This window comes from Sphaerospermopsis kisseleviana CS-549 (genome assembly GCF_028329225.1).
Classification (GTDB): Bacteria; Cyanobacteriota; Cyanobacteriia; order Cyanobacteriales; family Nostocaceae; genus Sphaerospermopsis; species Sphaerospermopsis kisseleviana.
Window position 1 is genome coordinate 1 of sequence record NZ_JAQMTI010000318.1, and the last position, 52,126, is coordinate 52,126.

The 52,126-nt window shown below is 37.7% G+C and carries 56 protein-coding genes, 1 pseudogene and 1 riboswitch; of the genes and pseudogenes, 35 read left to right on the forward strand and 22 right to left on the reverse strand.

The genetic code is table 11. The features are described from left to right. Positions 1–257: 257 nt before the first annotated feature. From phoU to hisA, 4 genes are all read right to left on the reverse strand, one after another. Positions 258–923, reverse strand: a complete 666-nt coding sequence (gene phoU / locus PN497_RS24355; protein WP_096572007.1) for a phosphate signaling complex protein PhoU — start codon at positions 921–923, stop codon at positions 258–260. A gap of 28 nt (positions 924–951) precedes the next feature. Beyond that, positions 952–2,274: a sensor histidine kinase gene (locus PN497_RS24360; RefSeq protein WP_096572006.1), complete on the reverse strand. Its 1,323-nt coding sequence runs from the start codon at positions 2,272–2,274 to the stop codon at positions 952–954. A 53-nt stretch (positions 2,275–2,327) separates the two neighbouring features. Further along, entirely contained in the window at positions 2,328–3,080 is a 753-nt protein-coding gene (locus PN497_RS24365; protein WP_096572005.1) for a winged helix-turn-helix domain-containing protein, read from the reverse strand. A gap of 969 nt (positions 3,081–4,049) precedes the next feature. Next, entirely contained in the window at positions 4,050–4,823 is a 774-nt protein-coding gene (hisA, locus tag PN497_RS24370; protein ID WP_096572004.1) for a 1-(5-phosphoribosyl)-5-[(5-phosphoribosylamino)methylideneamino]imidazole-4-carboxamide isomerase, read from the reverse strand. Positions 4,824–4,828: 5 nt separating this feature from the next. Here hisA and PN497_RS24375 point away from each other — a divergent pair, with 5 nt between their 5' ends. From PN497_RS24375 to PN497_RS24385, 3 genes are all read left to right on the forward strand, one after another. Beyond that, positions 4,829–5,851 carry a DMT family transporter gene (locus tag PN497_RS24375; RefSeq protein ID WP_096572003.1) on the forward strand — a complete coding sequence of 341 codons (1,023 nt, stop codon included), beginning with the start codon at positions 4,829–4,831 and terminating at the stop codon, positions 5,849–5,851. Positions 5,852–6,030: 179 nt separating this feature from the next. Continuing rightward, entirely contained in the window at positions 6,031–6,306 is a 276-nt protein-coding gene (locus PN497_RS24380) for a BrnT family toxin (protein WP_096572002.1), read from the forward strand. Beyond that, a complete protein-coding gene (locus tag PN497_RS24385) occupies positions 6,290–6,541 on the forward strand; it encodes a hypothetical protein (RefSeq protein ID WP_190347993.1) in 252 nt (83 codons plus the stop codon). The genes PN497_RS24380 and PN497_RS24385 overlap by 17 nt, the downstream gene beginning before the upstream one ends. Positions 6,542–6,656: 115 nt before the next feature. Here the strand turns inward: PN497_RS24385 and PN497_RS24390 are convergent, their stop codons facing one another. After that, the gene (locus tag PN497_RS24390) at positions 6,657–7,754 is read right to left on the reverse strand and encodes a Gfo/Idh/MocA family protein (protein ID WP_096572000.1); all 1,098 of its coding nucleotides are present in this window, start codon (positions 7,752–7,754) and stop codon (positions 6,657–6,659) included. Positions 7,755–7,863: 109 nt separating this feature from the next. Between PN497_RS24390 and PN497_RS24395 the strand changes: the two genes are divergently transcribed. After that, a complete protein-coding gene (locus tag PN497_RS24395; RefSeq protein WP_096571999.1) occupies positions 7,864–8,097 on the forward strand; it encodes a DUF6737 family protein in 234 nt (77 codons plus the stop codon). Between the two features lie 61 nt (positions 8,098–8,158). Here PN497_RS24395 and PN497_RS24400 read toward each other — a convergent pair whose 3' ends face one another. Beyond that, positions 8,159–8,734 carry a thioredoxin family protein gene (locus PN497_RS24400; RefSeq protein WP_096571998.1) on the reverse strand — a complete coding sequence of 192 codons (576 nt, stop codon included), beginning with the start codon at positions 8,732–8,734 and terminating at the stop codon, positions 8,159–8,161. Positions 8,735–8,800: 66 nt separating this feature from the next. On the opposite strand from PN497_RS24400, the gene PN497_RS24405 reads away from it, so the two are divergent. Together PN497_RS24405 and PN497_RS24410 are read left to right on the forward strand one after the other, a co-directional pair. Then, on the forward strand, positions 8,801–9,205 hold the full coding sequence (locus PN497_RS24405; protein WP_096571997.1) for an NIL domain-containing protein: 405 nt from the start codon (positions 8,801–8,803) through the stop codon (positions 9,203–9,205). 146 nt (positions 9,206–9,351) lie between these two features. Next, entirely contained in the window at positions 9,352–10,332 is a 981-nt protein-coding gene (locus PN497_RS24410; RefSeq protein WP_096571996.1) for a CHAD domain-containing protein, read from the forward strand. A 73-nt stretch (positions 10,333–10,405) separates the two neighbouring features. On the opposite strand, the gene PN497_RS24415 is transcribed toward PN497_RS24410, so the two are convergent. Continuing rightward, positions 10,406–11,413: an N-acetylmuramoyl-L-alanine amidase gene (locus tag PN497_RS24415; protein ID WP_096571995.1), complete on the reverse strand. Its 1,008-nt coding sequence runs from the start codon at positions 11,411–11,413 to the stop codon at positions 10,406–10,408. A 309-nt stretch (positions 11,414–11,722) separates the two neighbouring features. On the opposite strand from PN497_RS24415, the gene bchH reads away from it, so the two are divergent. The 3 genes from bchH (at position 11,723) to PN497_RS24430 (ending at position 15,994) form a co-directional block, all read left to right on the forward strand. Further along, positions 11,723–15,460, forward strand: a complete 3,738-nt coding sequence (gene bchH, locus PN497_RS24420; protein WP_096571994.1) for a magnesium chelatase subunit H — start codon at positions 11,723–11,725, stop codon at positions 15,458–15,460. Between the two features lie 100 nt (positions 15,461–15,560). After that, positions 15,561–15,767, forward strand: a complete 207-nt coding sequence (locus PN497_RS24425; RefSeq protein WP_096571993.1) for a type II toxin-antitoxin system HicB family antitoxin — start codon at positions 15,561–15,563, stop codon at positions 15,765–15,767. Further along, complete coding sequence (locus PN497_RS24430; protein WP_272111000.1) at positions 15,767–15,994, forward strand: type II toxin-antitoxin system HicA family toxin; 228 nt, start codon at positions 15,767–15,769, stop codon at positions 15,992–15,994. The genes PN497_RS24425 and PN497_RS24430 overlap by 1 nt, the downstream gene beginning before the upstream one ends. An 82-nt stretch (positions 15,995–16,076) precedes the next feature. On the opposite strand, the pseudogene PN497_RS24435 reads toward PN497_RS24430, so the two are convergent. The 3 genes and pseudogenes from PN497_RS24435 to PN497_RS24445 all read right to left on the reverse strand — a co-directional run bounded on the left by PN497_RS24435 (position 16,077) and on the right by PN497_RS24445 (position 17,707). Further along, positions 16,077–16,640: pseudogene (locus PN497_RS24435) on the reverse strand (Uma2 family endonuclease). A 115-nt stretch (positions 16,641–16,755) separates the two neighbouring features. After that, positions 16,756–17,166, reverse strand: coding sequence for a type II toxin-antitoxin system death-on-curing family toxin (locus PN497_RS24440; protein ID WP_096571991.1), 411 nt, complete (start codon positions 17,164–17,166; stop codon positions 16,756–16,758). Next, a complete protein-coding gene (locus tag PN497_RS24445; RefSeq protein WP_096571990.1) occupies positions 17,144–17,707 on the reverse strand; it encodes a hypothetical protein in 564 nt (187 codons plus the stop codon). Before PN497_RS24445 ends, PN497_RS24440 begins: the two co-directional genes overlap by 23 nt. Positions 17,708–17,893: 186 nt before the next feature. On the opposite strand from PN497_RS24445, the gene PN497_RS24450 reads away from it, so the two are divergent. Together PN497_RS24450 and PN497_RS24455 are read left to right on the forward strand one after the other, a co-directional pair. Continuing rightward, positions 17,894–18,454, forward strand: a complete 561-nt coding sequence (locus PN497_RS24450; protein WP_096571989.1) for a Uma2 family endonuclease — start codon at positions 17,894–17,896, stop codon at positions 18,452–18,454. Between the two features lie 133 nt (positions 18,455–18,587). Next, positions 18,588–19,172, forward strand: a complete 585-nt coding sequence (locus PN497_RS24455) for a cytochrome b (RefSeq protein ID WP_096571988.1) — start codon at positions 18,588–18,590, stop codon at positions 19,170–19,172. 106 nt (positions 19,173–19,278) lie between these two features. Here PN497_RS24455 and PN497_RS24460 read toward each other — a convergent pair whose 3' ends face one another. Together PN497_RS24460 and PN497_RS24465 are read right to left on the reverse strand one after the other, a co-directional pair. Then, on the reverse strand, positions 19,279–19,572 hold the full coding sequence (locus PN497_RS24460; protein WP_096571987.1) for a hypothetical protein: 294 nt from the start codon (positions 19,570–19,572) through the stop codon (positions 19,279–19,281). Between the two features lie 220 nt (positions 19,573–19,792). Further along, positions 19,793–20,611 carry a SirB1 family protein gene (locus tag PN497_RS24465; protein ID WP_096571986.1) on the reverse strand — a complete coding sequence of 273 codons (819 nt, stop codon included), beginning with the start codon at positions 20,609–20,611 and terminating at the stop codon, positions 19,793–19,795. A gap of 333 nt (positions 20,612–20,944) precedes the next feature. Here PN497_RS24465 and PN497_RS24470 point away from each other — a divergent pair, with 333 nt between their 5' ends. Then, a complete protein-coding gene (locus tag PN497_RS24470; protein ID WP_096571985.1) occupies positions 20,945–21,199 on the forward strand; it encodes a TIGR03643 family protein in 255 nt (84 codons plus the stop codon). A gap of 78 nt (positions 21,200–21,277) precedes the next feature. On the opposite strand, the gene PN497_RS24475 is transcribed toward PN497_RS24470, so the two are convergent. From PN497_RS24475 to PN497_RS24485, 3 genes are all read right to left on the reverse strand, one after another. Next, the gene (locus PN497_RS24475; RefSeq protein WP_096571984.1) at positions 21,278–21,661 is read right to left on the reverse strand and encodes a toxin-antitoxin system TumE family protein; all 384 of its coding nucleotides are present in this window, start codon (positions 21,659–21,661) and stop codon (positions 21,278–21,280) included. Between the two features lie 7 nt (positions 21,662–21,668). After that, positions 21,669–21,983, reverse strand: coding sequence for a hypothetical protein (locus PN497_RS24480; RefSeq protein ID WP_096571983.1), 315 nt, complete (start codon positions 21,981–21,983; stop codon positions 21,669–21,671). A gap of 261 nt (positions 21,984–22,244) precedes the next feature. Beyond that, complete coding sequence (locus tag PN497_RS24485; protein WP_190347537.1) at positions 22,245–22,388, reverse strand: hypothetical protein; 144 nt, start codon at positions 22,386–22,388, stop codon at positions 22,245–22,247. A gap of 310 nt (positions 22,389–22,698) precedes the next feature. Between PN497_RS24485 and atpD the strand changes: the two genes are divergently transcribed. From atpD to PN497_RS24510, 5 genes are all read left to right on the forward strand, one after another. Further along, positions 22,699–24,147, forward strand: coding sequence for a F0F1 ATP synthase subunit beta (atpD, locus tag PN497_RS24490; RefSeq protein ID WP_096571982.1), 1,449 nt, complete (start codon positions 22,699–22,701; stop codon positions 24,145–24,147). A 128-nt stretch (positions 24,148–24,275) separates the two neighbouring features. Next, a complete protein-coding gene (gene atpC / locus PN497_RS24495; RefSeq protein WP_096571981.1) occupies positions 24,276–24,689 on the forward strand; it encodes an ATP synthase F1 subunit epsilon in 414 nt (137 codons plus the stop codon). Positions 24,690–25,225: 536 nt separating this feature from the next. Further along, a complete protein-coding gene (locus PN497_RS24500) occupies positions 25,226–25,840 on the forward strand; it encodes a type I restriction endonuclease (RefSeq protein ID WP_137666419.1) in 615 nt (204 codons plus the stop codon). A gap of 196 nt (positions 25,841–26,036) precedes the next feature. Beyond that, the gene (locus PN497_RS24505) at positions 26,037–26,276 is read left to right on the forward strand and encodes a hypothetical protein (RefSeq protein ID WP_096571979.1); all 240 of its coding nucleotides are present in this window, start codon (positions 26,037–26,039) and stop codon (positions 26,274–26,276) included. 242 nt (positions 26,277–26,518) lie between these two features. Beyond that, on the forward strand, positions 26,519–26,896 hold the full coding sequence (locus tag PN497_RS24510) for a GxxExxY protein (protein WP_096571978.1): 378 nt from the start codon (positions 26,519–26,521) through the stop codon (positions 26,894–26,896). Between the two features lie 194 nt (positions 26,897–27,090). Here the strand turns inward: PN497_RS24510 and PN497_RS24515 are convergent, their stop codons facing one another. The 5 genes from PN497_RS24515 to PN497_RS25825 all read right to left on the reverse strand — a co-directional run bounded on the left by PN497_RS24515 (position 27,091) and on the right by PN497_RS25825 (position 31,810). After that, positions 27,091–28,095, reverse strand: coding sequence for a transaldolase (locus PN497_RS24515; RefSeq protein ID WP_096571977.1), 1,005 nt, complete (start codon positions 28,093–28,095; stop codon positions 27,091–27,093). Between the two features lie 272 nt (positions 28,096–28,367). Continuing rightward, positions 28,368–29,798: a pyruvate kinase gene (gene pyk, locus PN497_RS24520; protein WP_096572853.1), complete on the reverse strand. Its 1,431-nt coding sequence runs from the start codon at positions 29,796–29,798 to the stop codon at positions 28,368–28,370. Between the two features lie 233 nt (positions 29,799–30,031). Then, positions 30,032–31,045 (reverse strand): type I glyceraldehyde-3-phosphate dehydrogenase, encoded by a 1,014-nt coding sequence (gene gap / locus PN497_RS24525; protein ID WP_096571976.1) that lies wholly within the window; start codon positions 31,043–31,045, stop codon positions 30,032–30,034. Between the two features lie 169 nt (positions 31,046–31,214). Further along, complete coding sequence (locus tag PN497_RS25820; RefSeq protein WP_334310697.1) at positions 31,215–31,484, reverse strand: hypothetical protein; 270 nt, start codon at positions 31,482–31,484, stop codon at positions 31,215–31,217. A gap of 143 nt (positions 31,485–31,627) precedes the next feature. Beyond that, positions 31,628–31,810: a hypothetical protein gene (locus PN497_RS25825; RefSeq protein WP_334310698.1), complete on the reverse strand. Its 183-nt coding sequence runs from the start codon at positions 31,808–31,810 to the stop codon at positions 31,628–31,630. A gap of 205 nt (positions 31,811–32,015) precedes the next feature. Here PN497_RS25825 and menB point away from each other — a divergent pair, with 205 nt between their 5' ends. After that, a complete protein-coding gene (gene menB, locus PN497_RS24535) occupies positions 32,016–32,849 on the forward strand; it encodes a 1,4-dihydroxy-2-naphthoyl-CoA synthase (RefSeq protein ID WP_096571975.1) in 834 nt (277 codons plus the stop codon). Between the two features lie 170 nt (positions 32,850–33,019). On the opposite strand, the gene PN497_RS24540 is transcribed toward menB, so the two are convergent. After that, a complete protein-coding gene (locus tag PN497_RS24540; RefSeq protein ID WP_096571974.1) occupies positions 33,020–33,343 on the reverse strand; it encodes a hypothetical protein in 324 nt (107 codons plus the stop codon). Between the two features lie 273 nt (positions 33,344–33,616). Continuing rightward, positions 33,617–34,210 carry a DUF721 domain-containing protein gene (locus PN497_RS24545; protein WP_096571973.1) on the reverse strand — a complete coding sequence of 198 codons (594 nt, stop codon included), beginning with the start codon at positions 34,208–34,210 and terminating at the stop codon, positions 33,617–33,619. A gap of 381 nt (positions 34,211–34,591) precedes the next feature. On the opposite strand from PN497_RS24545, the gene PN497_RS24550 reads away from it, so the two are divergent. The 17 genes from PN497_RS24550 to PN497_RS24630 all read left to right on the forward strand — a co-directional run bounded on the left by PN497_RS24550 (position 34,592) and on the right by PN497_RS24630 (position 52,006). Further along, a complete protein-coding gene (locus PN497_RS24550) occupies positions 34,592–35,776 on the forward strand; it encodes an SPOR domain-containing protein (RefSeq protein WP_096571972.1) in 1,185 nt (394 codons plus the stop codon). 111 nt (positions 35,777–35,887) lie between these two features. Further along, a complete protein-coding gene (locus PN497_RS24555) occupies positions 35,888–36,577 on the forward strand; it encodes a PspA/IM30 family protein (RefSeq protein ID WP_096571971.1) in 690 nt (229 codons plus the stop codon). Between the two features lie 225 nt (positions 36,578–36,802). After that, a complete protein-coding gene (locus PN497_RS24560) occupies positions 36,803–37,606 on the forward strand; it encodes a PspA/IM30 family protein (protein ID WP_096571970.1) in 804 nt (267 codons plus the stop codon). A 274-nt stretch (positions 37,607–37,880) separates the two neighbouring features. Further along, on the forward strand, positions 37,881–38,216 hold the full coding sequence (locus tag PN497_RS24565) for a thioredoxin family protein (RefSeq protein WP_096572852.1): 336 nt from the start codon (positions 37,881–37,883) through the stop codon (positions 38,214–38,216). Positions 38,217–38,411: 195 nt separating this feature from the next. After that, positions 38,412–39,638: an LL-diaminopimelate aminotransferase gene (locus PN497_RS24570; RefSeq protein WP_190347530.1), complete on the forward strand. Its 1,227-nt coding sequence runs from the start codon at positions 38,412–38,414 to the stop codon at positions 39,636–39,638. Positions 39,639–39,851: 213 nt separating this feature from the next. Continuing rightward, positions 39,852–41,738, forward strand: coding sequence for an excinuclease ABC subunit UvrC (gene uvrC / locus PN497_RS24575; protein ID WP_096571969.1), 1,887 nt, complete (start codon positions 39,852–39,854; stop codon positions 41,736–41,738). Between the two features lie 88 nt (positions 41,739–41,826). Next, positions 41,827–41,924, forward strand: a riboswitch (TPP riboswitch). A 6-nt stretch (positions 41,925–41,930) separates the two neighbouring features. Continuing rightward, positions 41,931–43,307, forward strand: coding sequence for a phosphomethylpyrimidine synthase (gene thiC, locus PN497_RS24580; RefSeq protein WP_096571968.1), 1,377 nt, complete (start codon positions 41,931–41,933; stop codon positions 43,305–43,307). 230 nt (positions 43,308–43,537) lie between these two features. After that, a complete protein-coding gene (locus PN497_RS24585) occupies positions 43,538–43,720 on the forward strand; it encodes a PCP reductase family protein (RefSeq protein WP_096571967.1) in 183 nt (60 codons plus the stop codon). Between the two features lie 72 nt (positions 43,721–43,792). Further along, positions 43,793–44,722 (forward strand): RpnC/YadD family protein, encoded by a 930-nt coding sequence (locus PN497_RS24590; RefSeq protein ID WP_096571966.1) that lies wholly within the window; start codon positions 43,793–43,795, stop codon positions 44,720–44,722. Positions 44,723–44,831: 109 nt separating this feature from the next. Continuing rightward, the gene (locus PN497_RS24595) at positions 44,832–45,971 is read left to right on the forward strand and encodes an XRE family transcriptional regulator (RefSeq protein ID WP_096571965.1); all 1,140 of its coding nucleotides are present in this window, start codon (positions 44,832–44,834) and stop codon (positions 45,969–45,971) included. Continuing rightward, positions 45,961–46,566 carry a hypothetical protein gene (locus PN497_RS24600; protein WP_272111010.1) on the forward strand — a complete coding sequence of 202 codons (606 nt, stop codon included), beginning with the start codon at positions 45,961–45,963 and terminating at the stop codon, positions 46,564–46,566. The genes PN497_RS24595 and PN497_RS24600 overlap by 11 nt, the downstream gene beginning before the upstream one ends. 136 nt (positions 46,567–46,702) lie before the next feature. After that, positions 46,703–46,915 (forward strand): hypothetical protein, encoded by a 213-nt coding sequence (locus PN497_RS24605; RefSeq protein ID WP_096571964.1) that lies wholly within the window; start codon positions 46,703–46,705, stop codon positions 46,913–46,915. Positions 46,916–46,920: 5 nt separating this feature from the next. Further along, complete coding sequence (locus PN497_RS24610) at positions 46,921–47,322, forward strand: pepsin/retropepsin-like aspartic protease family protein (RefSeq protein ID WP_096571963.1); 402 nt, start codon at positions 46,921–46,923, stop codon at positions 47,320–47,322. A 13-nt stretch (positions 47,323–47,335) separates the two neighbouring features. Next, on the forward strand, positions 47,336–47,563 hold the full coding sequence (locus PN497_RS24615) for a hypothetical protein (RefSeq protein ID WP_096571962.1): 228 nt from the start codon (positions 47,336–47,338) through the stop codon (positions 47,561–47,563). Then, on the forward strand, positions 47,563–47,976 hold the full coding sequence (locus tag PN497_RS24620) for a PIN domain-containing protein (RefSeq protein WP_096571961.1): 414 nt from the start codon (positions 47,563–47,565) through the stop codon (positions 47,974–47,976). Before PN497_RS24615 ends, PN497_RS24620 begins: the two co-directional genes overlap by 1 nt. 388 nt (positions 47,977–48,364) lie before the next feature. Beyond that, complete coding sequence (locus PN497_RS24625) at positions 48,365–51,469, forward strand: valine--tRNA ligase (protein ID WP_096571960.1); 3,105 nt, start codon at positions 48,365–48,367, stop codon at positions 51,467–51,469. A gap of 105 nt (positions 51,470–51,574) precedes the next feature. Next, on the forward strand, positions 51,575–52,006 hold the full coding sequence (locus PN497_RS24630; RefSeq protein WP_096571959.1) for a hypothetical protein: 432 nt from the start codon (positions 51,575–51,577) through the stop codon (positions 52,004–52,006). Positions 52,007–52,126: the final 120 nt, after the last annotated feature.

Genomic DNA, 52,126 nt, shown 5'->3' on the forward strand with positions numbered 1-52,126 from the left:
TAAACGCTGCGATTAATTTAAAACAAGAAGCGGTCAGATTGATCGTGTTAGCCTGTGGACTAGATAGTGCCGACACTGCTAGGGTGAAACAGGAAGAAAAAGCCAACTTTTGTTAGCATTAGTTAGCTTTTTTGTATCGGCTACAGGCTAATAAAGAAAGAAATTAGTGCAAGGGTTTTGAAGAATAGATTGGAAAAACTGTGCATTTCTAAAATCTAAAATTTTCTTCCCCATCTCCCCTGCCTCCTACCTCCTGCCTACCGTTGTCCTGTGACAATATATGCAACTCGTTGTCCAATATTAGTAGCGTGATCTGCCATTCGCTCTAAACAGCGAATTGCTAGTGTTAATAGTAGAATTGGCTCAATAATCCCTGGAACATCTCGCTGGGATGCTAACATCCGATATAAATTTTCATAAGCACTATCTACAACATCATCCAAAAATTTGATACGCCGACCACTGACTTCATCTAAATCTGCTAAAGCTACTAAACTAGTTGCTAACATTGCTTGGGCATGGTCAGACATCAGCGCAATCTCTGTTAAACAAGGATGAGGTGGATAAGGAAATATTTTAATGGCTATTTCCGCTAAATCCTTGGCATAATCTCCAATACGTTCTAAGTCTCGTACTAATTGCATAAAGGCACTAAAACAACGTAACTCTTGAGGTGTAGGTGCTTGCAGTGTCATCATGGATGTACAATCTGATTCTATTTGTCTATAAAAGTGGTCAATTTTTTTATCTAATCGGGGAAGTTTCTCAGCTGCGGTTAAATCGCGATTAAATAAAGCTTGATGGCTCAGGCGAAATGATTGTTCTACCAAAGCTCCCATACGCAATATATCGCGCTCTAAACGCTTAATGCTGCGTTCAGGTTCAGGTCGTTCAAAGTTGGGATGATAAAAAACAGCTTTCACATCTTTAATCTCAAAATTTTATATATTCTTAACTATAGTCTTCACTTAGTGGGTTTGCCATGACTTGAGGCAGGTGAATTTGTATCCAAGCACCACCGGTTTCGGGATGGTTCATGGCCTTGATTGTGCCACCGTGGGCTATGATAATCTGGCGGACGATGGACAAACCTAAACCACTACCAGTAATTGCGGTTTCACTACTTTCAGGCTCATGGTGTCTGGCTTTGTCTCCTCGGTAAAATCGATCAAAGACGTGGGGTAAATCTATAGGCGCAAAACCAAGACCAGAATCAATGATATTAATTTCCAATAGTTGAGATTGATGATCGTTCATCATAAATTCACTCACAGAAATCACGTTAACTTCAATGTGAATATTAGTGTGAGGGAGGGTGTATTTAATACAGTTATCTAATAAATTGACAAATACTTGGTGAATGCGGGATTTATCAGCTTGGATGCTGATGCTTTCTAAACCGGAATAAGAAAGATTAAGATTGTGATATTGCGCTAATGGCTCTAAATTTTCCCACACTGAGAAAATCAGCGATCGCACTTCCACCGTTTCCAGATGTAACAACATGGTGGAGTTAGTTTCCATTTGTGTTAGTTCTAACCAACTTTGCACCAAATTAATCAACCGGTCAACTTCCTGCATCAAACGCTTCACCCAACGATTCAAGGGCGGATCTAAACGGCTTTGCAGGGTTTCTGCTACCAGACGAATAGAAGTGAGGGGTGTTCTCAGTTCATGAGCGAGATCAGAAAAAGAGCGATCGCGCTGCTGATTCATATCTAGCAATGGTTGGCGATTTTCTAAGAATACACCTACCTGTCCTGCTGGTAAAGGTAAACTGGTAGCCTCCAAAGCCAAAGGCTTTAACTCTAACATAGCTTTAGCATGATCACGGGAAGGGTGAAAAATCCATTCTCGCACCTGGGGTTTTTGCCAATCACGGGTTTGCTCAATTAATTGATCAAGTTCATAAGACCTTACCAACTCTAACAGTAAGCGCACCTGTCCAGGTTGCCACCTTTGCAGATGCAATATTTCCCGTGCTTGCTGATTACACCATAATAGTTGATTTTCCTCATCTACTTGCAAATATCCTAAAGGTGCAGAATCAAGCAGTTCTTGGTAGGTTTGCAATGACAACTGCAAATCTTGTTGCTGTTGCTTCACCATTGACATTTCCTGCCGTAAGCGGGGGAGTACAGGCAATGCTATTTTATAAGAATGGGAGTTTAAAGGCTGGATCACTCGCTCCAAATAACTATTGAGTTGAAACTGTTGCCAAAGCCAAAAACCAAGGCCGACTGCCAAACCCAGAAGAAATCCCAATAAGAACATTTGAGTCGTTAGTTGCTATTTAATTACTCAAAACTAACAACTATATGCACCAATTAGCCAAAACGATAGCCAAAACCTCTCACAGTCACAATATACTCTGGATGGCTGGGATCTTGCTCTAACTTTTCCCGTAACCAGCGGATATGCACATCTACTGTTTTGCTATCACCTAGAAAATCAGGTCCCCATACCTGATCTAACAATTGCTCCCGTGACCATACTCGACGAGCATAACTCATAAATAGTTCCAGCAAGCGGAATTCTTTTGGTGATAAATTTACCTCTTTTCCCCGCACCAACACCCGGCATTCTTGAGGATTCAAACTAATATCTTTATACTTGAGTACGGGTATTGATGGTAAATTACTTAAACGTTGCCGACGGAGCAGGGCGCGACATCTAGCCACCAGTTCCCGCATACTAAATGGCTTGGTTAAATAGTCATCTGCTCCTACTTCTAAACCCAGAACTCGGTCAGTTTCACTACCCTTAGCACTGAGAATCAAAATAGGTACTGAGTTACCTTGATGACGCAATAACCTGCAAATATCTAATCCATTAATTTGCGGTAGCATCAAGTCTAAAATTACCAAATCAAAAGCAGATTCTTCTGAATTGGATCCGCAATTTCTGAGATACTCTACAGCAGATCGTCCATCATTAGCAGTGATGACTTCATAACCTTCTTCTTCCAAAGCCATAACTAGCATTTCTCGGATGAGTTCTTCATCTTCTACTACTAGAATGCGGCTAGTTTGTCCAAGTTCCGCTTTAGCAGAATATTTAGTTAATTCAGTGGTATACATTGATGGCACAAGGTTTTGAGACTGTACTCGTCTTGATAATTGCTTAACTACTCATCATCTACATTGATTGCAGAGTAGCTATTTTGGGCTGATTGTATTGAATATCACAACTCAAATATATCATAAATCACATTTCCTAGCAATGAACAAGTATTTTCAACCACTTTGGTGATTTATTCTGGTTAATTGACATTCCCTCGACTAGAATTCGGGGTATTGGGTTTGCTGAAAAAGTTATCTGTGAAAGACCAGTGACAGGTGACAGTTTCAAGAGTTGCAGGACTTACGCAAAAGTGAACGAAAGTAGGGGTAATTCATGAATTACCCCTACGCAAGAATAAGGTTTTCAGTCACATCTTGCGTAAGTCATAAGTTGGATAGGAACGATTTTTTCTTTAAGTAGGAATTAAATGCAAGGTTTTTCAGTTGCCACCTCATACAAGCTTGCACTTTTTGAAAGCACTTCGGCTTACTTCGACTTACTTCGACTGCGCTCAGTACAAGTCGCTCAGTACAAGTCGCTCAGTACAAGTCAAAATAGCTAAAACCCTTTACCTGTAAAGTTTTCAGATTTATATGGCTAACGCCACGCTACGCTATCAGCAAGCCCTAAATAATGCCAGTATTTATTGCGTGGCAAGGGGTTCATCGTTTTGATAAACGCAATTTAGCATAATATGTAATGCAGAACCATCAATAATAAATAATTGATAATTATCAATTATCAATTATCAATTATCAATTATCAATTAATCTATTCTGTCTTTGGTTTTCCTAGTCCTTTTGGTGGTTGTGGTCTTTTACTTTTGGCTTTATTATTTGTTTGCGCTTTTTGGTTATTTTGATTGGAATTACTGTTTTGGTTAGACATGAGATTTATCTGTAATATTTATTTAGTGCCGATTTTATCTACATCAGCAATATCTATTATTCCCGAAATCTATCAGAGATATTACTGATGTCACCTATTTAAGCAAAGCTAGAAAAGTCCAAATTGGGTGGAATATCTTGAATACGTCCAGGACCAATGGCTTTTAAAGCTTCATTTAACAAGATATCCCCAGTATACAAAGCTTTACCCACAATTACACCTGTGACTCCTTGGAGTTCTAAAGATAATAAACTTAACAAATCGGTAACAGAACTAACACCACCAGAAGCGATGACGGGTATAGAAATTGCTGCTGCGAGTTCTCGTAATGCGTCTAAATTCGGTCCTTGTAATGTACCATCACGGTTGATGTCGGTGTAGATGATAGCTGCTGCACCTAATTCTTGCATTTGGGTAGCGAGTTGGGTAGCTAAAACTTCCGAGGTTTCTAACCAACCGCGTGTAGCAACTAAACCATTACGGGCATCTATGCCAACTATAATCTGTTGGGGAAATTCTTGACAAAGTTCTTGGACTAGCTGGGGTTGTTCGACTGCCACAGTTCCCAGGATACCCCATTGCACACCGAGATTAAATAATTGTACAACACTAGAGCGATCGCGTAAACCTCCACCAACTTCAATGGGTACTGAGACTACATTACAGATGGCTTCAATGGCTGCTAGGTTAACGATTTTACCAGCTTTTGCCCCATCTAAGTCAACTAAGTGTAATCTGGTTGCACCTTGGTCTACCCACATTTTCGCAGTTTCGGCGGGGTTTTCGCTGTATACTTGCGATTGTGCATAGTCGCCTTTATATAGGCGTACACAACGACCTTCTAATAAATCAATTGCTGGTATTACTTGCATAATTGGTGATTGGTGATTGGGTAATTAATTTTATGTTTCCCCATTATTACCTATTCCCCATTCCCACAAAAAGACTTTCTCAGCAAACCCTAAGAGGTTGTTGGAAAGTTACGCTGACGTTAACACACCCTACATTTACTGAATCTATGACTTGGCTATACTTCTCACTGGCGGCGGCTACCTTTGAATCTCTGCGAGATGTCTTTAGTAAAGTTGTGACAAATAAAGGCAATCAACCCTTAGATGAGTATTTAGTTGCCTGGGCGCTAAGGGCATTTACTCTAATTATTTATATTCCTTGGTTGTTATTATCACCTAACCCAATACCTACCATCGGGAAAGATTTTTGGTGGGCTTTGTTAGCTGATGCTACTCTATCTACTATTGGCGGCATTTTATATATGAGGGCGTTGCGTTTTGGAGATATATCTTTAACTATACCGTTAATGGGATTTTCGCCGTTATTTTTAGCGATCGCTTCTCCTTTAATTCTCAATGAGTTTCCTGCAAAATCACAACTTATAGGTATTTTATTAATCTGTTTTGGTGCATATTTTTTAAATATAAAGCCCAAGGAGAACAATTATCTCGCACCGTTAAAATCTTTGATGACTACCCAATCTTCTCAATTAATGTTAATAGTAGCTTTTCTCTGGGCTTTAACTACTTCTTTTGATAAAATTGGGGCAACAAATTCCTCACCATTATTTTTCTCAGCTTCTCTCTATTTTTGTACAGCTATCATGACTTTGCCTATTGTAATCTTATGCTCTCCTAATTGGTTTTCTAAGTTAAAAAGTAATTTCTATAAATTGGTTTTATTAGGTAGCTTAAAAGCACTTGATATGTGGTGTCATGTGATGGCGATCGCATCTACAGTAGCAGCAAATTCCGTGGCGGTAAAACAAAGCAGTTTATTGATGACTGTAGGATATGGCTATTTCCTCTTTCATGAAAAAAATATTAAACATAGATTCTTAGGTTGTATTATTATCATTGTTGGTGTATGTGTATTAAGCATTTTTTAGAGTATTTTCTAGAGTATTTTCTAGAGCGATCGCTATTAGTGTAAGTTTCTGTGGGCATATTGCGATAAATTTTAAATTTTAAGGCGATCGCCGATTGGGTGGCTCAATGAAATGTAATGTAATGCACTTTTTTAATGCTAAACTCAGATTTTGAATTATAGTAACTAAGTATTGTTTAGATGCAGTTTGAATGGAATCCAGACAAAGCGAACTCAAACTTGAAAAAGCATGGTGTTTCATTCAAGGAAGCATCTACTGTTTTTAACGATCCTTTATCTGTGACATTTCCTGACCCAGATCACTCTTTTGGCGAGGAGCGTTACGTTATCATTGGATTATCAAGTACCAATCGTATCTTGATAGTCCCTCATACAGATCGAGTAAATCGAGTTCGGATTATTAGCGCGCGAGAGGCAACCCGAAATGAAAGGAGGTTTTATGAAGATGGAGAGTAACCACGAACTAGAAGACGACTTAAGACCTGAGTATGACTTTAGCAAGATGCAGGGTGGTGTTAGAGGGAAATATGTCGAACGCTACAAGGCAGGAACGAATGTAGTGTTACTCGATCCTGATGTTGCTCAAGCATTTCCAACAAGTGAAGCGGTTAATGAAGCACTCCGGCTGCTCATGCAAATTGCCCAAAGACAGAAGCCTAACAATGCGTTGGAGCAGACCTCTCAAACGTGATCTTTAAAAGCTAAAGGTCATCTGCGGCGAGCATCCGATTGATTACTATCTATTATTATTTTCGTAGTGAGGACTTCAGTCCTCAAAGGAGGAATAAATTCCTCACTACAGTTAACTATTCAGCTAAAAACTCTCCTAAACTTGGAACATCTACCCACATTCTAGAATCATGTGATTGATGAGATAAATCCATCAATAATTGAGAATAAACCCCTTCTTTTAAAGATGGTATAATCTCCTTTTGAGTTTCAATTCCTGTCACCCATTGATCTACAACTCTTAAAAATGCACAAATTCGACCATCAGCATAATGTTGAGGAAATAATAATTGTTGAGGAATTTCCATTTCTGTTAAACTTCCCCCAACTTGAGAACCCCAAATTTTAAACCCGTGAATATAATCTTTTTGTTCTTCACTTCCTAAAACTAATGTTCCTTTATCTCCATAAACTTCTATCCAATGGGGTCGGGGTGCATGAACTACTGCACTAATAGCAATTTGACATGGTATACCATTTGTTAATTCCAGAGATATCAAACAATTATCATCTGTATTTACTGCTTTTAATTCCCCATTTACAGGATCAATTCTTTGGGAAATAGCTGTATTAAAATAAGCATTTAATTTCCTAACTGGTCCAAATAACCAGTTAATATAATCAAAAGCATGAGAACCTAAAGAACCCAATACCCCACCACCTTGATCTTTGCGAGAATACCAATTATAAGGACGGGATGTATCAGCACGAGAAGAACCTAACCAGTCAATTTTTATTAACCGAATATTTCCCACATAATTTGTATTTAACAACTGCTGAAAATATTGCCATGCAGGAATAAAGCGAAATTCAAAATCTACTGTGGCAATGACATTTTTAGTTTTGGCTAATTGATATAATTCTTTAGCTTCATTTGCGTTTAAAGTTACAGGTTTTTCTAATAACAGATGTTTACCAGCTTCTAATACCTGTTTCCCCATTTCATAATGTAAAAATGGCGGTGTGGAAATACTCACAGCGTCTACTTCTGGTAAATTGATAATTTCAGTGAAGTTATCACTAAAATGAGGAACATTATTATTTTCTGCAATGATTTTTGCTTTGTTGATATCTCGATGATAAACCGCAGTTATTTTGGTTTTGTGATGTGCTTGAAATGCGGGAATATGTACTTTTTGACCAAAACCAGTACCAACAATTGCAACCCCAATCATATTGTATCTTTGATTTATTTGCTAAATTTACCTTTTAGTATTATACTAAATATTGATACTATTAATTGTTTTAAATAAAATCCAATTTCTTATCTATGGATTTAGTATGATGAATGAAAAACAAACTATCAATCCTTGGAATTATAAACCTTGGTGGTGTCAACCTTGGTCAATTATCCTCACAGGTATCACATTAATTAGCGGTAGTTGGTTAATACTCAAACTTATATGGTTGACAATTATTGTTGCTATCCCTGTATTAAGTTGGATGGGTTTCTTTTTATTAATCTGGCCAAAATTAATGATTGAAAGCGGCATTTTAGACCAAAAAAGTAATGAGTAATGAGTAATCATCAATTACCAATTACCCATTAATTACCCATTACCCATTACCCATTACCCAGTTACCCTCCATGACTGCGGGGATCATCTTGACTATTTGTTGATACTGGGGCGGAAAATTTGGAAGTTTTACCACTCATTTGCGCGTAGGGTAGGGGAGAACCATTTACCAAAGCTTCTAAGTTGCTGGCCATGATGGAACGGGGTATGTCACCAATAGCTTCGGCTATACTTTCTCCTTGTTTACCCAAAAATACAAAGTGAGGAATACCATCTACTCGATATTTGAGCATTTCTGGCAACCATTTGTTATTATCTACATTCAGCATGACAAAGTTTAATTTGTCTGCATATTGTTGTTTGAGTTCGGCTATGTCGGGTGCCATTTTTTGGCAGACTGTACACCAATCTGCATAAAATTCTACTAAACTGGGTTTATTATTGCTAACTGCAACTTCTAAGGGTGTGGATGCAGCATCTAGTTCGGTGAGAGAAACTGAGGTTGTCTGGGTTTGCAGTCCCAAAAATAGGGCAGCACTCAGGGCGATCGCTACAATAACAATGAGGAAGTTTCTCAAACGCTTGCCCAATGTAGATTCAGGCTTGGTAGGAGCATTAAATGGTGCATCTGTACTCATAATTTATTTATTAAGACTTATTAAGCAGTTTCATCATCTAGTTTAGCAAAACTTAGTTTTTTACCCATGAAAAAACGAGTCACCCTGACTTTTCCTAAACGTGCAATTCAAATGCCTGTCACTTACCGACTGGCAAAAGATTTTAATGTTGCGGCGAATATTATCCGCGCTCAGGTGGCCCCCAATCAAATTGGTAAACTGGTAGTGGAATTATTGGGGGATATTGATCAACTAGATGCAGCTATTGAGTGGATGCGATCGCAACACATCAGTGTTTCCCATAATTTAGGTGAAATTGTCATTGATGATGATCTATGCGTTGACTGTGGTTTGTGTACTGGAGTTTGTCCAACGGAAGCTCTTTCTCTCAACCCAGATACATATCAACTTACATTTACGCGATCGCGTTGTATTGTCTGTGAACAATGTATTCCTACTTGTCCGGTACAGGCTATTTCTACCAATCTTTAAAATCTTTAAAAATGAGATTATCTGAATAATTACATATCAAATAACTAGCAGCCAATGTTGTTAAAAAGTCTATAAAATAATAGATTTCAATTTTTCGCTACTGCTATGATGCAAAAATATGATGAGATAGTGAATTGATATAACCTATGAACTTAGCCACAACACCCACAGTCAAAAGTCTAGGAGATTGTGCATACCAAGCAATCGAAAAACACTTTCACAAAACCATAAAATGGGAAAAATCAGTTAAAAAAGACGAAAATCCAGAAGCACTACACCAAATGCGTGTGGGAATGCGTCGTTTACGTACAGCAGTTAGTCGGTTTGAGCTATGTTTAAATTTACCCAAATCAGCCAGCGATAAAAATATTGGTAAAATTGCCAGAATACTAGGAAATCTCCGAGATTTGGATGTCTTAAAAGAGATACTGGAAAATAATTATAAACCACATTTACTTCCAAAGGAACAAGCATCTTTAGAGATAGCTTTTTCTACTTTAGCCAAACAACGGGAAGTTGCTTTTTCCCAGGTGCAAAAAATATTGAAAGATGAAACTTATAAATCTTTGAAAAATCATTTTCAACAATGGTTAGAAAAGCCTAGTTATCAACCATTAGCACATTTGCCAATTCAGCAAGTGCTACCAGATTTACTGTTACCTGAAGTCAGTAAATTATTATTGCATCCAGGATGGATGGTTGGTACTCAAGTTGTAAACTCAGAAGTAGTTGTACAAAGCAACTGGACACCGGAGGAGTTAGAAAAAAATCTGAAAAATCAAGGGAAAATTCTTCATGATTTGCGAAAACAAGCTAAAAGAGTTCGCTATCAAATGGAATTATTTACTGATTTATACGGTGAAGCTTTTACCACACATATTTCACAGGTAAAAAGTATCCAAGAAATTTTGGGAATGCTGCAAGATAGCATGGTTTTAAATGAGTGGCTGGAAAATATCTTTAAGTCAGAAATTAACGAGCAAATAAGTGGTCTAATAACTTTATTAGCTGTAAATCGTTACCAATTATGGCAGCAGTGGCAACCACTACAACAGCAATATTTAAAACCAGAAACGAGACAGAATTTATATTTAACAATATTGCCATCTTTATCAATTGATAATTGATAATTGATAATTGATAATTGATAATTATTAATTATTAATTATTAATTATCAACTATCAACTATCAATTGTTCATTAACCTATTAATTTCTGCCAAGTTGCAGGACCAATAATACCATCAGCAGTTAAACCATTTTGCTGTTGAAATCTCTTAATTGCCGCTTCTGTATTGCGACCATAAATACCATCTGCAACAGTACCTACACGATGTTGTATATATCTCATTACTGGTCCGGTGGTTTGATTTCCTTGCACTAATCGTTTTGATAATATCTGATTAATGGCATTCCATGTAGTGCTAGTTGCCATTCCACTGGGAATAATTCCCACAATTCTTTGAAACTTCTCTACAGCAGAAGTTGTGGATGGTCCGATGATATTATCCTCGACTAAACGCCTATTATTTCTATCAGTTATTTGTAGTCGATTTAAAGCTTGTTGCAATCTGAGAACAGAAGTATCTGTATTTTGTTCCTCATCTCGCACTATGTTTACAGGTTCTCGAACTGTGTTAACAGGGTTTGATACTGGGTTTGATACTGGGTTTGATACTGGGTTTGATGCTGGTGATACTACTTTACCAGTTAACCCTGTAACAATAGCATTGGCCATTGCTTCCCCATCATAAAGTTGCATATCTTTCGCGGAATCAATAAAGCAACATTCTATGAGAATACCTGGCATATTTGTATTTCTAAGCACATACAAATGAGAGCCGTTCTTGACACCGCGATTAAAAAATCCTAACTTGATAATTTCATCTAATACTGGTTTGGCAATTTTTCTCCCAGCATCACTCATAGCAAATACTTCTGTTCCATTAGCTTGCCCATTAAAGGCATTGAAATGAATAGAAATAAAAACATCAACTTTGTTTCTATTAGCTATATCACAACGTCTACCCAGAGATTGACTGACTGATCTGGCACTATTTGGTGTACAAGATATTGCTTCATGACCTAAGCTTTTTAACTTAGCTATAACTTTATTTCCCACCTCCATAGTTAAGTTATCTTCAAATCTAATTCCTCTAGCTCCCGTATCTGGAGGACAATTATGCCCCATATCAATTCCAAATTTCATGGTGTATCCTCAACGTACTTTCAACAGAAAAGATTTAATTAAAAAAATGGGCTTGTTTGGGATTTTTTCTAGTCAAAAACCAGAATTATGATATCACATATTATAATTGCTCAAAATCGACAGCAACTAGATATTTATGTAATCACAATGTAACTTGTAAATTTCCCAATACAGTGAAAAAAGGTAAATCCATCTTAACTTCAGTTTCAATAGGCAAATGAGATATTCTACTCTTTAGGTAGATATTCCCCCATTAGTCCGCAACAATGTTTAAGATCACAGTAAAGAAAGATTTCGTAACTGAGTGACATGAAACGTATTGTCTTAATTGCTGGTTTTGAATCGTTTAACGCTGATTTGTACCGAAAAGCGGCTTTTTTGGCTGTTTCTCGCTGTCCTGAGTTAGATATTCGCGTTTTTAGCGATCGCAATATTACCACCAACCCAGACGAGGTACAAGCCGCACTTAAAGGTGCTGATGTATTTTTTGGCAGTTTAATTTTCGATTATGACCAAGTTTTATGGTTAAGAGAACATATTGCTAACATTCCCATCCGGCTTATTTTTGAATCAGCACTAGAATTAATGAGTTTAACGAAAATAGGCGCGTTTTCTATTGGTGATAAACCTAAAGGAATGCCTAAACCTGTTAAATTCATACTCGATAAATTCAGTAATGGTAAAGAAGAAGACAAACTCGCAGGTTATATAAGTTTCTTAAAAATTGGACCAAAACTATTAAAATTCGTACCAGTACAAAAAGTCCAAGACCTCCGCAACTGGCTCATTATCTACGGTTACTGGAACGCAGGAGGAACGGAAAATGTAGCAGCTTTATTTTGGACACTTGCGGGAAAATACTTAGATTTACAAGTCGGTGATATTCCTGCACCTATCGAAACCCCCAACATGGGTTTATTACATCCCGACTATCCAGGGTATTTTACATCACCTAAAGCATATTTGGAGTGGTATGAAAAAAGGAGTCAGGAGTCAGGAGTCAGGAGTCAGGAGAAAGAAAAGAATAAAATTACCCAGTCACCAGTCCCCAGTCACCAGTCCCCAGTTATCGGAATTTTACTTTATAGAAAGCACGTCATTACAAAACAGAATTATATCCCCCAATTAATCAGAAAATTTGAAGATTCGGGTTTAATACCTTTACCAATTTTTATTAACGGAGTTGAAGGTCATGTTGCTGTGCGTGACTGGATGACAACCGACTATGAAACCCAACAAAGACAACAAGGAAATATTGAAACTCCTTCCCTTTCTTCAGCAGCAGTCAAAGTTGATGCGATCATTTCTACAATTGGGTTTCCTTTAGTTGGTGGACCTGCGGGTTCAATGGAAGCGGGAAGACAAATAGAAGTTGCAAAACGCATTTTAACTGCTAAAAATATTCCCTATATTGTCGCTGCACCTTTATTAATTCAAGATATTCATTCATGGACTCGTCAAGGAATTGGCGGTTTACAAAGTGTAGTTTTATATGCACTTCCTGAATTAGATGGGGCAATTGATACTATACCTTTAGGTGGTTTAGTTGGTGAAGATATTTATTTAGTTCCAGAAAGAGTACAAAGGTTAATTGATAGAGTTAAAAATTGGGTTTCCTTACGTCAAAAATTAGCATCAGAAAGAAAAATTGCCATAATTTTATATGGTTTTCCTCCTGGTTATGGTGCTGTAGGAACTGCTGCTTTATTAAATGTTCCTCGCAGTTTAATTAAATTACTTCATGCACTTAAAGAACAAGGTTATACAGTAGGGAAAATTCCTGAAGATGGAGAGGAATTAATTAAACAAGTAAAAGCAATAGATGAAGAAATGGAAACCTGGGAAAAAGATAAACCCTTCCCCACAGATGCTAATACTGTCAATGCTAGAAAATTAGAAAAATGGTTAGGATATCTCCGCACTTCTAAAATTGAAAAACAATGGAAATCTTTAACAGGTGCAGGAATTAAAACCTATGGCGATGAATTACATCTTGGAGGTGTAAAATTAGGAAATGTTTGGATAAGTGTTCAGCCACCTTTAGGAATACAAGGCGACCCGATGCGGTTAATGTTTGAGCGAGATTTAACTCCCCATCCTCAATATGCTGCTTTTTATAAGTGGTTGCAAAATGAATTTCAAGCTGATGCAATTGTCCATTTTGGAATGCACGGAACTGTGGAATGGTTGCCTGGTTCACCTTTAGGAAATACTGGTTATTCTTGGTCGGATATTCTGTTAGGAAATCTGCCAAATTTATATATCTATGCTGCTAATAATCCTTCAGAATCAATTTTAGCTAAACGTCGTGGTTATGGGGTTTTAATTTCTCATAATGTACCACCCTATGGTCGTGCGGGTTTATATAAGGAGTTGGTAAGTTTACGGGATTTAATCGCAGAATATCGGGAAGATCCAAAGAAGAATTATGTGCTAAAAGAAGGTATTTGTAAGAAGATTGTTGATACTGGTTTGGATGTTGATTGTCCTTTTGATGATGCGAAAAAATTGGGTATTGCTTTTACGCCGGAAAATGTCAGGATGTTTAGTGGTCATGCTTTTGATGATTATTTAATTAAGTTGTATGAGTATTTGCAGGTGTTAGAAAATCGGTTGTTTTCTTCTGGTTTACATACTTTAGGTGAAGCGCCAAGTGAGGAGGAGTTAAAGGGTTATTTGGATGCTTTTTTTGGAGAAGAGAACAAACCGCAAAGACGCGAAGAAAGAAGAGAAGAAGAAGAGAAAATAATTACAAGTTTGTTGAATCAATCTACTGATGAGTTGACGAATCTTTTGCGGGGTTTAAATGGTGAGTTTATTCCTCCTGCACCGGGTGGAGATTTGTTGAGGGATGGGGCGGGTGTGTTACCTACTGGGAGAAATATTCACGCTTTAGATCCTTATAGAATGCCTTCTCCTGCTGCTTATGAAAGAGGTAGGGAAATTGCACGGAAGATTATTGATCAGCATTTAGCAGAACATCAGAAATATCCTGAAACTGTGGCGGTTTTATTATGGGGTTTGGATGCTATTAAAACTAAGGGTGAATCTCTTGGTATTCTGTTAGAATTGGTGGGTGCTGAACCTGTGAAGGAGGGAACGGGAAGGATAGTAAGATATGATTTAAAACCTCTTTCTGATGTGGGACATCCGCGCATTGATGTGTTAGGAAATTTATCTGGTATTTTCCGTGATAGTTTTGTGAATATTATTGAATTATTGGATGATTTATTTCGACGTGCTGCGGAAGTTGATGAACCGGAAGAACAGAATTTTATTAGAAAACACGCTTTAGAATTAAAAGCGCAAGGTGTGGAAAATTCCTCAGCAAGATTGTTTTCTAACCCCTCTGGTGATTTTGGTTCTTTGGTTAATGATAGAGTGGTTGATGGTAATTGGGAAAATGGCGAGGAGTTGGGTAAAACTTGGGAAAGTCGCAATGTTTTTAGTTATGGAAGAAAGGATAAAGGACAAGCTAGGCCGGAGGTTTTGCAGACATTATTAAAAACGAGCGATCGCATTGTTCAAGAAATAGATTCTGTTGAATATGGTTTAACTGATATTCAGGAATATTATGCCAATACTGGAGGTTTAAAAAAAGCGGCTGAACAACAAAGCGGGAAAAAAGTTACAGCTAGTTTTGTGGAAAGTTTTTCTAAGGATACCACCCCTAGAAATTTAGATGATTTGTTAAGAATGGAGTACCGAACTAAGTTATTAAATCCTAAATGGGCGGAAGCAATGGCTAACCAAGGTTCTGGTGGTGCTTTTGAAATTTCCCAACGAATGACGGCTTTAATAGGTTGGGGTGGAACTGCTGATTTTCGAGATCATTGGGTTTATGAACAAGCTGCGGATACTTATGCTTTAGATGCAGAAATGGCGGAAAAGTTACGCAAAGCAAACCCGGAAGCTTTTAGAAATATTGTTAGTAGAATGTTGGAAGCACACGGGCGCGGTTTATGGAATGCTGATGGTAATAGGTTGGAAAAATTGCGTCAGTTGTATGAATTGAGTGATGAACAATTAGAAGGTGTGACAGTTTAGAAAATTCAAGATTCAAATTTTAAACTGTAGGTTGGGTTAAGCACCACGCAACCCAACACATTTACAGTACAATTAAATTGATAAATCAAATAAAAACATCATGAAATTTATCATTACTATGTTTCAAGATGAAGATGGGATGTTTATTGTTGAATGTCCCTCTATTCCTGGTTGTGTCAGTCAAGGAATAACTGAAGCAGAAGCACAGGAAAATATTCAAGAAGCTATTAGGGAATGTTTAGAAGTTAGGTTAGAAAAAGGGATGCCTTTAACAGTAATAACTCGTGAAGTGGAAGTGTATATATAATGCCATCTGTACCAATATTAAAACCTGCGGAGGTTATTAAAACTTTTACAAAACTTGGCTGGGAAGTTTCTCGTCAACGCGGAAGTCATATTATTATGACCAAAGAAGGACATCCTGCTACTCTTTCTATCCCTAATCATAATCAAGTAGCGCGGGGTACTTTACGCAGTCTTATTTCTAAAGCAGGAATAACAGTAGAAGAATTTATAGAAATGTTGGAGAATTAAGATTATGATCGTAGGTTGGATTAAGCAACGCGCAACCCAACCAAATGTTTTATCTAACAATCAGTTGACTTTAATCTAGGGTTCAAATTTGTAATTCAAACCCTGGTAAAACATCTTCCCCGGAAAGTACAGCAGAAAGTTGGACAATTTCTACAGGTTTTCCACTTCTATAAATTTCTACTTCTTTATCCTGTGGGTTAATTCACCAACCCAAACGCAAACCATTATCTATATATTCCTGCATTTTTTCTTGCAGAGTTTTCAATCTATCGGTTTCTGATCTCAGTTCAATGATAAAGTCTGGTGTAAGTGGGGGAAATTTCTTTCGTTCTTCTTCTGTTAATGCTTCCCAGCGTTCTAATTTTATCCAAGCAACATCAGGTGAACGTTTTGCACCATTGGGAAGTCGGAATATTGTTGAGGAACTAAATACTATCCCTAATTTTGTTTGGTAATTCCACAGACTGACTTTAAAATTTAAGTCGGCTTCACTACGGCCGCTTTCTCCTCCTACTGGTGGCACAATAATTAACTCTCCTTCTGCATTTAGTTCTAAGCTTACATCTTTATTGGCCATACAGAGTTGGTAAAATTGTTCATCTGTAAGGCGAATAATTGGATCTAGGTTTAAGGTGACTGTGTTCATTTAACTACTCTTAGCCTTTAAGTAATATGTTTTTTGATGTAAAAACCTCAAGTAGATTTTTTCCGTTCTAATTTTCAAGGGTTATGGATATTACAATCTTATCAAGAATCATCTGTTAAAATAATTCTATAATACAATCTCTCAATATTTCTATCAAATCTTCCTTACTCACTTTATTATCAGCAACCTGCATTGTTAATTGATATGCTTCCTCTGGTGTCATATTCAAATCATAATCATTGATATTTAAAAACGTCACCATCACATCAAAAGCTGTGCGTTTATTACCATCTACAAAAGCATGATTTTTACAAATGTGAAATAAATATGCTGCTGCTTGTTCATAAATTGTTGGATGTAATAATTCACCTCCAAAACTTACTTGAGGTTGGTAAATTGCAGAATCTAATAAACCTTTATCGCGGATACCTTCTGATCCACCATATAGGTTAATCTGTTTTTTATGTATACTTAATACATCTTCTTTATTAATGAATTTAGGATTATGCCAGTTTTCTATACACATAATCCCATTTTTTTGTAGATGCTAAAGAAATTAACATGGCTTCTGATTCTTGAGGTGTTATATCTCCTAAGTTAAAAGCATTAATTTCTTCTTCAGATAGTGCTTTAATTTGTAAACTAGCTTTAATTAGTGATTGTATCAGGTGTTTTTTTGTTTCTAAAATAAGGAAATTCTCATCCTTGATATCACTTCTATTTACCGAAAAATGTTCTGTTTTTTTGTAAAACTTGACAGCATCCAAGGTCATTCTTTTAATGGATTCTTTATCAGAATCTTCTATAAAAAAATACAAATATTTATCTAATATACCCTTGAGGATAAAATTAAGTCTTACAAAGAGTTTAATGTCTAATTCTCCCTGTTCTTTTTTTGCTTGAAATTTATCTGAAATTTTATTATAATTAGTAATTTTTTGGTACAATTCCATCAAATCATCAACACGCTGACGATACGAATCAATCATTCCTATAAGTAAAGAATATTCAGCTTTATTCAGTCCTTGATCAAAATCAGCTAATTTATCTTGAATGTTGTCAATCATCTGTTGTGGGAATGTAAAGCTGTATACCATACCTTATCTACCTTTATGGTGACATTATGTGCCTTCCTAAAACTATTTTAACTCAAAAATACATAATCTTGAGTCCTAAAATCAGTATTTTGACAAAATTGGCAATAAATCTATTATAATAAAACATAAAAATATGTACTAAACCCATTTTAATATATGATCGCAAATCACGATATTTACATCACTCCCGAACAATATTTAGCACTGGAAGAAAAAAGTCCCGTCAAACATGAATACATCAACGGTTACATCTACGCAATGGCTGGTGCGTCAGATCCTCATATTACAGTAACAGGTAATATTTTTACTCTCATTCGGAATCACATTCGTGGTAGTGGATGTCGAGTTTTTTTTACTGACATGAAAACCAGAATAGAAACCATCAATCGTTTTTACTATCCTGATGTGATGGTTACTTGTGATGAAAGAGATAAAGGATTATTAAATTATAAAAAATTCCCATGTTTAATTATTGAAATATTATCTGATTCTACAGAAGCATTTGATCGGGGTGATAAATTTAAAGACTATCAAAATATCGAAACTTTACAAGAATATGTTTTAATTGATGTCAAAAAACATCAAGTAGATTGTTTCCGACGGAATGATCAAGGTTTATGGGTATTACAATCTTATACACAATCATGTTTTGAACTGCAAAGTATTAATTTTCAGGGAAATATGAATTATTTATATGAAGATGTAAGTTTTTTGTAGTAGATATCTACCGGGCGATATTTTCCACTACCTTCAATCTACCTTAACCCAAAAACACAAGCGTATAACTTAAATCCTTGCTAAACTAAATTTACAAATGTTCATAATCATAGATAAAAACCAATCATAATATATGATTTCAACTAATACACCCTCTAAACCTAGACAAAATTCCGCATTTAAACACCTCATGTCTATCCATTGGTGGATGTCAATTGGTTATTTAATCCTATTTTTAACTGGTACAATTATGTCCAGGTTGCCAAGAGAGGTTTTTATTCGTCCTTCTCTTTACGATTTTCACAAATCAATTGGTGCTTTAACAATGGCCATTCTCACTTGGAGAATTTTAGTATTGTTGCGGGTTTGGTGGCGCAAATATACAAAAAAATTTCCTAAATTCACTACCGAATGGTTTCAAACTGTCGCCCTTCATACCAGTTTGTATATCTTTATGTGGGTTGTTCCTGTTACGGGTTTCTTACTTTCTAATTCTTTTAAAAGTAATAATGTTAAAGTTTTTGGTATTCTGTTACCTGATATGTTTCCCCAAAATTCGGCAATGGTGGAAGTCGGTAGAAGTTTACATTTTTGGTTAGCTTACACATTTTTGGCTTTTATTATTCTACACTCAATTCAACAAAAAAAAGTAGTGCGATCGCTTTGGCGTAAATTTACCAAAACTATCACACTTGGGAATAATTTATCTAGTAACTAATGACGCAAGTTTTCTGAGTTTTACAATTATCAGTTATCAGTGAGAATAGGGTATAGGAAGGAAGGAAAGCAACTCCTGACTCTTGACTCCTTACATAATTAGCTGATTATTGTTCATGTTCCTGTTGATTATTATGTATCGTGTTATCTGCTTCCAATAACCTAGACATAAATACATCTGGTTTTCTACTCATTACAGATATCACTTTATCAATAGCAATGACTTCACTGATTTTCACCACCATTTCCCACAAAGTATCTTCTTCTGTCTCTTTGTTGTGCGTTCTGTGTTTAAACCACAATAAGTCATCTACAACCCCGATAATTGTTGCCAAATACCATTTATCTCTGATTAACAACCATATCTCTTTCTCTATGTAGGTTTGCAGAATAGATTTCATGATGGTTTAGATAACAAAAACTTATTGCGCTACATAGTATGCTGATGGGACAGAAAACGCAATAGTATATTTACTTATCTTTTCGTATGAAAAATAACATTTATGTGTTAACAAAAATATGTATATTTTGAAACACTCACTGATTAGATTTAGTCCAGAAGTTGAGAAAAATCCCATATTTATTCTTTGTTAAGAATTATCAACTATCAACTATCAACTGTCAACTATCCAAGTTACTTAGTAATTGCCGAATTACATTAGCATCTTCGGCTTCAGGAACTTTAGTTAAATAAATTTGCAGATCCTCTACTGCTTGGGTAAAGTAACCAAGTTGATAATAAAGCAAACCTCTGTCTCTTAATTCTAAACTCACACCAGGAAACAACAACAAAATTCTTTCTACCACAGATAGGGTTTTTTCTAAATCTTGGCGATTTAAATAAATATACTTCAAATTTGTCAGCATCCTCGCCAAAAACTGCCGCTTACTAACCACAGCTAAAAATTCTGGTTGTAATGTCACCGATTGCTGATAAATTTGAGATAGTCTTTCTTGACAGTCTTGAGGAAACATCACCTCACCACCATTAAAAGCATCCACAAAAATCTCAATGTCTGCAATATCGGGACGGATTAAAAAATGTCCAGGCATTCCTATGCCCACCATTGGAAAGTCAATGCGTTTTCCTACCTCCATGTAAACTAACGCTAAAGTAATAGGAATCCCGGTTTTGCGTTCTATGACATCATTAAAAAAACTATTACGCGGATCATAATAATCAATTTTATTACCTGTAAAACCTAATTCATCGTATAAATACTGGTTTATACTTTGAATCATCCGCAGTGGATAGCGGGAAGATGGTAAACGCTCCTCTAAATCTGTTGCCATTGTATCTAGGGCGTTTAAGTATTCTTCTGGATCAAGATTGGGATATTCTTCCTGGGCGATATATAAAGCAGCCCTGGCCAGGTTGATAGACTCGTCAGGTTGCTGGATTTCTTGGTAAAAATATTGACGTGCTGACGAGAAGTTCATAAGCAGTAGGTATGAGGCGACATACTCTTATTTTAAGGCAATTGAGGCAGTTGGGAGCGATCGGATCTCAAAATCGTATTTTTACCAGTTGTTTCATTAGACATCTCCAGAAAAGAAATTATGGAACTTATTTATGGGGGCAGGGCGAAGCTTATGGGATATCTAGATGTCTGATTTTTCCGTTAAATTATCGCCCATAAGCTTCGCCACTACAACTTATGACAAATTAATACATTCTATTGTGGAGATGTCTATTACTTGATCATGTATGATCAACATATACCAAATATACTAAAATAAGATTTTTGTCTAGTTCTCCACATCTGTCAACTTATGAAATTACCTGACTTAAACACTGAAACTATAGATCGTATTATCGAAATGGCTTGGGAAGATAGAACCCCATTTGAAGCTATAGAAGCACAATTTGGACTTTTAGAAAAACAGGTAATTGCCTTGATGAGAAGAGAAATGAAATCTTCTAGTTTCCAGATGTGGAGAGAAAGAGTTACTCAACGCAAAACTAAACATCTGCAAAAGCGAGAATTTATTGCAGGTAGGTTTAAATCCCAAAATCAAAGAACATGAAATACAGCTTTAAAAGGGGGGGTTGTGGTTATCTTCGCGGTTTTGAAACCTTAACCGAAAATAGTTGTATCATATACCCTATTTCATTTCCTGACTAATTAAATCAATTATTTCTAAAATATTCCTACAAACACTTGCATAAACATTAGTTTCTTGCTCGATATGGACATGATGAGGAAAAGTTGGTAAGTTGGGAAAATGCTCTACATTATCCCATCTTTTTCTTAACTGGGTTCTAGTACCATCCATCCATTGATAGCGATAGGTTTCTGTAATACATTTATCTCCCTGTACTTTAAAAAATTCCACCACTTCTAAAAAGTCACCATTCGTTAAATTCAATCTTGCCCGAAAATAACCTTGATCAGATAATGCTCTTTCTTTGACAATATCAATTTGAGCAATTATCGAACTGGTAATTAGTTTAGCTTTTATTTCTGTAAAATAATCCTCAACAATCATATTCAAATTAAGATTGAAGTAACGCTAAACGACTTTGTAAATCAGACCACATTTGATAAAAAGCACTCCATTCCACAAAATCTACTTCATCTCCTAATTGACCTGCTTTAAATTGCTGATAAAACTCCGCAGATGATAATTGATACTGTTGTTCAAATACTTGCAAATCTGTTTCTAATTCTCTGATTTGCTGTTTAATATGTTCTCTTTCTTGATGAATAATTTTTCTAAGTGATGAAGCTAAAATATCACTATATCCTCCTTGTTGAGACAGTGTTTCTAGGACTTTTAATTGATTGATTATTTCTGTTTGAGTTGTCATGATTAATAAAACTCCAAATATATAAGGGTTTAGCAATGCTAAACCCCTATCTAATAATTTTTAATTATAGTTCTTCCTTATCTCCATAATCATAACAAGTCTAAAATATTTTGTCAACCCCCCCATATTCTCTGTTCGCGTTTTTGTCAGAATCAGGATAACCAGGATTTAAGGATTTACAGGATGGTTTTTGTGGGTGTGAGCATTTTAGTTGTAAGCTGTGTCAAACTACATCATAAACATATCACATATATTTAATATTTAACGCATCCTACTTAAATCATCCTGTTCATCCTCTAATCCTGGACATTCTGATTCTGACAAGGAATATTCATTTAACACTCTTTGGCTCTTACTAATATAAGGGTTTAGCATTGCTAAACACCTACGTATAAAACGAGTCATTTATATTTATATTGTTATTGAATAATACAGATATATTAATTTAACATTCTTGGGTGAATGGCGATGGCGAAACGCCCGCCGTAGGCGATAAGCGAAGCTTAAGCCTTCGGCTATCGCATTTTAAAATTTACTAATGCAGCCCAGATCACCTACTCCTTCAAGAAGTCGGGGATCTACTTTTGGATCTAGTTTTAATAATGAATTTAAGGCAAAGATGGGATCATTCAGTGCTAACCTAAAAGATGATATTGCTTGATCTTAGGTCTTTGAAGACCAACTCTGAAAAATAGCTTCATTCATTAGGCGCAGCATGGTCACCACCGCAGAAAAAACAAACATAGGTTACATTACCCAAGTAATTGGTCCGGTTGTAGACGTTAAGTTCCCCGGCGGTAAACTACCCCAAATCTACAACGCTTTGACCATCAAAGGCACTAACGAAGCTGGACAAGAAATCAACCTCACCGTTGAAGTACAGCAGCTTTTAGGCGATAACCAAGTTAGAGCCGTTGCGATGAGCAGCACCGACGGTTTAACCCGTGGTTTAGAAGTTGTTGACACCGGCGCACCCATCAGCGTACCCGTAGGTAAGGCTACATTAGGACGTATTTTTAACGTTTTAGGCGAACCAGTAGACAACCAAGGTCCTGTAAACAACTCCGAAACTTTACCCATTCACCGCGAAGCTCCCAAACTCACAGAATTGGAAACCAAACCTTCTGTGTTTGAAACCGGGATCAAGGTTGTGGACTTGTTAACTCCCTACCGTCGTGGTGGTAAAATCGGTCTGTTCGGCGGTGCTGGTGTTGGTAAAACCGTGATCATGATGGAATTGATCAACAACATCGCTACTCAACACGGTGGTGTGTCTGTATTCGCTGGTGTAGGTGAAAGAACCCGCGAAGGTAATGACCTCTACAACGAAATGATCGAATCTGGGGTTATTAACAAAGATAACCTCAACGAATCTAAAATTGCTCTCGTTTATGGTCAAATGAACGAACCACCCGGAGCTAGAATGCGGGTTGGTTTGTCTGGTTTGACAATGGCTGAATACTTCCGTGATGTGAACAAGCAAGACGTACTGTTGTTTGTTGACAACATTTTCCGGTTCGTACAAGCTGGTTCTGAAGTATCTGCGCTGTTGGGACGGATGCCTTCTGCGGTAGGATATCAGCCCACTCTCGGTACTGACGTAGGTGCGCTACAAGAGCGTATTACCTCCACAACCGAAGGTTCTATTACTTCTATTCAAGCTGTATATGTACCTGCGGACGACTTGACCGACCCCGCACCTGCTACAACCTTCGCTCACTTGGACGGTACAACAGTATTGTCTCGTGGTTTGGCAGCTAAAGGTATTTACCCTGCGGTAGATCCTCTGGGTTCTACTTCCACAATGTTGCAACCCAATATTGTAGGTAAAGAACACTATGATACTGCACGTGCTGTTCAGTCTACCTTACAACGTTACAAAGAATTACAAGACATCATTGCTATCTTAGGTCTAGATGAATTGTCTGAAGAAGACCGTCTCACCGTAGCACGCGCTCGTAAGATTGAGCGTTTCTTGTCTCAGCCCTTCTTCGTAGCAGAAGTATTTACCGGTTCTCCTGGTAAATATGTGAAATTGGAAGACACCATCAAAGGTTTCCAAAGAATTTTATCTGGTGAATTGGATGATCTGCCAGAGCAAGCTTTCTACTTGGTAGGCGATATCAACGAAGCGATCGCTAAAGCTGAAAAGCTCAAAGGTTAATAGGTAATGGGTAATAGGTAATGGGTAATAGGTAATGGGTAATGGGTAAGAAATTCTCCCAACTACCAATTACCAATTACCAATGACCAATCACCAATCACCAATAATTAAGTAGAAACTAAAAGAATATGACTCTGACCGTTCGTGTAATTTCCCCAGACAAAACTGTTTGGGATGCTCCCGCTGATGAAGTAATTTTACCTAGCACTACAGGTCAGTTGGGTGTTTTAAGTGGACACGCTCCCATGTTGACAGCATTGGATACAGGTGTAATGCGGGTTCGTGCTAACAAAGCTGCCAACTGGCAAGCGATCGCTCTTTTGGGTGGTTTTGCTGAAGTTGATGAAGATGAAGTTACCGTTCTGGTGAATGGTGCTGAACGTGGGGACGCTATTAATTTAGACGAAGCCCGCACAGCTTTCAACCAAGCTCAAACCAAATTAAACCAAGCTCCCGCAGGGGATAGACAAGCTCAAATTCAAGCTACACAAGCATTTAAACGCGCACGCGCTCGTTTTCAAGCTGCTGGCGGTTTGGTGTAAGTCAATCCTGAAATGGACGATAAATAGGGTAGGCAATTAGCCTACCCTTGTTTATTTTTTGATTATGATGTTTAAAAATATAATAGACCTGTCCGAAAATTAAAAAGGCAGTCTGTGTATGGCTTTGAGGATGTTCTCATTTCAGCCAGACTTGACGTAATCATGAGGGCTAGAGATAGTTACTGTTAGAGGTTGTTTGAAAAGTTTTAGATGGTGACTTTATACACTTGCAGATCCCCCCTAACCCCCCTTAATAAGGGGGGAACTAGAATTAAAGTCCCCCTTTTCAAGGGGGATTTAGGGGGATCTAAAATTTTTGATACATCATGAGGGACTTTTCAAACATCCTCTTACTCATGTTGCTCTCTTGGTGCTGTCTATTCACTATTCACAGCTTATACTGAGAGAGCTTTTTTACTGCCTATCCGACTTTTCAAACATCCTCTAATAGAGAATTAAAATCTATATAGGCATGACGTTAATTTGTCACCAATGATTAAAATTCGTAATTCAGACGTTGTTTTGAGTAAATACCTATGACTATTGCAGTTACAGAAAATATTCAATCGCTTCATGATGTAGAGACAAAGTTAGGGCTGCGGCGATCGCATGATCCAGACTTCTTCATGGAATGGTGTAGAGATTTTGAAGAATTAGAAGATACTGAAAAAACAACTCTAGATCGGATCAAAGGGTCTTATGTATATCATATTAATCAAGGCTTTTTGTCCGAGGGGACGGTAAATTTGTTGATGGTTTCACCATTACTATTTTTGGCAGGTTTTCTGGAATCACCTTTTAGTTTGCGAAGTGAGCAGTCAGTTGAGATTAACGATTATAATGGTAGTGTTACTTATCACGGAAGAATTGATGCTTTAGTTTTGAATAATAACTTATGGATAGTTTTAGTTGAAGCAAAGCGTTCTAGTTTTTCATTTTTAGTGGCAGTACCACAAGCTCTTACCTACATGACAGCAAGCCCGAATGGTGATAAACCAACCTATGCACTCGTCACCAACGGCGATCATTTTATGTTTGTGAAGCTGCAACAATCGCAATACGATCTTTCTGATGATTTTTCACTTTTTAAGCGATCAAGTAATGAACTCTATCGCGTGCTGCAAATTCTAAAATCCTTCCAGAATCTATAAATAATGAATTTGAACACGGATTAAATGGGTTACACAGATTTCATGGATTTTCTGGGATTAAGAGTTATTAAGGTATTTTATTAGTAGAAGGTTATATGATTAAAATAAGTAAAATCCGTGAAATCTTTTAATCCGTATAATCCGTGATTCAGAGGTTGTTTTAATATTAACTTAACTATTAGTTGTTGAAGAGATTGTGACAGTTTTAGATGGTGCTTTTCCGTCTTTTAGTAAAGAGATAACTGGTAAACAGATCACAGGACAAAACAAGGAATTATTGCGTCATTGGTTTACCCATGCGACGGTAGCTGAAGCCTATGGACTTAACGCCGAAGACATAGCCGAAGTTGAGAATTGGTATGCGCGTAGATATCCAAAATTATCTCAAGCTCAGAAAGCCAACCTGCGGAAACTACAACATTTGAACACGGATTAGGCAGATTACACAGATTGCACGGATTAAATTGCGTGTGGTAAGCTGTTACACAGCTAAATTGTATAATCCTAATATTCTGAACTCTTGTTTAACAGGCAAGATGCCTGTTCCACTTATACAAATTAAATGCACAACAGCTTAGTGACAGACATCAAAATCAGCGCAATCCGTAAAATCCGTAAAATCCGTGTTCTAACAGATTAAAATCAGCGTAATCCCATCTAATCCACGTTTCAACTACTATGCCCCTCAAACATGAAGACATCACCCAAAAAATAATCGGCGCATCCTTTGAAGTGCATAAGTTTCTCGGTAACGGATTCCAAGAAGTAATTTATCAACGCGCCCTAGCCTACGAATTTCATCAAGCAGGATTAAACTTTGCCAGAGAAATCGAACAGCAAATATATTACAAAAACCTACCCGAACCCATCGGCACACGCCGCGCTGATTTTGTGGTTGAAGAAAAAATATTAGTCGAACTAAAAGCCACCAAACAACTAGAAGATGTCCACTTTGCCCAAGCCCTAAACTACCTCAAAGTCTATAAACTCGAAGTCGGACTATTAATTAACTTCGGAAGCAAAAGTTTAGAATTTAAAAGGCTGATACGAACATAAAACATCTGAACACGGATTACACAGATTTTAATTACCTCATCTAATCCGTCGATAAAAGCTAGTAAGGTTTTGCAGAATTACCAAAGGTTATTTCCCCCATGCCAACAAAAAAACAGATCCCCGGTTTCTTCAAGAAACAGGGGATCTAAATCACCTAAATCATCTAAATCATCTAAATCATCTAATAATTATCCTTAACCAGCAGCTACCATTTCTTTTTCCAGACGTTCCAATCTTTCAGCTAATAATTGCTCTAAAGTAATTAAAGCCTTGGTAAAACCGTCAATACCTTCAGAAAGTTTATCAGATGCCATCCGATCGCCAGCGTGCATCTTATCAAAAGTGGCTTTATCAACAGAGATTTTTTCAATAGATAAACCTGCAACCTTAGCAGGATCAAGTTTGCGGGGTAATTCACCCACAGTATTTTGCAATTCTGATAATAAACCAGGAGAAATAGTCAACAAATCACAACCAGCTAACTCTGTAATTTCGCCAATGTTACGGAAACTAGCACCCATAACTTCAGTCTTATAACCAAACTTTTTGTAGTAGTTATAAATCTTGGTTACAGACAATACACCAGGGTCTTCTGCGGAAGGATAGCTATCCCGTCCGGTATCTTTCTTGTACCAGTCAAGAATACGACCCACAAAAGGAGAAATCAGAGTGACACCAGCTTCAGCACAGGCGATCGCTTGGTGAACACCAAACAACAAAGTTAAGTTACAGTGAATACCTTCTTTTTCCAAAATTTCCGCAGCCTTGATACCTTCCCAAGTCGCAGCAATTTTAATCAAAACCCGTTCCTTAGAAATACCCGCAGCTTTATATTGAGCAATCAAATCTCTAGCTTTAGCCACTGTAGCATCAGTATCATAGGATAACCGTGCATCTACTTCAGTAGAAACACGACCGGGGATGATTTGCAGAATTTTCAAACCAAAAGAAACCGCCAAACGGTCAAAAGCTAAAGAAACTACCTCGGCTTGGGTAGCCTTAGTACCAGCATCTTTTTTCGCTTTAATTAAAGTTTGGTCAACAATATCTTGATATTCCGGCATTTGTGCCGCCGCAGTAATCAAAGAAGGATTGGTAGTAGCGTCCTGGGGTTTAAACTTTTCAATTGCTTGGATATCTCCAGTATCCGCCACAACAACGGTTACTTCCCGCAACTGTTCCAGTAAATTTTTAGCCATAACATACTCCGTAAATTTTTTTGGTGTAGGATTTACCAATCCCCAATTATTTAAACTCTTTGATCTTGCATACGATTCTGATTTTGGCAACTTTTCTTAATAATTGCCTAACCTTACTTGACTAAATCATTCCTCTCAGGTGTGCAGTTGCCAACTTTTTTTGATTTATTAACCGCAAAGTACGCAAAGTACACAAAGGAAGAGAAGGAATGAAGTTGAGAATTTTTGAGCAGGAAGAGAAAAGTTCCAGCCTCAGCCCTATTTTAAACGTCTCAAGCTGTAATAGGCTGTCCAATAGAATGCACTTTGATTAAACTGGTTGTTCCTGACATACCAATTGGTACTCCAGAGGTAATTACAACTTTGTCACCTTTTTTCACAAAACCCTTTTCTACCACTGTGTTAACCACATTGGTAAACATCTCCTCTGCATGGTGAACAGGGTTGATTAACAAAGGTTCTACACCCCAAGATAAAGCCAACTGACGATAGGCAATGGGTTCAGAAGTCAGGGTAATAATTGGTGTCAGAGGACGATATTTAGAAATCAATCTAGCCGTATTTCCAGAAGTTGTATTACAAAGAATCGCCTTAGCACCTGTTTCATAAGCAATGCGACAAACCGCTTGGGCAACTGATTCTGTAACACTCAGACGACCGGCTTCATGATTCCAGGTATGTTTAGCACCCGCTTGCAATGCTTTTTCCGTTTGCAAAGCGATATTGTGCATTGTTTGTACCGCCGCAATGGGATATTCACCCACGGCAGTTTCTCCCGACAACATCACCGCATCTGTACCATCCAAAATGGAATTAGCCACATCCGTTGCTTCGGCGCGAGTGGGGTCAGGGGCGCTAATCATCGACTCTAACATCTGCGTAGCTGTAATCACAGGCTTACCAATGAAATTACAGAGACGAGTGATATCTTTTTGAATTAGTGGCACTTGGTGAATGGGCATTTCTACTCCCAAATCACCACGGGCAATCATAATCGCATCAGCAACTTCTAGGATGTCATTTAACTGGGCGACAGCTTCCGGGCGTTCAATTTTGGCAATCAGACGGATTTTAGAACCAGCAGCTTCAATCATGCGTTTTGCCGGTTCTAGGTCTGCGGGCGATCGCACAAAAGAAACCGCTACCCAGTCTACACCCAATTGAATCCCAAACCGTAAATCCTGCAAATCCTTTTCTGTAATGGAACTCACAGGTAAAGGAGTCGCAGGTAAATTTACACCCTTATGAGAAGAAATCAACCCCCCAATATCCACATGAGCGCGAATTTTATCAGCATCACGACTGGTTACAGTTAACTTCACCCGACCATCATTAATCATAACTGGTTCACCAGGTCGGATCATTGCAAATAAAGTAGGTAGAGGTAGGGGAAGTTCATCAATATTTTCCCCCTTTTCCTGTAACAGAAAAGTCACCTCACTCCCAGCTTCCAGCATCAAACCTTCCGGTGGTAACTTCCCCAAGCGAATTTTCGGACCACACAAATCCTGCATAATCGCAATGGGTCTTTTTAACTCATCACTAATGCGTCGTAAATGGTGAAAAGTTTGAGCGTGAGCTTCATAAGCACCATGCGAGAAATTCAACCGAGCCATATTCATTCCCGCTTCCACCAAAGCTTGCAGCTTTTCCGGTGCAGCAGTAGCAGGACCAACAGTACAGATAATCTTGGTTCGACGCATCATACAAAGTAGGGGGTAACGGTCTAGGTAGTGCAACCTCGTTAAGCCCATACTGGGGACTGGGGATTGGTGATTAGTGACTGGTGACTGGGAAGAGATGGGGAGGTAGGGAGGCAGAGAAATTTTAGATTTTAGATTTTAGATTTTAGATTTTAGATTTTAGATTGGAGATAACAAAAACAATCCAAAATCCAAAATAGCCCAGTCCCCAATCACCAGTCACCAGTCCCCAATCACCTATTTGCCATTGACAACATCAAATCAACAACACGGTTAGAGTAACCCCATTCGTTGTCATACCAAGAGACAACTTTAAAGAAGTTAGAATTTAATTCAATTCCTGCACCTGCATCAAAAATGCTAGAGTGGGCATCACCTTGAAAATCTGTAGAAACTACTTCTTCATCGGTATAACCCAAAATACCTGCTAACTCACCCTCAGCAGCTTTTTTCATTGCTGCACAAATTTCTTTGTAACTTGTAGATTTGACAGTTTTGAAAGTTAAGTCAACTACCGAAACATCAGGGGTAGGAACTCTAAAAGCCATCCCTGTTAACTTACCTTTCAACTCTGGTAAAACCAAAGCCACAGCTTTAGCCGCACCAGTGGAAGAAGGAATAATATTTTGAGCCGCACCTCTACCACCGCGCCAGTCTTTTTTACTTGGTCCGTCTACTGTAGGTTGAGTAGCAGTCATCGCATGAACTGTAGTCATCAAACCTTCAGCCAAACCAAAGTTATCATTAATAACTTTAGCAATTGGCGCTAAACAATTTGTAGTACAACTAGCATTGGAAACAATTAAATCCTTTGCAGGATCATAGGATTGATGGTTTACACCCATCACCATTGTTTTCACTTTTTCAGGATCTTTTGTAGGTGCAGAAATCACAACTTTTTTTGCACCAGCTTTTAAGTGATTTTCCGCCCCAGCATAATCAGTGAAAAGTCCTGTAGATTCCACAACATAATCTACACCTAATTTACCCCAAGGTAATTCTGCGGGATTTCTGACAGAAACACAGGGGATAAAATGCCCATCAATTACCATGCCATCTTCCCTAGCTTCCACCTTACCTTTTAACTTACCGTGTGTGGAGTCGTACTTTAAAAGATAAGCCAAATTATCCGGTGGTACTAAGTCATTAATCCCCACAAATTCAATGTTAGGATTATTAATACCCGCACGGAGTACCAAACGACCGATCCGCCCAAAACCGTTAATAGCGACTTTTAACTTAGCCAAAATTTAACCTCCTGTTTGTAGAGATTTAACCAGAGAAAATTGGCCAGATTAATTCTACTCTGACTTAGCTGATTCTTACAGTAAAAAAAGTCATAAAGCTAATTTAATCAGTATATTTTAATGTTTGGAAATTGGTGACTGGGAAAAATTACGAATTACGAATTACGAATTACTTAACAGCACTCGTTAAAATACCCATAATTTTACCAACATCATTTAAAAAATACTCAGCCAAATCAATTTGTACCCGTTCACCTGATAACTTTAAAAACTTCCAAATTTCCCCAGTGGTCACTACACCATAAATTTCTGTAATTTCATTTTCTTCTCTTTCATTAAATAATTTAGCAGCATACATTTCTGCTATACATTGACCTAAACCGCCTTTAATATTTTCATTTTTGGCTTCAACAACTAAAATTACCGGGGCATTAATCAATAAAAATTCAGGAGAACGACTAATAATAAAATCACAATTACCAGTTTAACCCTGACTAGAATCAACATTAAATTCTACACCAGAAAACAAACTAATTTCCTGATTTTTCTTTTTAGTTAACTCCAATAAAATAGGTTTAATAATCATCTCAGAACGAGATTTTTCTGTATTACTAGCCAAAGCAAAGGAACATGATAAGCTAAAGCTTCCTGTAAATAATCACTGATTTGTAATGGTGCAAATTCAGCAAAAATATTATCTCTCGTAGAAATTTTGAGATTCAGGTTTTTCTTAACAGCTTCTAAAGTAAAATCACTGTAAGACATAAAATCATCCTATTGGATTTTTCCAACTTCAGAATACAATAATAATCAAATAATATCATGTCTGTTTAGTAATTAGTTATTAGTTATTAGTTATTAGTTATTAGTTATTTTTCCCAATCACCAGTCACCAGTCCCCACCCCAGTCACCAGTCCCCAATCACCAATACCTGATAAAATTCTCAAGCACCATAGTTAACTCATCCCTATGTCAACTGACTGGAAAACTGTTAAAACCTACGAAGATATTCTGTATCAAAAAACCGATGGTATCGCTAAAATCACCATCAACCGTCCCCACAAACGCAATGCTTTCCGCCCAAAAACTGTCTTTGAACTTTATGAGGCTTTTTGTGATGCTCGTGAAGATACTAGTATTGGTGTAGTTCTATTTACGGGTGCAGGACCTCACACAGATGGAAAATATGCTTTCTGTTCCGGTGGTGATCAAAGTGTACGCGGACAAGCTGGTTATGTTGATGATGAAGGGATTCCGCGCTTAAATGTGCTAGATTTACAACGTTTGATCCGTTCTATGCCTAAAGTAGTGATTGCTTTAGTCGCTGGTTATGCTATTGGTGGTGGTCATGTTTTACATTTAATTTGTGACTTAACCATAGCTGCGGATAATGCCATTTTTGGACAAACAGGACCAAAAGTAGGAAGTTTTGATGGTGGTTTTGGGGCGAGTTATTTAGCACGGATAGTTGGACAGAAAAAAGCACGAGAAATTTGGTTTCTCTGTCGTCAATATAATGCCGAACAAGCTTTAGAAATGGGATTAGTTAATACAGTAGTTCCTGTAGCAGAACTCGAAGCCGAAGGGATAAAATGGGCGCAGGAAATATTAGAAAAAAGTCCCATTGCCATACGTTGTTTAAAAGCAGCATTTAACGCTGACTGTGATGGCCAAGCAGGGTTACAAGAACTGGCTGGTAATGCAACTTTACTTTATTACATGACCGAAGAAGGTTCAGAAGGCAAACAAGCTTTCTTAGAAAAACGGACTCCCAATTTTCGGGACTTTCCTTGGTTGCCTTAACCATCCTCACAACCGCACCTGATCACAAGGTGCGATGCTAATAAGGCTTTATTAGAAACAAAATTGCAGCACCAAAAAATTTGCAAAGCTAACTAAATGCCAATGTTATATTTAGCAGTCTGATTGGGAAAAATATAATTAGAGTAGTCACCAAAAGTAGTAACCAAGTCTTAAACAACTATAACTTTAGTTTTTATCTCTGGTAATGAGGAAACAGATGTTTCAGCAACAGTTGTAAATTCTAGATTTTCTAAATCGGAATTGATATTAGCTGCAACGGGTAGGATAGGTACAATAGGTTTAGATAATGGTAAGCTCCAATTATCTTCTAAAGATTCCCATGTAGGAGCAAAGGCGGGGATCGCTAAAGAGCAAGCTTTCCAACCAGCTTGAACAGGTGCGCTTAATTGCTGACACATACCACCACGACGGCCTTCTGGTTGGTAATGACGACAATACCTACAGGCTGATGTTAAAGGGTTAATTGGCTTCATAATCTTGAGTCTTGAGTGGGAACGAAGGGTAATTATCACACTTAATATTTTCGTTCCCTGACAAAATGGGTATAAAAGCCAAGAAGTAATTATCTAATAAGGGTTTTAGGTATTTTTTTGAAAAAAAAATTTTTATTATGTTTTTATATTTTTGTCATATTTGTATATGATTAGTGAAGTGTCCACATACTTGTTTTTGCCTATAACGCATTGGGGATCAAAGGTAAAAAGTGAGATTTGGATGACACGAGCCTTTTAGATGTTGCATTTTGGCTATTCTTTGTTTCCTGCTTGATCAATGACAAATTTAGCGGCACAAGGAGAACAAACACCCCAGCGTTGGACTTCACCTGGTGGGGATGGGCATTGACATTGGGGGCAAAGAGGTAAGTTTAAGTTATGCGATCGCTCTTGTCTATTTCTAGCCCATTGTTCAAAAGCTGTCTGAGCATTTTTAGCACTAGCTTTAAGTTCAGGTTTGGAAATACCCACACCTACATCACCCAAATAACTAGGGTGTGCTTGGGGTGATAAAGTTTGTTGTGGGTTGTCTGGTAATGGTGTTTGTTTCCATTGGGCAGTAGAAAAGCGAATATCTATCAAAGGTGTAGATATCTCGTGATTCAACTTTTTATTTAACTTTAAAAGTAGATTTTTGCGTTGAAAAGTCAAATTTTGCGCCCAAGCTGCACTAGAAGTTGCTACCCACAAAACATCACGCTGAATCGACAAAGGGCGTGTTTGTGCAGCAACCTTAACCCCAACAACTTCTTGCCAACACTTGAGCAAGCGTGAAAAAGGTTGTTCCTGCCATTGGGCTTCCAGTTGGAGAATGCCTAAAATATCATTAACAGATTTCAACGACATCTAGATTTGGGTTTGCTGAAAAAGTTATCTGTGTTCCCGCAGCGTGACGTAAGTCATGGGCTAGGAGATTAAGGAGTCAGGAGTCGTAGGGGCGAAGCATTCGGGCAACAAAATTATCAATTTTATCAACACGCTATTTTCCTGTCAGGGCGAAGCATTCGGGCAACAAATTATCAATTTTATCAACACGCTATTTTCCCGTAAGGGCGAAGCATTCGGGCGATCAATTCTCAATTTTGATCACAGGTTATTTTCCGAATGCCTGTCTGCCGACAGGCAGGCTTCGCCCCTACTTCGCCCCTACTTCACCCGTACAGGAGTCACTTGAATTTTTTACTGATAAAATTCATACAGCACTATCATATTGAAGGCATCCTGGCAATGAGTCAAAATCCCACAATTGATTCTGGTACTTCATCCGCTAAAACCTCTGGCTTACAACCAGCACTAGCAGCAGCACTAGGAAGTTTAGAAGTGCAGTTGGATCAAGAGTTAACTAGATACCGACGCGCACGCAATGGAGTGAGGCAAACGAAAAAAGTTAGTGTAGAAAATTATATTCCTCAGCCATCCCAAGAGTTAAATACCATAACTGAGACATTGGTAACAACTCAGCCATCAACGTCAGAATTTAAGAATAACTCAATTTTTCTAGAAAATTCTGTCTCAGATGTGGAAAAACAGGAACAAATCAATCATTTACCACTGTCTTCTGCCGAACAGTCTACCAAAATACAAACCCCACCACCGCCACCTGAGTCAAAGCCTATCAGTAGTATAGTACCGACAAAGCCCAAGGCTGAAGGTGAAACTCCTGTAGCGGCAAATCATACTCCCAAACACCCAGATGATTATTTAGAATCCAGTGAAGCACTGCTGCGAAGTCTCCAAGAAGAACAACCACCAACCAACAAATCAAGTAATTCTAACGACAGTTTACTGTCACCGTTGGGTATTGGTTCTATGCTGCTGCTGTTAGCTAGTTTAACTTTAGGCTATGTAGTATTTAATCCCCGAACTTTACCACAGTTGCATTTGAGCCAACTTTTTAACCGGATCTCCTCAAAAAATAGTGAAAATACTTATGTTCCGGCAAGTAATCCCTCACCTATAGCCCAACCAGAAATCACACCTATCCCCAAATATCCTAACTTGGCGGCTCGTGAGTTTCCACAGGTGAGAGATCCTAATGATGTAATAGGTTTAACACCGAAAGTTAAACCAACCCCGACAGCTAATCCCCAACCTATAGTCATCGAAACACCAATAAGTCCAGTAGTTCCACTAACTTCAGTCCCCAATGTTTCCGCCATACCCAAGCCCAAGGAAACTTTACCAGGACTGAATACAGAAATAAAACCATCAGCGGATGGGTACTATTATATTGTGGCTGATAATCAAGGCAATAATGCTTTAGCAAGTGCGCGGCAAGTTGTTCCTGATGCTTATTTATCAGATGGACAAAAGTATATTTATCTTGGTGCGTTGAAGACTGAAGAGGAAGCAAAACAACGTTTACAGCAACTACAGGCAAAAGGCATTAAAGCCCGTGTACAAAAACCATGATAGGTAATTGATAATTGATAATTGATAATTGATAATTGATAATTCAGAATTGATCATGGAAAGAAGCCTAAATTTGCTGGTTGCTAAAACCTGAATGGAGCATATTTAAGTATGGAAGTGATGAAGCGCATTTTGCGGGTAGTTCGTGCTAATGTTAACAGCTTGGTGAATGGTGCTGAAGATCCAGAAAAAGTTTTGGAGCAAACCTTTCTGGAAATGCAGTCAAATTTGGTACAATTGAGACAGGGAGTTGCTGGTGCGATCGCTACCCAAAAACGCACTGAACGTCAAGCACTTGCAGCAGAATCTCAATCCCAAGAATGGTATCGTCGCGCTCAACTAGCTCTCCAACAAGGTAACGAAGCTTTAGCACGGGAAGCTCTCACCAAACGCCAAACTTACCAACAAACGGCTACAGCTTTGTTTGAGCAAATAGAACAGCAAAAACAAGTAGTAGACAAGTTAAAACAGGATATGCGTAGTTTGGAGTTGAAAACCGCAGAAGTAAAAACTAAAAAAGATATGTACATTGCTCGCGCTCGTTCTGCTCAAGCTTCCTATAAACTTCAGGAAATGCTGAGTGAATTTTCTACTACATCTAGTCTGAGTGCATTAGAACGCATGGAAGATAAGGTGTTGCAGATAGAATCACAAGCAGAAGCAATTGGTCAACTGGGTAGTGATAATCTGGAAACAAGGTTTGCTAATTTGAATTCTATTAATAACAATGTCGATGTTGAACTGGCAGCAATGAAAACCCAAATGTTAAAGGAGGTAAATAACCAGCCGACAGAGATATAGCCTTTCAGTGCAGCAAGTAACCAAAACTCCAAGGTGAAAACTCCAAAGTGTTAAATGTGATGAGTTAATGTAGCTGAATTATAGGGTGATGATTCAGAATGGAGAGAGGAAACCAATCCAGACTGAAAAGATTAAATTGAAATAGGTAACTATTAAACAGTAAAAAACTTCACTGTCTAACAAATTGCGTAAACCTCAAGCATAAAAACAAGGAAAAACAAAGTTATGGGATTATTTGATCGGCTTAAAAGAGTAGTTAGTGCGAATGTTAACGATTTAATCAATAAAGCAGAAGATCCAGAAAAAATGCTGGAACAAGCCCTGTTGGAAATGCAGGAAGACTTGGTACAGTTACGTCAAGGTATTGCACAAGCCATTGCTGCCCAAAAACGCACAGATAAACAATACAATGAGGCTGTAAATGAAGTTAATAAGTGGCAACGTAACGCCCAACTAGCTCTGCAAAAAGGTGATGAAAACTTAGCCCGTCAAGCATTAGAGCGCAAGAAAACTTTTAATGATACTGCTACAGTATTAAAAGTCAGTTTAGATCAGCAGACTGTACAGGTGGAAACTCTGAAAAAGAATTTGATCCAGCTAGAGAGCAAAATTTCTGAAGCTAAAACCAAGAAAGAAATGCTCAAAGCGCGAATTACTGCTGCTAAAGCTCAGGAACAACTGGGTTCAATGGTTAGTGGGATGAGTACAAGCAGTGCCATGGCTGCTTTTGAGCGCATGGAAGAAAAGGTTTTGATGCAAGAAGCTCGCGCTCAGTCTACAGCAGAATTAGTAGGTGGAACTTTAGAAAGCCAATTTGCCCAGTTAGAAGGTAGTAGTGATGTTGATGATGAATTGGCAGCTTTGAAAGCAAGTATGCTACCACCAGCAGCACCTCAACCGCAACTACCCCCACAACAACAACCCACCAATACACAACAACCAACTACCACAGCTAAACCTGCGGAGCCAGTGGATGATCCATTAAAAGCTGACTTGGAAGCTTTAAAAAGACAATTAGATCAGTTGTAAGTTTTGCAGAAAACACATTTGAGAATATCCCACACCTCAAGGTTGTGGGATTTTGTTTCGTTGGGGACTGGTGACTGGTGACTGGGAAAGAAAATTTTAGATTTTAGATTTTAGATTTTAGATTGGAGTTAACAAAAACAATCCAAAATCCAAAATCCAAAATCCAAAATAAATAACTCCTGACTCCTGACTCCTGACTCCTGACTCCTGACTCCTTTTTACGATACAGTAATGTGTGTGTCAACTTGGAAGATGCCACCTAATGGAGACTTTAATGAGTAAGGGTGTAATAACTATCACTGACGCTGAGTTTGAAACTGAGGTTTTAAAAGCCGAGCAGCCTGTATTAGTTTACTTTTGGGCTTCCTGGTGTGGTCCTTGTCAATTGATGTCGCCAATGATTAGTTTAGCTGCTAATAAATACAGCGATCGCCTAAAAATTGTCAAGATGGAAATTGACCCTAACCCCCTAACTGTAAAACGGTATCAGGTGGAAGGTGTCCCTGCACTCAGGTTAATTAAAGAAAAGCAACTGCTAGAATCGACTGAGGGAGTTATCAGCAAAGATCAATTACTCAGTCTTTTGGATCAGCATTTAAATAGTAATTAGTAAATGGTCAGGTACTGGGGACTGGGGACTGGGGACACTTCGACAAGCTCAGTGCATCGCTGGGGACTGGGGACTGGAGGCAGAAGAGAGGTATTTTCCTCCTTGCTCCCTTTCCTCTTTCCTGTTCCCTATTTTTTGACTTTTGACTTTTGACCTGATTTTGCCCAATGACTAATTACTAATGACCCATGACTAATGACTAAAATGCAATTTGCACAACGTTTACAACCTCTACAAGCTAATGTATTTGCGGATATGGACAGGGCTAAGGCTCTAGCTGTGTCTGCTGGAAAAGAATTAATTGATTTGTCTCTGGGATCTTCTGATTTACCAGTAGATAATCATATTATTGATGCGATCGCCAAATCTCTTGATGATCCTAACACTCACGGTTATTTGCTGTTTCGAGGAACTCAAGGATTTCGTCAAGCTGCTGCTCAATGGTATGAGCAAAAATTCGGTATTAAAGTTGACCCAGAAACAGAAGTTTTACCTTTGATTGGTTCTCAGGAAGGAACTGCACATTTACCTTTAGCAATTCTCAATCCTGGTGATTTTGCCTTGTTATTAGACCCTGGTTATCCTTCCCATGCAGGAGGAGTTTATTTAGCAAGTGGGCAAATTTACCCAATGCCATTAAAAGCAGAAAATAATTTTTTACCAGTGTTGACTGATATTCCCGCTTCAGTTTTAGCTCAGTCACGGCTGATGGTGTTAAGCTATCCCCATAATCCTACCAGTGCGATCGCTCCTTTATCTTTCTTTCAAGAAGCTGTAGCTTTTTGTCAAAAGCATAACATTGTTTTAGTCCATGATTTCCCCTACGTAGATTTAGTATTTACCCAGGACGAAACTTTCAATCCAAAATCCAAAATCCAAAATCTAAAATCCTCAGTTCCCTCAATTTTACAAGCTGACCCTGAAAAAAGCGTTTCTATTGAATTTTTCACCTTGTCTAAATCTTATAATATGGGTGGTTTCCGCATTGGTTACGCCATTGGTAACGCTCAATTAATTCAAGCTTTAAAACAGGTTAAAGCCACCGTTGATTTTAATCAATATTTGGGAATTTTAAACGGGGCGATCGCTGCACTTACAGGCAATCAAGACGGTGTAAAAAAATCAGTTGCTATTTTCCGCCAACGTCGTGATGCTTTCATCAATGCCTTGCACCGCATTGGTTGGAACGTTCCCACACCAGAAGCAACTATGTATATTTGGGCAAAATTACCAGAACATTGGAGTAATAATTCTATCAAATTTTGTACAGAGTTAGTTAAACAAACTGGTGTAGCTGCTTCTCCGGGTGCTGGTTTTGGTTCAGCAGGGGAAGGATATGTGCGTTTTGCGTTGGTGCAAGAACCACAGATATTAGAAACTGCGGTAGATAGAATTGCTGAATTTATTAATTCTAGCGTTTGAGAAACCATAATCTTTGCAAAATAGTCGGTTTTAACTGACTTTAGCTATAAGACAGGGAATTTATTCCCTGGTTTTCTGGCTTTCTTTGTGTGCTTTGCGTCCTTTGCGGTTCGTTATATAATTCATCGCATCTTCATCAAAAATTAGATGACATTAAAAATATTTCTTAAAATAAAGAAAGGTATTTATTTGTAAAATTACCTAACATTAGCCGTGACAGTATCATCTCAAACTCTACCATTAGTTAAAAACCCAGAGAAACTAGAAACCCGTTTAGCAGAAATTCCCCCAGCACCAGGGGTTTATTTAATGCGGGATGAAAGCGATCGCATTATTTATATAGGTAAATCTCGCAAATTGCGATCGCGTGTTCGTTCCTATTTCCGTGACTACACTAATAAGACTCAACGCATCAACACGATGGTTAAATTAGTGACGGAAATTGAATTTATTGTCACTGATACCGAAGCGGAAGCATTAGCATTAGAAGCAAATTTAATCAAACAGCATCAACCTTATTTTAATGTTTTATTAAAAGACGATAAAAAATATCCTTATCTCTGCATTACCTGGTCCGAGGAGTATCCGCGCATTTTTATTACTCGTAAACGTCAACTGGGAAAACCCAAAGATAAAAAAGATAAATACTACGGACCTTACACAGACTCAGGTTTATTACGGGAAATTCTGCACCTGTGTAAACGCATTTTTCCCCAAAAACAAAGACCCCAACCTTTATTTAAAGATCGTCCTTGTTTAAATTATGATATTGGTCGTTGTCCTGGAGTTTGTCAACAGTTAATTTCTCCTGAAGAATACCGGACAATTATCCAAAAAATAGCAATGGTATTTCAAGGAAGAACTCAGGAATTAATAGATATTTTAACAACACAAATGGAAGCAGCAGCGGAAGAATTGAATTTTGAAACCGCAGCCAAAATCAGAGATCAAATTATTGGTTTAAAATCCTTAACTGCACAGCAAAAAGTATCCTTACCTGATGATACAGTATCAAGAGATGCCATTGCTTTAGCCGCAGATAATCAACACGCATACATTCAATTATTTCAAATTCGTGCAGGTCAATTAGTCGGAAGATTAGCGTTTATTGCTAACTCCCAAGCTGAACCAGGAGCAATTTTACAAAGAGTATTAGAAGAACATTATCAAACAGCAGATAGTGTAGAAATTCCTAGTGAAATTTTAGTACAACATGAATTACCCGATGGGGAAATTTTAGCAGAAATTTTAACACAAAGAAAAGGCAGAAAAGTAAATATTATTGCACCTTTGCGACAAACAAAAGCAGAATTAATAGAAATGGTAGAAAAAAACGCCCAATTTGAATTACAAAGAATGCAAAAATTGGGTGATAGTAATCAAAAATCATTAGAAGATTTAGCAGCAATTCTTGATTTACCAGACTTACCTCACCGCATTGAAGGTTATGATATTTCTCACATTCAAGGAAGTAATGCAGTAGCTTCTCAAGTGGTATTTATTGATGGTTTACCAGCAAAACAATATTACCGTCATTATAAAATTAAAAATCCCAATGTGAGTATTGGACATTCTGATGATTTTGCCAGTTTAGCAGAAGTGATTCACAGAAGATTTAGGAAATATATTGAAGATCCAAAATTACCAAGATTAGGAAATTCTGACTGGCCAGATTTAATTATGATTGATGGTGGTAAAGGTCAATTATCTGCGGTAGTATCTATTTTAGAAGAAATAAATTTATTAGCAGACTTACGGGTTGTGAGTTTAGCAAAAAAACGGGAAGAAATCTTTTTACCCGGTGAGTCTTTACCTTTAGAAACAGACGCAGAACAACCAGGAGTACAGTTATTGCGAAGGTTGCGAGATGAAGCACATCGGTTTGCTGTGAGTTTTCATCGACAACAAAGAAGTGATAAATTGAAAAGGTCGCGCTTAGATGAAATTCCCGGTTTAGGACACCATCGACAAAAGTTACTACTAGCTCATTTTCGCTCCGTTGATTATATCCGTCAAGCTACACCACAGCAATTAACAGAAGTTCCCGGAATTGGATCGAGATTAGCACAGGAAATTTATACCTATTTTCATCCAAATTGAGGAATATTGCACTTTCACACACCAAAATACCAAAATACCAAAAAATATTAACCCCCTCCCCTTGCTGATCATTAAAATGCTAAAATTCCATTGATGCTAGGGGTGCTTGTGAAAGCCAAGCTGAGATCAAACCCTTAACACCTGAGACTGGGTAATACCAGCGTAGGGAAGCTGTATATTGAGGATTATTGTATGCGAACTGAATGGGTAGCCAAGCGACGTGAACAGGGTAATGTTACACAAATGCACTACGCTCGCCAAGGTGTAATTACTGAGGAAATGTACCACGTCGCTAAGGTGGAAAACCTTCCTCCTGAACTGATCCGCGAAGAAGTAGCACGGGGAAGAATGGTGATCCCTGCGAATATTAATCACACTAACCTAGAACCGATGGCTATAGGTATCGCTTCTAAATGTAAAGTCAATGCCAATATTGGTGCATCTCCTAATTCTTCCGATGTTCAAGAAGAATTGGAAAAATTAAGATTATCTATTAAATACGGTGCTGATACCGTGATGGACTTGTCCACAGGTGGTGGTAATTTAGATGAAATTCGTACCGCTATTATCAAAGCTTCACCTGTTCCTATCGGTACTGTTCCAGTGTACCAAGCTTTAGAAAGCGTCCACGGCAGAATGGAAAACTTCACCGCTGACGACTTTCTGCACATCATCGAAAAACACGCTCAACAAGGGGTAGACTATCAAACTATCCACGCGGGTTTGTTGATAGAACATTTACCTTTAGTGAAAACTCGTCTTACAGGTATTGTTTCCCGTGGTGGCGGTATTTTGGCTAAGTGGATGTTGCTGCACCGCAAACAAAACCCCCTGTACACCCATTTCAATGACATCATTGAGATTTTTAAGAAATATGATGTTACTTTCAGTTTAGGCGACTCTCTGCGTCCTGGATGTACCCATGATGCAACAGACGCAGCGCAGTTAGCAGAACTGAAAACTTTAGGTCAACTCACCCGCAGAGCATGGGAACATGATGTACAGGTAATGGTGGAAGGTCCTGGTCACGTGCCTATGGATCAAATTGAGTTTAATGTCCGCAAGCAAATGGAGGAGTGTTCAGAAGCTCCTTTCTATGTTCTTGGTCCTTTGGTTACAGACATTGCTCCTGGTTATGATCATATTACTTCAGCCATTGGTGCTGCAATGGCGGGATGGTATGGTACTGCCATGTTATGTTATGTGACACCTAAAGAACATTTAGGTTTACCTAACGCTGAAGACGTGCGTAATGGGTTAATTGCCTATAAAATAGCTGCTCATGCGGCGGATATTGCGAGACATCGCCCTGGTGCTAGAGATCGGGATGATGAACTGTCTAGAGCGCGGTATAATTTTGATTGGAATCGTCAATTTGAGTTATCTTTAGATCCTGAGCGAGCTAGAGAATATCATGATGAAACTTTGCCTGATGATGTTTATAAAAAGGCTGAGTTTTGTTCTATGTGTGGTCCTAAGTTCTGTCCGATGCAGACTAAGATTGAAGATGAGGCTTTAACTGAGTTAGAAGAATTTTTGGCTAAAGAACCTGTAGCGCAACAATGCTAAAATAGTTCTGGTTAAATATCGTTACTGGGTTAAACCTGGTAACGATATTATAGTGATTTTCGTGAACTATATTTTTATATCTCACGCAATCTCCGTGAGGAGATCCCGCAGGGTAGGCGCAAAGGAAGAAAGAAGAGAAAAAGAAGATTGAAGAAATACATTAAAAATACTGTATTTTTGTAACTGTGAATAAATCGAAATCTGTCACATCATTCACAACCTAAAAATCTATGAGTGAACAAATAAAATGGACTGCGGAAGCGGAAGCTAAGATTAAAGAAATTCCTTTTTTTGTGCGTCCTTTTGCACGGAAGAAGATTGAAAATTATGCTCAGGAGAATGGGATAGTTGTTATTGATATTCAGGTTTATGAACAGGCTAAACAGTTGTTTAATAAGAATTTTAATAAGTAGTTGAAATTACCAAACCAATATTTTTCATGTTTAGTGTGATTTTTGGAAAAATGTGATTTTCAATATCATCAAATGACTCGACAAACTCACGATCAATTTGCTAAAGAATACCTAGAGGAATTATTAACACCTGTAGGAACAATCAAAAAAAGCGAAAAGGTGAAAAGCGAAGTTCAAGAAATTGATGTTTGGTTTGAACCCTTTCCTACACCCACTCAGGAAAATTTACCTTTGGGTTTATTAGGTAAAATCGCCAAAACTCAATGTTTAATTGAGGTTTTTCGTAACCCACCATCAGAAATAGAAATTCGCAGTTGTTTACTCAAATTATATGCTGTTCATGGCGATATTGTCAGGAGGGCGAAACGAGAAAACCAAAATATTGCTGAATCAGAATTTCCGATGTTATGGATTTTAACACCAACTTTCTCACCTCGCATGATTAAAGGATTAGGTGCAAATGAGATAGGAGAAGATTGGGTTAAGGGTATTTATTTTCTGCATGATATTTTGAAAACAGCAATAGTTGTGATTCATCAATTACCAGAAAATGAGGATACTTTATGGTTAAGAGTTTTAGGAAAAGGAGGAACACAAAAAAGAGCAGTAGAGGAGTTAACGACTTTACCTGAAAATAACCCTTTTAGGGAGAATTTGTTAGAAATTTTAGCCGACTGGCGCAAGAATTTAGAATTGAGAGATAATTTAAGTAGAGAAGAGGAGGAAGAGATTATGAACTTATCACCAGCTTATTTACAACAACGGGAAGAATGGAGACAAGAAGCAAAGCAAGAAGGAAGACAGGAAGGAAGACAGGAAGGACAACTTTTATTGATAACTTCTTTGTTGGAAGGGCGGTTTGGTAGTTTAGATGCTGAGTTATCTGATGCGGTGGAAAAGATTGCTAAATTTCCTATTGCTGAACGTTCTCAGTTACTTTTGTCTTTGGGTAGTTTATCCCGTGAGGAGTTGTTAGAAAGATTGCGGAATCGGGAAGTTTAGTATAAAATGGTGTTTTGGCAGTTTGAGGATATTTCCCAAACTGCTGAATTATTTTTTGATACTGATGCTTTAATTGATTTAGAGAATTGCGTTATGGGGAATTAGTTGTATGACATTTGATCTTGCCCTATTCAGTTCAAAATTGAAAAAATACAGAGCGCAGTTTGAAAATTCACTAGATGAAATTTCAGTATCAACTGGTATTTCAATACAATCTTTAACTGCTCTTGAAAATGGGGAGAAAAAACCAACAGGTGATGAGGTTTTGATATTAGCAGATTATTATAAATGTGATTACCAGTTCTTTATATCAAATGAAAAACTAGCACCTTTTGAGCAAACTGAAATTTTATTTAGAAAGCATGGTGATGAGTTCTCAAAAGAAGACCGTTGGGCTGTGCAAGAATTTCTTTTTCTGTGCGAGTGTGAAGATTTTTTATTAAGTTTAATTTTCAGGAGAGACTACAAACCATTTAGCTTTATTCCGCAAGGAAAATACTTCATAGATCATGGGGAACAAGCAGCAAAAAAGCTACGAGAGCATTTAGGATATTCTGTGAATCAAGTAAGCAGTAATATTTATGATGACTTTCGCCGTTTAGGATTTCATATTTTCCGTCGTGAATTAGGCAACTCAAATATTTCTGGTCTATATATTAAACATCCTGTAGCTGGTAAGTGTGTGCTAGTTAATTACAGTGAAGATATTTATAGACAAAGATTTACGGTAGCACATGAATCTGCTCATGCAATTTTAGATGAAGAAAAAGATTTTGTTCTTTCCCTTGATTCAGATAAAAAAACTCTTGTTGAAGTTAGAGCAAATACATTTGCATCTCGTTATCTGATGCCTCCAGAGTTCCTAAGCAACATTCCAGATTCTACAAGTTGGAATCCTGATAAGGCTATTGAGTGGGCAAGTAAATTAAAGGTTAGCACACAAGCCTTAGCTTATGCGTTGAAGAGTGCTAATCTAATATCTGATGAAGCACAAGTAAAATCGGTCATAGTACCATCATATATGAAAGTTGATCCAGAATTACCCGAAGATTTATCAACAGGATCTAGACAGCGTAAAGAAGAATTACTAAAAAGAGGTCTATCAACTTTTTATGTAGAACTATGCTTTGATGCTTATTATCAAAAGTTCATATCAGCAGGTAGATTAGCAGAAATGCTTTTAGTTGATGAATATGAATTACAAAATATTGCAAATATTTACGGACAAACTTTAAAATATGGCGATTAATCCATCTGAATTTCAAAAACTAAATGTTGTTGATTCATGTGCTATTGATAATATTTTCTCATCCCAACTTCTTTACGTAGCTGCTCAATCCGCAGGATGTCATTTCTGTTGTACTAGCTTTGTATATTATGAGTGTTTGCATAATCCAAGAAAAAATCCTACACCAGAAGCACGTGAACTACAAAAGATTTTCCGAAAAGCAACTGAAGATGGAAAAGTTAAGAACTACAATCTAGAACTTGAAGACTTACAAGAAGTTTCAATTCTTGAAAAACGGAAACGACTAGGGAAAGGAGAGTTAGCTTCCATTGTATTTGCCAAGAAAACAAACCAAGCTTTCTTAACAGATGATCAAGGTGCTAGAAAACTGGCTAGTGAAGTTATGGATACTAGATTAGTACAAACTACTCCCCACTTATTAGGTTGGTTATTTTTTAAAAATTTTTTGGGTGATAGTGATTTACAAGCAATTATTAATGATCACAAAAAATATAATCGAAAATTAGCAGAATACTTTACTGAAATGTATTATAGAGCTTTAGATTACAGGTCAAAAACGTATTTAAATATAGAAAAAGAAAATGATAATAAATAAGTAACCTGAAAAATTAGTTTTTGTGCGATCGCTTGTGATGTGATTTTGGTAAGTGCGATCGCCAATCAAACTCAAGGTATTACTTTCTGATAAACCAGTTACAATACAATAAGATAACTCTTACCACAAGCAAAATATGACACTAACCGAATTACTACCATCAATTCAACAACTTTCAGCATCCGAAAAACTCAAATTAATTCGCATTCTTGCAGAAGAGTTAGACTCTACAGAAGATATTTCTCCCTTAGAACCATTCAAAACATATTACCTAGCAACTCCTGATAACAGCTTCGGTGCTGGAAAAATCCTCATGGAAGAACTAAATCAATCTATTGCTAATGATTAAAGTTTATGCGGTTTAAATATTCAACAACAGATCCCAGTCAAAATGAATTTGATAGTTTACCCAGACTTCCCTTAATTTTACGTAAAGGTGATCAAATAATAGAAGTGTTGGGTTTAGTAGATAGTGGTGCTACTATCAACGTTTTACCTTATGAAATAGGGCTTCAGTTAGGTGGAATCTGGGATAGTAGAAAGGCAATTATCCAATTAGCAGGTAATCTCAGTCAAGCTGCTATGCCATTTTTTGCGACTGCTGAAATAGGTAAATTTCCCTCAGTTAATTTGGCTTTTGCATGGGTGAATAAACCAAATGCACCCTTAATTTTGGGACAAACTAATTTCTTTATGGAATTTGATGTTTCTTTCTATCGTTCAAAACTTGAATTTGAGATCAAACCTAAATCGTAGTAAAATACCCTCTATGTCTCTACAAGAACTGAAAGAAAAAGCCTGTAAATTATCGGAGAGCGATCGCCTAGAACTTGTTCGCGCAATTATCGAATCCTTGCAAAATAAACCTAGTCAACAGTCAGAAAAAACTCGCATTATTAAACAAATGAAAGGTTTACTAAAAACCAATCAACCAGCACCAACTGATGAACAAGTTAAAGCAATGTTAGCAGAACATAAAGAGGAGAAGTATCTGTAGTGAAAATTCTCATTGATACTAACATTATTCTAGATTACTTCTTAGAAAGAGAGCCGTTTTTACAAGATGCAGAAATGCTATTTCAAGCAATTGCTTCTGGGCAATTAATCGGATATGTCACTGCAACAACACTAACAGATATTTTCTACATTGCTCGTAGACAAACCCAAAGTCTTCAACTTGCTAGACAAGCGATTTCAAACATATTAGATATTATGGTTATTTCTCCTGTTAACCGGGCTATTTTAGAAGCAGCTTTTACATCTGGGTTAACAGACTTTGAGGATGCAGTTCAAATTTACTGTGCAGTTGATCAAAGTTTAGATGCAATTGTTACTCGTGATATCAAAGGTTTTTCTAATTCAGTCATACCTGTGTTGTTAGTATCTCAGCTATTGAAACAGTTAGAATAAAAATTGATATTTTATCAGTAGCTTACCGTGTATCACCAATAAAACGGTGTTTATTCATCATCTTGTAAAATAGATTCTAAAATTTCAGGAGTTAAGCCTTTAGCTAGTGCTTCTTTACTGGTTTCATCCATTATGTTTCTGAGTTTTTGAATTGCTTCTTTGTTCATATTTTTCACTCTTATTATTCAATAATATTCTATCATGTTTTTGATATACTTACTGTGGCAATAAAACCAACAGACCACAAACCGCATCATCTCACATTGCCAAAACTTACGAATATTCCAACTTTGCGAACTTTGCGAACTTTGCGGTTCGTAACAAATCACCATCTATCCTACCTTGTGGCAAAATTGATCAGAGTCCTAAAAAACTGATAATTCCCAGCATGACCGCAACTATACCAAATCTCCCCAGTGTTTACGAATCATTCTCCACAGAAGCGAAATGGCAAAAATTCTGGGAAGAAAACCAAGTCTACAAAGCAGACCCCAACCACCCCGGTGAACCCTACTGTATTGTTATTCCGCCCCCCAACGTCACCGGCAGTTTACACATGGGTCACGCATTTGAAAGTGCGTTGATTGATGCCATCATTCGCTATCAAAGAATGAAGGGTAAAAACGCCCTCTGGCTACCTGGTACTGACCACGCAAGTATCGCAGTACAAACCATTCTGGAAAAACAACTCAAAGCAGAAGGTAAAACTCGCTACGACTTAGGTAGGGAAAAATTCTTAGAACGGGCTTGGCAATGGAAAGCTGAATCAGGTGGTACAATTGTCAATCAATTACGCCGTTTGGGTGTTTCCGTGGACTGGTCGCGGGAACGCTTCACCCTAGATGAAGGTTTATCAAAAGCTGTTTTAGAAGCATTTATCCGTCTTTATGAAGAAGGTCTAATTTACCGGAGTAATTACTTAGTTAACTGGTGTCCCGCTTCTCAGTCTGCGGTGTCTGATTTGGAAGTCGAACCCAAAGAGGTAAATGGTAATCTTTGGCACTTCCGTTATCCTCTCAGCGATGGTTCTGGATTTGTGGAAGTTGCCACCACAAGACCCGAAACCATGTTAGGTGATACGGCAGTTGCGGTTAACCCGGAAGATGAACGGTATAAACATTTAATTGGTAAAACTCTCACCCTCCCCATCATGAATCGGGAAATACCGATTATTGGTGATGAATTAGTTGACCCCGCTTTCGGTACAGGATGCGTTAAAGTCACTCCTGCCCATGACCCTAACGACTTTGAAATGGGTAAGCGTCATGATTTGCCGTTTATCAATATCATGAACAAAGACGGCACGCTTAACGAAAATGCGGGAGAGTTCCAAGGACAAGACCGCTTTGTTGCTAGAAAAAATGTAGTTGCTCGTTTAGAAGCTGATGGCGTACTGGTCAAAGTAGAAGACTATAAACATACAGTACCCTATAGCGATCGCGGAAAAGTCCCCGTAGAACCCCTACTTTCAACCCAGTGGTTTGTTAAAATTCGCCCCATTGCAGATAAAACCCTCGATTTCCTCGATAACCAAAATTCCCCCGAATTTGTCCCCGAACGCTGGAGAAAGGTTTATCGTGATTGGTTGGTAAATCTGCGTGACTGGTGTATTTCCCGTCAATTGTGGTGGGGTCATCAAATACCCGCTTGGTATGCAGTCAGCGAAACCAACGGTGAAATTACCGACACCACACCCTTCTTTGTTGCTAAAACCGAAGCAGAAGCATTAGAAAAAGCTAAAGCCCAATTTGGCGAAGAAGTCAAACTAGAACAAGACCCCGACGTTTTAGACACCTGGTTTTCCTCCGGTTTATGGCCTTTCTCCACATTAGGATGGCCAGAACAAACCAAAGACTTAGAAACCTACTACCCCAACGCTACCCTAGTTACAGGATTTGATATCATCTTTTTCTGGGTAGCAAGAATGACCTTAATGGCAGGACATTTTACCGGAAAAATGCCCTTTAAAACCGTTTATATTCACGGTTTAGTTAGGGATGAAAATAATAAGAAAATGTCCAAATCAGCAAACAATGGCATTGACCCATTATTGTTGATTGATAAATATGGAACTGATGCCCTGCGTTATACATTAGTTAAAGAAGTAGTCGGTGCAGGTCAAGATATTCGCTTAGAATATGACCGCAAAAAAGACGAATCTATCTCTGTAGAAGCATCCCGAAATTTTGCCAATAAAATCTGGAATGCTGCCCGATTTGTCATGATGAATTTGGATGGACAAACTCCAGCCCAATTAGGTAAACCAGAACCCATAGAACTCAGTGATAAATGGATTCTTTCCCGTTATCATCAAGTAGTTAAACAAACAAATAACTACATTGATAATTATGGTTTAGGGGAAGCAGCCAAAGGACTGTATGAGTTTATTTGGGGAGATTTTTGTGACTGGTATATTGAATTAGTAAAATCCAGATTACAAAAAGATGCAGATCCCGCATCTCGGAAAATTGCCCAACAAATTATCGCCTACGTTTTGGAAGGGGTATTAAAGTTATTACATCCTTTCATGCCCCATATTACCGAAGAAATTTGGCAAACTCTCACCCAACAACCAGCCGAAAATCCCCAAGTTTTAGCTTTACAATCTTATCCAGAAGCAGATACAAATCTAATTGATGCTGACTTAGAAACACAATTTGATTTGTTAATTAATACTATCCGCACCATTCGTAATTTACGGGCGGAAGCTGATGTTAAACCAGGGGCAAAAATTACCGCAAATTTGCAAAGTGAAAGTGAAAAAGAAAGGTCAATCCTGACAATTGCGGAAGCATATATCAAAGATTTAGCTAAGGTAGAAACCTTAACTATTAATGCTCCCACTTCCATAGAAAGCACTCCAGAAAATACTGGAGAAGCACCAACAGGATCACCAACAGAAGCACCAACAGAATTACCCAAAAATAAAGAACTTTTCAGTAGTTCCTATTGGCGGACCTTGAAAAATATTGGTTTAATTCTGGCGGTGTTAGTTACTCTCAGAGTCGTTATTTTTGTCGGCAATACATCTTTGCGGATACCCATTTTTGGTAGTTTCTTTGAAACAGTAGGTTTATTTTATGCAGGTTGGTTTGTGGTCCGTTATTTACTTAATGGTAAAGCCAGAAAAGAATTATTTGCTAAATATTTCCCAGCGAAGGAAACACCAACAGAAACAGAAATAGAACCTGCTACCACACAGGAAGAAGAAAAAGAACCTGCACAGGAAAAAGAAAATTCTATTTCCGGAGTTGTGGGTACTGTGCAAATTGTTATTCCCTTAACTGGAGTAGTTGATGTTGAAGTATTGCGGGCGAAATTAGAGAAAAGTTTGAATAAAGTTGAAGCGGAAGTTAAAGCTTTAACTGGAAGATTGAGTAATTCCAACTTTGTAGATAAAGCTCCCGCAGATGTGGTACAAACTACCAGAGATGCTTTAGCAGAAGCACAAAAACAAACGGAAATTTTGCAGGAACGTCTGCGTACTTTATAACAGGTGAATGGTAATCGGTAAACGGTGATATAGGAAATAATTTTTCTCTATTACCAATTACCAATTACCAATTACCAATTACCAATTACCAAATTTTGAATTACTATGTTGTATCTAGCTCAAATATGTAAAAATGATTTTTTAGGGCAATATCAATTACGCCTATTAGCACGTCAGGAATCTGAATATTTATGGTCTATTCTTTCTGAAGATACTTGTATTCTTCTGGCAAAAGGAAGCATCATGAACGAGAAAGTGCTGGTATTAGTCGAACTTTCTCCTACAGGTGAAATAGCAACAATTGAAGACGCTACCAGTTGGGTACTTTATTTAGTGCAAACTTACCTCAAAACTGGTATTACCCCAGAATTTTTACAACAGGAAGCAGAAAAAGCGGAACAGTGGCGACAATCTTTAACCTTGCAAAATCAAGATTTAGCCCGTCGCACTTTGGAATTAGAAGCCCGTCATGAACAAATTCAAGCCCTACAAGAAAGTATTCAACGTGACCACAATGGACATCAAGGGGGTAATTGATAATTGATAATTGATAATTGATAATGGGTAATTAATTATATGATTCCCAATCACCAATCACCAATCACCAATCACCAATCACCAATCACCAATCACCAATCACCAATCACCAATCACCAA

What these genes read in the sequence shown, in the direction of transcription:
- PN497_RS24560 (WP_096571970.1), top strand. Translation starts at nt 36,803, where the DNA reads ATGGGATTATTTGATCGGCTTAAAAGAGTAGTTAGTGCGAATGTTAAC.
- PN497_RS24390 (WP_096572000.1), bottom strand. Translation starts at nt 7,754, where the DNA reads ATGATTGGGGTTGCAATTGTTGGTACTGGTTTTGGTCAAAAAGTACAT.
- PN497_RS24550 (WP_096571972.1), top strand. Translation starts at nt 34,592, where the DNA reads ATGAGTCAAAATCCCACAATTGATTCTGGTACTTCATCCGCTAAAACC.
- PN497_RS24425 (WP_096571993.1), top strand. Translation starts at nt 15,561, where the DNA reads ATGAAATTTATCATTACTATGTTTCAAGATGAAGATGGGATGTTTATT.
- PN497_RS24605 (WP_096571964.1), top strand. Translation starts at nt 46,703, where the DNA reads ATGACACTAACCGAATTACTACCATCAATTCAACAACTTTCAGCATCC.
- PN497_RS24630 (WP_096571959.1), top strand. Translation starts at nt 51,575, where the DNA reads ATGTTGTATCTAGCTCAAATATGTAAAAATGATTTTTTAGGGCAATAT.
- PN497_RS24610 (WP_096571963.1), top strand. Translation starts at nt 46,921, where the DNA reads ATGCGGTTTAAATATTCAACAACAGATCCCAGTCAAAATGAATTTGAT.
- PN497_RS24540 (WP_096571974.1), bottom strand. Translation starts at nt 33,343, where the DNA reads ATGAAGCCAATTAACCCTTTAACATCAGCCTGTAGGTATTGTCGTCAT.
- PN497_RS24405 (WP_096571997.1), top strand. Translation starts at nt 8,801, where the DNA reads ATGAAAAAACGAGTCACCCTGACTTTTCCTAAACGTGCAATTCAAATG.
- PN497_RS24385 (WP_190347993.1), top strand. Translation starts at nt 6,290, where the DNA reads ATGAAGATGGAGAGTAACCACGAACTAGAAGACGACTTAAGACCTGAG.
- PN497_RS24480 (WP_096571983.1), bottom strand. Translation starts at nt 21,983, where the DNA reads ATGACAACTCAAACAGAAATAATCAATCAATTAAAAGTCCTAGAAACA.
- hisA (WP_096572004.1), bottom strand. Translation starts at nt 4,823, where the DNA reads ATGCAAGTAATACCAGCAATTGATTTATTAGAAGGTCGTTGTGTACGC.
- PN497_RS24430 (WP_272111000.1), top strand. Translation starts at nt 15,767, where the DNA reads ATGCCATCTGTACCAATATTAAAACCTGCGGAGGTTATTAAAACTTTT.
- PN497_RS24440 (WP_096571991.1), bottom strand. Translation starts at nt 17,166, where the DNA reads ATGTGTATAGAAAACTGGCATAATCCTAAATTCATTAATAAAGAAGAT.
- thiC (WP_096571968.1), top strand. Translation starts at nt 41,931, where the DNA reads ATGCGAACTGAATGGGTAGCCAAGCGACGTGAACAGGGTAATGTTACA.
- PN497_RS24570 (WP_190347530.1), top strand. Translation starts at nt 38,412, where the DNA reads ATGACTAAAATGCAATTTGCACAACGTTTACAACCTCTACAAGCTAAT.
- PN497_RS24500 (WP_137666419.1), top strand. Translation starts at nt 25,226, where the DNA reads ATGACTATTGCAGTTACAGAAAATATTCAATCGCTTCATGATGTAGAG.
- atpC (WP_096571981.1), top strand. Translation starts at nt 24,276, where the DNA reads ATGACTCTGACCGTTCGTGTAATTTCCCCAGACAAAACTGTTTGGGAT.
- PN497_RS25825 (WP_334310698.1), bottom strand. Translation starts at nt 31,810, where the DNA reads ATGTCTTACAGTGATTTTACTTTAGAAGCTGTTAAGAAAAACCTGAAT.
- PN497_RS24460 (WP_096571987.1), bottom strand. Translation starts at nt 19,572, where the DNA reads ATGAAATCTATTCTGCAAACCTACATAGAGAAAGAGATATGGTTGTTA.
- PN497_RS24565 (WP_096572852.1), top strand. Translation starts at nt 37,881, where the DNA reads ATGAGTAAGGGTGTAATAACTATCACTGACGCTGAGTTTGAAACTGAG.
- PN497_RS24595 (WP_096571965.1), top strand. Translation starts at nt 44,832, where the DNA reads ATGACATTTGATCTTGCCCTATTCAGTTCAAAATTGAAAAAATACAGA.
- PN497_RS24625 (WP_096571960.1), top strand. Translation starts at nt 48,365, where the DNA reads ATGACCGCAACTATACCAAATCTCCCCAGTGTTTACGAATCATTCTCC.
- PN497_RS24400 (WP_096571998.1), bottom strand. Translation starts at nt 8,734, where the DNA reads ATGAGTACAGATGCACCATTTAATGCTCCTACCAAGCCTGAATCTACA.
- PN497_RS24415 (WP_096571995.1), bottom strand. Translation starts at nt 11,413, where the DNA reads ATGAAATTTGGAATTGATATGGGGCATAATTGTCCTCCAGATACGGGA.
- PN497_RS24455 (WP_096571988.1), top strand. Translation starts at nt 18,588, where the DNA reads ATGATTTCAACTAATACACCCTCTAAACCTAGACAAAATTCCGCATTT.
- menB (WP_096571975.1), top strand. Translation starts at nt 32,016, where the DNA reads ATGTCAACTGACTGGAAAACTGTTAAAACCTACGAAGATATTCTGTAT.
- PN497_RS24485 (WP_190347537.1), bottom strand. Translation starts at nt 22,388, where the DNA reads ATGACTCGTTTTATACGTAGGTGTTTAGCAATGCTAAACCCTTATATT.
- bchH (WP_096571994.1), top strand. Translation starts at nt 11,723, where the DNA reads ATGAAACGTATTGTCTTAATTGCTGGTTTTGAATCGTTTAACGCTGAT.
- PN497_RS24585 (WP_096571967.1), top strand. Translation starts at nt 43,538, where the DNA reads ATGAGTGAACAAATAAAATGGACTGCGGAAGCGGAAGCTAAGATTAAA.
- PN497_RS24380 (WP_096572002.1), top strand. Translation starts at nt 6,031, where the DNA reads ATGCAGTTTGAATGGAATCCAGACAAAGCGAACTCAAACTTGAAAAAG.
- PN497_RS24590 (WP_096571966.1), top strand. Translation starts at nt 43,793, where the DNA reads ATGACTCGACAAACTCACGATCAATTTGCTAAAGAATACCTAGAGGAA.
- PN497_RS24600 (WP_272111010.1), top strand. Translation starts at nt 45,961, where the DNA reads ATGGCGATTAATCCATCTGAATTTCAAAAACTAAATGTTGTTGATTCA.
- PN497_RS24515 (WP_096571977.1), bottom strand. Translation starts at nt 28,095, where the DNA reads ATGGCTAAAAATTTACTGGAACAGTTGCGGGAAGTAACCGTTGTTGTG.
- PN497_RS24365 (WP_096572005.1), bottom strand. Translation starts at nt 3,080, where the DNA reads ATGTATACCACTGAATTAACTAAATATTCTGCTAAAGCGGAACTTGGA.
- PN497_RS24475 (WP_096571984.1), bottom strand. Translation starts at nt 21,661, where the DNA reads ATGATTGTTGAGGATTATTTTACAGAAATAAAAGCTAAACTAATTACC.
- atpD (WP_096571982.1), top strand. Translation starts at nt 22,699, where the DNA reads ATGGTCACCACCGCAGAAAAAACAAACATAGGTTACATTACCCAAGTA.
- PN497_RS24465 (WP_096571986.1), bottom strand. Translation starts at nt 20,611, where the DNA reads ATGAACTTCTCGTCAGCACGTCAATATTTTTACCAAGAAATCCAGCAA.
- PN497_RS24410 (WP_096571996.1), top strand. Translation starts at nt 9,352, where the DNA reads ATGAACTTAGCCACAACACCCACAGTCAAAAGTCTAGGAGATTGTGCA.
- PN497_RS24395 (WP_096571999.1), top strand. Translation starts at nt 7,864, where the DNA reads ATGAATGAAAAACAAACTATCAATCCTTGGAATTATAAACCTTGGTGG.
- PN497_RS24615 (WP_096571962.1), top strand. Translation starts at nt 47,336, where the DNA reads ATGTCTCTACAAGAACTGAAAGAAAAAGCCTGTAAATTATCGGAGAGC.
- PN497_RS24470 (WP_096571985.1), top strand. Translation starts at nt 20,945, where the DNA reads ATGAAATTACCTGACTTAAACACTGAAACTATAGATCGTATTATCGAA.
- PN497_RS24445 (WP_096571990.1), bottom strand. Translation starts at nt 17,707, where the DNA reads ATGATTGACAACATTCAAGATAAATTAGCTGATTTTGATCAAGGACTG.
- PN497_RS24510 (WP_096571978.1), top strand. Translation starts at nt 26,519, where the DNA reads ATGCCCCTCAAACATGAAGACATCACCCAAAAAATAATCGGCGCATCC.
- PN497_RS24545 (WP_096571973.1), bottom strand. Translation starts at nt 34,210, where the DNA reads ATGTCGTTGAAATCTGTTAATGATATTTTAGGCATTCTCCAACTGGAA.
- PN497_RS24360 (WP_096572006.1), bottom strand. Translation starts at nt 2,274, where the DNA reads ATGTTCTTATTGGGATTTCTTCTGGGTTTGGCAGTCGGCCTTGGTTTT.
- pyk (WP_096572853.1), bottom strand. Translation starts at nt 29,798, where the DNA reads ATGCGTCGAACCAAGATTATCTGTACTGTTGGTCCTGCTACTGCTGCA.
- PN497_RS24450 (WP_096571989.1), top strand. Translation starts at nt 17,894, where the DNA reads ATGATCGCAAATCACGATATTTACATCACTCCCGAACAATATTTAGCA.
- PN497_RS24555 (WP_096571971.1), top strand. Translation starts at nt 35,888, where the DNA reads ATGGAAGTGATGAAGCGCATTTTGCGGGTAGTTCGTGCTAATGTTAAC.